We start from the raw sequence: 57,671 nt of genomic DNA on the forward strand, positions 1-57,671 counted from the left end.
AGAAGGTTCATATGTGTTATGTTGCTAATTTAAACCGCTCGTATTTTGTAGCATGTTCAGGACGACTCATTAAGCTAGCGGCATTAATCATATGCTCCCAAAACAAAACGCCTGGGCTGGTGTTGTTTTCCATTACACCATCTAATTCTTCCATAGCCAAACGAAGCTCATTTACGGATAAGTACTGTAAAAAATCTTCTTTGCTATAACCAAAATCAGACTCTTTAATATCTGAGGACAAAAGTTTATACGCTGCTATTAACTCTTCTGATATTAGCTTCCACTTCTCAGTATTACTCATAACTCTCCTAGCAACATAACAGTTTATTCTCTCCCAAATTACCCATAAAAATACAGGCAAAACGGGCTATATTACGTCTCCCAATATTCACACAAGAAAAGTTCATTGTAAACATGAGTTTAGAATGTCCAATTTTGCTCAGTTGTGAAAATTGGACAAAACGCGCTGTAATAATGTTATGCGTCAAAAATAAAACTCTGTATATAAAAACAGTGTTTTATTTTGCTCTTTTTGTGAGGTAGTTAAATTGATATGAGTGCATCATGATTGAAGGCTGAGAGTCTAAACAAACTTGCAAAGTAAACTTGATTAGATATCTAAACTCTCTTGCACACGTATTTTAGCTGCCACAAAATCTACATGTGCAACATACATCAAACTCGATATTTTACGAATGATGTGATCTTCATAATCATCTAAATGACCATCTGCAAAAGCAACGTGCCATAACAACTCGATAACTTCCATACGTTCTTCATAGCTTGTTTTCGCATTCACTTCTTTTACAAATTGGTGCAAATCTAGCGCAGCTTCAACCATAGGTCTTACTTTATCTATCAGAACTTTAACCTGGCTTTCATCTAGCTCACACTGTGTTTTTAAAATTTCGGCAATCTTATCTAGTTCCGATTGCTCAATTTTGCTGTCAGCGCGCATGACTTCAACTAACAGAGCTGCGAGCCCAGTATTAAAATCAATTGAATTCTCAGGCTTGTTGGTTTGCTGTAATTCATTACTGAAATCAGCTAATAATGCTTTAAGCTTTTTAAACACAAGTATGTCTCTGATTGTTATATATAGTTTGATTATATCTCTGTTCTTCAGATTATACCGACTCATAAACATTTTCTTACAGTATTTAGGCACTTGATAACATACACTCCTCGTTCTGATACTTAAAATTACATGGATGCATATGAAAACGCTTATCTCTGCACTACTTTTGACTCTTTTAGCGGGGTGCGTTTACGTACCAGAAAACGCACATAGCTATGATGAAAAATGTAATGTCATGCGTAAAAAGAAGGTGTTAGCCCTAGAAGAAGCGATCCCCATGGCAAATTGCTCAAATGAAGCATGTGCACTCTTAATGGCTAGTTATGGTTTAGTGACTGCAGCTAGCTTTGTGGTATCAGGTAGTATTGTGGTTATTTCTAATACCGTGTATTGGCTCGAAAAACCCTCAAATTGCGAGCTAAAAAGCGAAGGGGTTAAGTCATGAAACTGAACAAACTTACTTTAATTCTCATGATCCCTCTTTTACTTCCAGCCTGCATTAAGAGTAAAAAGTACTATGAAGTTTATACAGAAGAATGCAATGTGCCTTATAAAGTCGTAAAAAGCACACCTGTTCCATTAAAAATGCATAACTGATTTCGGTCCAAAAGATAATTTTATCATCTATGGTGCATCAATAATTTTATCACAAATGTTCGAAGTTACTTCCGGCTCAATAAAGCAGCAAACTTATTATGAAGAATTTAAAAAAGCGTGCGCCGAACAGGGAGTAACGATAACTCAAAAGCCGACTGAAAGGCGTATCTACTTAAACAAAAGACCCTCCTCTAGCAAAAAAATAAACTCAGACTCTGACCTCAGCGAAATAGAAAGATAGAGAGTGTGTATAATTTAAGGTACAAACACCTGAACAACTAAGCCCGTTTTTCCATCACCTCTGTTATGTAAACTCAGTTGACCATGATGGGCTTCTGCAATTTCTCTACAAAGTGCGAGCCCCAAACCGCTACCACTGACTTTTGTTGAATAAAAAGGCACAAGGGCATTCGCCATTACGGCTTCACTCATACCTTTACCCGCATCGCTGACACTTAATAGTGTGCCATTCGATTTAGCTTCAATCTTCACTTTAATCTGTTCGGATTCAGAGCCCGATTCGTGTGCATTTTTAAGTAAATTAATTAGAAGTTGCTCTAGTTGAACTCTGTCTGCAAGGCATTCAACGTTTGGGATATCCCCTTCAATACTAAAAGCCCACTCTTGCTTAACACTGTCTAATAAACTCGACCAATCAATTGCTTCGAGTTTTGGTTGAGGCAATTTGGCAAACTTACCATAGCCTTGTACAAACTCATTCAAGTGATTTATACGCTCTTGCATGGTCGAAAATACTCGCCCCAGCCTCGGTTCATCAAGGTTTTGCGTCAGTATTTTTCCGCTATGCAGCATAGATGACATAGGGCCCAATGAATTATTCAGCTCATGGCTGATGATGCGTATCACTTTCTTCCATACTGCCACTTCTTGACGACTCAGTTCACGTGTAAGCTGTTTAAAAATATATAAACGGTGACTATGGTTATTTAACAAAAACTGTCCGGTTGAGAGGTGCCAAGTTTGGGCTTCGTCATCTTGATTTAATTGACTATCGTTTGAATGTGTGTGCTTTAGATGAAATAGTCCATCTCTGCCTGCTTCCATCGCATTTTGAATTTGCTCACTGCCAAAAGCATAGAGTTCATTGCGAGTTAGACCTTCAAGTTTCTGCTCACTATTAAATAACAGTTTGGCACTGTGATTACTAAAGACCACATGGTTATTACTATCTATTAAAACCAGCGCCTGCGGTGAAGACTGCAACACTTTATCTAGCATCAATTCACGCTGATAAATCCATTGTTTTTCTTGTCTAAGCTGCTCGGCGGTTTGGTTGTAAGTAAGACACAAACGCCCAAGTTCATCGTCTTCACTGTATGCAAGCAAGCTCGAAAACTCACCGTCTTTAAAGTTTAACAAACCCGTTTCTAACGCTTTAATGCCTGAGTTAACTGGTTGAGTAATCAGACCACTCACAAACCAAGCTAAAACAACGGCCAAACCCAAACTAATCAGGCTGAGTGTACTTGATGCGCCAAGCACAAGTAGTACAGGTACTAACGCCAAGACCACACTTAAAATTGTAGCTAACTGTAATTTATGTCGAGTACTGAGAGTGGCTGTGAGTGATTTCATAAAGTTTTAGTTTTATTAATAGTCGATTTCGAATTTTTGTAGGCGTCTATATAGCGCTTGTCGTGATAGCCCAAAATGTCTTGCTACTTTGGCAACAACCCCATGATACTCACGCATTGCCGCCTCTATTTCATCTTTATTGGGTTCTTTGTTTGAATTTGGTATCGTTACATTTTGTGCTTGGTTCAAACCAAAGTCGGTAAACTCCAGTGCGCCACTTGGCTTTAGAACAGCAGCACGCTTACAAGCGTTTTCAAGCTCTCTGACATTTCCCGGCCAAGCATAGCTCGTCAAAGCCTGCTCAGTGGCTAATCCAAATTCTCGCTCTGGCAAGAAGTGTTTTATAAGTGGAACGATGTCGTCTTTTCGCTCACTCAGCGGTGGTAGCCTGAGTTCTATGACATTCAGTCGGTAATATAAATCTTCTCGAAACCTGCCAGCTTTTATATCTTGTAATAAGTCAGCATTAGTCGCCGAAATAACCCGTACACTGACCTTTTGTGTTTGCACTGAGCCTAAACGCTCAAACTCACCCGTTTGCAAAACTCTAAGTAGCTTCATTTGTCCTGACGGGGGTAAATTGCCAATTTCATCTAAAAATAACGTGCCGCCATCAGCAGCTTCAAAACGACCAATACGCTGTTTATTAGCGCCTGTGTAGGCACCCGCTTCTGCGCCAAAGAGCTCGGCCTCGATTAACTCACTGGGCAATGCGCCTGCATTTACCTTAATAAATGGTTTATCTGCCAGAGCAGAGTTTAACTGCACAATTTCGGCAATACGTTCTTTACCACTGCCATTTGGCCCGGTGATCAATACCGACACGTCTGACTTAGCGAGTTGCAATGCCATATCTACCACTCGTTCCATGCCTGTGCTTGCATACACAAGGCCAGCTAGATTTGCCTGTTCATGGACAGAGTGTCGCTCATCTTGTTGTCGGTTAAATGTATCGTTGTCTTGTTTGGCTTTACCCAGTTCAATCAAATTTGCAATGCTAGTCAGTAATTTATTGTCATCCCAAGGCTTGGCAATGTAATCTGCGGCGCCCGCTTTCACTAACTCTATAGCGGTTTCAAGCTCTGTCCAGGCGGTGATCAGAATAATAGGTAAGTGCGCATTGAGTGCACGAAGTTGATAAAAGAGATTTTTGCCTTCTTCACCCGATGTTGTGTCAGCGGTAAAGTTCATGTCTTGAATAGCTAGGGATATACGTTGATAGCGAACAACTTGCTCGGCTTCGAAAGGAGTGTGTGCTGTCACAACATCATAACCATGTATTTCAAGCAATAACGATAATGCATCGAGTACAGCTTGGTTATCATCAATGATGAGTATTTTGTCCATGTATTTTCTTTTTATTATTCGTGCTACACCAAAGGCTTGAGTGTAGCACGAACTAAGAGGTTGAGTATTTAGAAGTTAAATTGTTCGTGTTGCGATACTTGGGTCGATATTAGCAGCACGTCTTGCTGGGCCAATCACTGCTAATAAACTCATCACAAAAACGGCAACAGCTGTTATTGCAACATACCAGTTTGATAACGCAGGGACTGAGTAATGTGCCATAAGTTGTTGACCGAGTAACACTGCACCACATACCCCTAGTACTAAACCAGCTATACAAATTAGGCTGTTTTCGACCACAAAATAGCTGATAATCGCTGATTTACGAGCCCCTAACGCGCGTCTTGTACCAATTTGCTTCGTGCGCTTATTAATATTAAACAAGGTAAGGCCAAAAATACCCAAAGCTGTCACTAATACTAGTACGCTAATTAATATCACTAGCATACGCATCATTAGTCTGTCTTCGGCAACATAATCTGCTTTTTTAACATCCAGACCAGTTAAATCTTGAATAACGCGCTTTGCATAATTTGAATGCATCGCACTTTCAATTTGCTTCATCACTTCGGCGCGGCGTTCTGGCTCTGTGCGAACTAAAAACTGATGAAGCTTACCTGGGCTTACTGTCGGTAGTAATACTGATTTATCTTTACGGTTTTCAAGTTTCAACCAAGGACCTTTCATCATGCCGATAATACCGACAATTGTTAAAGGCTGGTCGCCCATATAAATCACTTTGCCTAATCCATCCTCACCTGGATACAGTTCGTCCATCAATGCTTTAGTTGCCAACGCCACTTTAGGGAATTTACTATAGTCTCTATTCAACACCACTTCATCTTCAGTAAAGTTGCGACCAGCAATTAAATTGACACCTAAGGTGTTTAAACCGTGCTCGTCTGTTTCAAAGTAACTGGCGTTCACCGATTTTGACTTTTCTGGTACGGGTTTTAATCTAAAACCCGTTGACGAACCTCCCCCCGACAGTGGCACAGCACTAATCTGTACTGCATCGACTACCCCGGGCATGGCTCTTAGCATCTGCTCATCTAAATCTACCTGTTGGATTAAATCAACGTCAGTGCCAAAGGTCATTACGTTAAACTTAAAAATATTTTCTTCTTCATACCCCGTTGGCTGGTTTAAATAATCGAGTCTGTCTTTGATGATAAAAGCTGCATTGCTAACAATGGCTGTAGTAATCGCTATTTGTATTAACAACAACACTGCCCCCACTTTGGAGCGTAACAAGGCATTGAAAATAGGTTTAATTTCTAACATGTCTGGCTCCTATTGGGTTTTAAGATAAGTAGCTGGTGTGGTGTTACATACTAACCAAGCGGGGTAAAGACCGGCGATAATACACGCTGAAATGGCGATTAACGGCGCGGTCATCAGCATTGAAATGTCCATATTCGCGAGTGCATCGTAATAACTCAGGCTTTGACGTATACCAAATAGACCAACTTGCGCCACAATAATGCCAATAACACCACCAAAAAGTCCCAACATGCCAACTTCAACAATGTGCTGAAAAAACACTTGTTTTTTACTTGCGCCAAGCGCTCGTCGTACGCCCACTTCTGGCGCTCTGCGTAAAAATTTCGCCAGTAAAAGACCAAGAATATTAGCTAAACACACCGCCAAAAACATAAAGCTCAGTGCGACCATAATCTTGTTATCTTCGTTCACTACCTCCCAGTAACTGATCCATTGATTTACATCTCTAAGCTTATATTCGGCTTTTTCGCGCGTAAAACGTCCAGCTTTCTTTTCTTCAGCAATATAATTTTCTAAATACGCTTCAAAAACACGTTTTTCAGAGGCATTGTTTAACTCTACCCAAAACTGTAACCAAAACTTTTCTGATTGCAGCTTGTCATTAAACACTTTTACAGGTTCATGTTTCCAACCATTGGTGTTTCCCCAAGTATCGATTTCATTCGCTTTGATCAATGAAAACGGAATAAAAATATGTTCTGGTTTGTTGAAAGAGCCATTGTTTAGGTCGAAATATTTTATGTGTAATTTCCAGTCTTCGATCACCCCGACAACTCGCACACTTAAATCATCAAGATAAAAGGTTTCTCCTACACTATTACTCGTACCGAATAATTTTTTGCTAATGCTCTGCGAGATTACAGCAACAGGAGCTGCACTACTTTCCTGCTCTTTGCTCCACACACCGCCATTGATGAATGACAGATTAAACATATCAAATGCATCTCTTGACGCCACTCGTGTTTGCTCTAAAAATGGTTTCACTTTATCTGAGTTTAAGTGCACCGAAAAACCGGTTTTCATCAAAGCTGCACGTTTAAATGGTAAATCCGCGTTTAATAAATTTTCAGTATCACGATAAGTTAACTGGTATGGCATGCTGTCAGGTGACCACCAGCTTTCTCCTTCATCCATGCTTTGCAGTTGTACCGCAAACAGTTTGTCACTCTTTTCAGGAATAGGGTCCATCGACATCATGTGGTAAACCGACAAGCTGGTCATCGTAATACCAATACCAACCCCTATGGCAATCACCATTAACAGGCTTACTAGCGGCGTACGCTTAAAGCTCCGCCAACTTAAATCTATATAATGACTGAACATATTAAGCTCCTACTGCCATATTTGGATTACCCTGATATAGCGTAAAATCAGCAAGTTGGCCGTCTACTACCTGAATATTGCGCGGTGCTCGACGAGCTAACTCCGCGTCGTGCGTTACCATGATTATGGTGGCGCCATCTCGGTTAATTTGTTCAAGCAGCTCCATGACTTGACGTGCCATTAAGCTATCTAGATTACCTGTTGGTTCATCGGCCAATAAAAAGCGTGGTTCACCAGCCAGCGCTCGAGCAATAGCAACTCGCTGCTGCTGACCACCCGATAGTTGCTGAGGTAAATGCTTAGCACGGCTAGCTAGCCCCACTTGCTCCAAACACTGCTCTATTCTGCGCTTGCGCTCAGCCGCTTTGATCCCGCGATAACGTAAAGGTACTTCAACGTTTTCGTACAAGTTTAAATCTGGAATGAGGTTAAAGCCCTGGAAGATAAAACCAATCTTTTGGTTACGTAAGTCCGCACGTTGATTGTCATTCAGTTTGCCAACATCAATGCCATCCAATAAGTATTCGCCACCAGTGAAGGGTTCTAACATACCTGCAATATTCAAAAAGGTGGTTTTACCTGAGCCTGATGGGCCTGTTACAGCAATAAACTCCCCTTCTTCAACATTTAAATTAAAGTCACGTAAAGCATGTGTTTGAACCATCTCTGTTTGATACATCTTGCTGATATTATTCATTTTTAACATTGTTCTTTCCTTTTTAATTCGGTCTATATTCTGTTGATGATGCCTAAATGTGCTTGTTGTTATTTCAACGATACTTATCTAAGAAGTACTTATCTCAACAATACGGCATCGGCATTTTTAAATGTGTCGTAATTTGAAATGATGATTTCATCGCCTGGTGTAAGCCCACTTAACACTTCCACATGGTTAATACTGGTGACACCTGTGTTGATTTCGATGCGCTCTGCGCGTTCGCCATTAAGCTTGTAAGCCACATAGCCACCCGCATTCATAAATGCTCCACGCTTTACCATTAATACATCGCTGCGGTTTTCTAATAAGATACGCCCTGATAAACGCTGGTTTTGACGTATATTGCTAATATCACTTTGGTTAAAGCGCACACGTGTGGTTACTTCTCGGTTATTCACCTCTGGCGAAATGGCTGACAAAGTACCTTTAACTAACTCAGTACCCATTTTCAGCTCTACTTGCATGCCGATCCCTAAATCATTGGCATAGCTTTCTGGCACTTGTAGCTCGGCTTCAAAAGCGGACAAGTCGACTAAAGTGAGTAAGGCTTGGTTTTTAGTCACCATAGCTTTAGGTTGCACCAGCAAGTTACCAACGATGCCCGATACACTGGCTTTCACATTTAAATTACGAACTTTTCTTTGAAGTTCATCAACCACCAGTTGCTGTCTAGCAACTTGGCTTTGTGATGATTGTAACTCAAACGCCAAGGTATCTTTGGCGAGCTCAACCTCTTGCTGTGCATGTTTAAAGGTCAGCTTAGCTTTGGCTAAATCATCGACGGCTTTTTCTAAATCAATTTGACTGATCAGGCTTTTCTCTATTGAGAGTTTTGCTCGGCGGTTTTCACGCTCAGCGGCGCTGAGTTCTACTTGCGCCATGTCTAAAGTTTTATTTAGAGCCAATGTTTGGCGCCTTGCTTCTAGCTCACTTCTGGCAAGTTCGCCTTGCAGTCTGGCAAGCTCTGATTCTTGCTGCTTTAAACTGTTGTTAAGCTCTGGGCTTTCAACCTCTGCAATCACCTGTCCCTTCTGTACACTGTCACCTGCTTTCACTTGCAACGTAACAAAGCCTTGCTCTGGGCTGTAAGCTTTTGGTGCATTAGCAGCAACTATTTTACCTGTTGTCGCTATATCTCTGACCAAGTCTCCTTTAATGACCGTCGCAATTTGTAGCTGTGCTTTATCAACAGACTGACTGACATTATCGGTATTCATCATGGCGTAGCCTGCCCAAGTAACAAGCGACAGCACACCAGCAATCAACAGTACAGGTTTTAGTTTTTTAGGCTTATGTTGGACCATTTGATCTTGGCCACTGGTATCTCTGATCATACTCATTCCTTATTGATTCAAAAATTGCTCGGTGCAGCTGATAAGTAATGACATCAACAACATCAAAAGGGGTGATACAAAAAAAGCGGTCGTTAAAATCATTGTCTTGCTCCTGAGCCTATTATGTCTAAATAGATACCAAGACTGTGCCAAAATTTAAAACCCAATATTATCATGCAGTTACCTGTTTATAGGTTCTTGTACGCTTGTCCGCGGACGATAAAAGTGTCCGCACCGGACACTTTTTAACTAATACCAACCCTCTTAATTAAGTGATCTATTTTGAGGATTGGTATAAGTCACTCACGCAATGAAAAAAATGCTTAAGTCATTGAAATGAAGTAATAGACTGTTAATGTAAGAATTAACAACGGTATCTAAACTGAGATTAAGGAGTATAAAAATGAAGTTCAGTTTATTAGCGGTTATCGCTTTGCTCTTTTCGAGTCAACTTATGGCACAACCAGAGCAAATCTTTTTATTACGCCACAGTGAAAAAGCCAGTGGTAGTGATCCGTCATTAACGGATAAAGGAAAGTTCAGAGCTAAAAACATTGCCAAACAACTTCAGTCAGCCAAACCAACACAGCTGTTCAGTACTGATTACAACCGAACTCAACAAACCATCGCGCCACTGGCAAAAGCTACATTGCTAAAAGTCCAAAGCTATAACCCAAGAGAATTAGTACAATTTGCAGGTGAGTTAAAGTTATTAAATGGTGTAGCCGTTGTTTTAGGTCACAGTAATACAACACCTCAACTTGTGAAGCTGCTTTCAGGGCATCGAGTCAACATTGAGGAAGATGAATACGATAAACTATATGAACTGCGCTTGCATGGCGATAAGTACCAACTGATCCGTCACAAAACATCAGCTAAAGCAAAGTGATATTCTCGATTCAAAGATAACGCTTTTGTAACGTGAAAAATCGACATTCTATATCTATACTTTATAAAAAATTATACCAGTCCTCTTAATTAAGTGATCTATTTTGAGGCAAAGAAAACTCGTTGCTAACAAGGCGAAAATTTTGCTATTTAGTTGTTCTAAATAAGAAATTTTCAACACAGGTAGCATCAGTTTTAATCCCTTAAAATGATTAGGTATTATTGAGGATTGGTATTATCAAGCATAGAATTTTATGAACGTTCAACAGTCCATTATTATTCCAGCAAAAAAAGAGCAAGTATGGCGCGTCATAAGCGATATACGTCATGCCCACCAGCACATTTCTGCCATAAAAAGCCTAGTGATTATTGAGCAACCTAAAGAGGGGCTAAAAGGCCTAAAATGGCAAGAAACCAGATCCATGTTTGGTAAAGATGCCACAGAGACAATGTGGATCACAGAGTCACAAACCAATGTATTTTATAAGACCAAAGCACAAAATCATGGTTGCGATTATTACTCTGAGATGAAAATTGTCGAAGGCAAAGATCAATGTGAACTTATTATGGGTTTTACAGGTGTTCCGCAAAGCTTATTTGCAAAAATAATGGCAAAGCTCATGTCACGATTCATGACAGAACAACTTAAAAAAACCATGCAAGAAGACTTAAAAGACATTAAAAGTGCGGTGTTAGCGATCCATAATTTAAACACTGAGTAAGTTATAATTGTTCTGAAAAGATTTTGTATATACCGGCTTCTGCTTGCTCAACTGTTTGTGAAGCAAACCCTAAGCGAATATGACTAATCTTGCCATCATTTGGCTTTAAAGAACGGACTGAATTAGAGTGATAAAACTCTTCTTCCGATTGAAAATAAATACCCTTTTCTCTGCCTCTCAATTTTAACGTAACCACATCTTGATGGCAGTTTAGCCAAAATGCCATACCGCCATCAGGCTTGGTAAATGAGAGGTTTAAGCCCCGCGCTTTTAAAGCATTAAGGGTACTATTCATTGCTTGCCATCGCGCTTTATATGATTTGGTCATACGCTTTAAGTGACGTTCAAACTCTCCTGTCTCCATCCAGTGCGCGACCGCCAGTTGAGTAAAGACGTCATTTTTATGATTAATAAGCTTTTTTAGCCCTTTTAAATGCGCTAAAACGGGTTTGGCAGCATGTAAATAGCCAAGTCTCGCTCCCGCACACATTATTTTAGAAAAGGTCGATATATAAATCACAATACCCGCGGGATCATCTGCCGCGATTGGTTGCAGAGGCCGACACTGATAGTGAAATTCATGATCATAATCGTCTTCAATGATCAGCACACCATATTGATAGCACAACCGGTAAATCTCCAGACGTCTAGCTATTGGCAGTGTCACTGTAGTCGGGTATTGATGTAATGGAGTTAGATATAGTAGCTTGATTTTTCTCAGTTTTAGCTGGGTTTCTAAGTCATCAACACATATCCCCTGCTCATCTTGTGCAATATCGACTAGTGCAGCACCACAACTCTCGAATACCTGTCTTGCAGGCGGGTAGCCTAAGGTCTCAATCGCAACAAAGTCACCTTGATTGATAAACCCTTTAGCAACCAAATATAAAGCTTCTTGTGAGCCATTACAGATAAGTAAATCATCAACATTTAGCGCTCTTGCCTGACCAAGGTATCTCAAAATTTGGTGTTTAAGTGAAGGTAATCCTGCACTATCTGAATAATGCATGTCATGGGCGTTGAATTGCCTTGCGGCCATACTCAAAGATTGTTTAAACTTCTGTTTAGGAAAAGCAGATAAATCAGGCAAACCTCCGGCAAAAATATAGTCAAAAGCAGAAAGTTCAATTTCACTTGTCTGTTGAAAGGGCATCGAAAAATTATACTCAAATGGTTTTACACTTCTTTGTTTAGTATATTTTTCACTGGCCTCAATTGGTAAATGCTCACTTACAACATACCCGCTTCTTTGTATAGAAGTCAGCCACCCTTCAGCCACTAAGCCTTGTAAAGCGTTCATCACAGTGTGACGATTTACTTGGTAATAAAAAGCAAGAGCTCTGGCTGACGGAAGCGCTGTGCCAGGTAACAATGAACCTGACTGAATTGCATTGCGATATATATCAATAATTTGCAAGTATTTTGCTTTACCATCACTAAAAACAATCTCTAACGGCTGCATGATACTGTAGTTTCACAAAATTGCGTTTTCATGGTTACCAACATAGTTAATCCGACCTCACCTGAATTCTATCGAATTAGCTATAATTTTGCAGGAGCATTAATAATCTGCCAACTGCTGACCTTGTCATTCACGTATCCAGACTGGCGATACGCTTTTTCAATTTCACCGGTTTCTTTTAAAATTGATAGCCCTTTTTGGAGCGCTTTGATCAAAGGCTGGCTTTGAGCTGTGAAACGCGCTACGGGAAAATGACGGCTGTCAGGCATAATGATTTTTAAGTTTTTGATCGGTAGATAGGTTTGCCCATTATGTTTAAAGCTCAAATCATCAGAGTTATGAAACGGGCCTAGCATCACATCAGCTCGTCTTTTATAGAGCATATCCAACATGGTCGTGTACTTACCTGTGTGATACATACCATTAAAGTTTAATTGTTTAAGTATTTTCCAATCATGTTGCCAATTTTGATTTGAAACTGCGATTAACTTAACTAATTCAGCGGGTTGCTTAACTGACAGCACATCAACATTGTCGCTATGCGTATATAACCCAGCTTCTGCACGACCCGCTTCTAACACGGCGCTACTAATATGCAATTTATGCTCAAACTGTTTAATCTCATTTAACCAAAGAGGCGTCGCACTTAAATGGATTACTCCTTGCTTCATCAATTTAATTCTACGAGGCGGATGATCAACTTGAATATAGTTAATTGGTAATTTAAATCCGCCAAGGCGAATTGCTTTAACAAGTAAAGCATGTTCAACAACATCGCGAGAAGCTTTTAAGCTGCTGTAGTCGTTTACGTCTAATATGTGTCTATTGTCTAAAAACTCAAAGTACTGCTGTTTTATATCATCTTGTATGGCTATGGTTATCGTTGAGTTGTCTATTTCGGCTATGCTAGCACTGTGCCAAAGCATACAAAAACACAATAATAGTAGGCGGGTCATATCAATCCTTAATCTTCTCAACGCACTGTCATTAAATCGTAATTTACTTATTAACTCAATAATAAAAAACTATTAACACTGGTCTAGTTGTTTGTTCCGCTCTGGTTGTATTTGTTAGACCTAATAACAGCTAACTTGCCCTTAGAGATCATTGCGACGATAAGGAATTACGAAGATGTTAAAACCCATTTCATTAGAGACCGAAAAAGTTAAGCTCACGCCATTAACTGAAAATCATCTAGGTGCCCTCTTTAAAGCAGGCAGCCACCCTGATATTTGGCGATGGGTGTTTAACAATTATTGTGAGAGCGAAGAAAAGTTAGCTTTGTGGTTTAAAAACACCGCACAATTTAACCAGAATGAACAAATTGTCATGGCAATCATAGATAAAGCCTGCGGAGCTGTCGTTGGCACTACACGGTTATTTCGACTTGATACACACAATCATAGTGCCGAAATTGGTCATACATTCATTGCTAAGTCAGCACAAAAAACCTATGTAAATACCCATGCAAAGTATCTACTACTCAGCCATGCCTTTGAGGATTTAAACTTAGTGAGAGTCACCTTATGTACACATGAAAATAATAAGGTTTCAAGAAATGCCATTTCGCGTATTGGTGCCAGATTTGAAGGATTAGCATACAAACAACGTAAATTACCTAACGGTAATTTTAGAAATTCAGCCATTTTCAGTATCACTGACGATCAATGGCCAGATATAAAAGCTAAGTTAACGAAACGAATGCAAGCAACTGAAACTGCACAAAACTAAAACAATTTAATTGATTTAATACAATAATAAGGGAGTCAGTTCTAATTTATGGGCTCCTTCTGATCTTCATCAAATCAGCTCTAAATTAAGTCAGTCACCTAGGTTATTTTGTTTATAAATCAACCTTATTTGACTATATTGCCCGTCTTGCATTAACAGGATGGAATGCCAGTATGAGTTCACGGCACACTCAAGAAATAACACTAACAAAAGAAACCGTTCTACTTTCAACCACAGATCCCAGTAGCAGGATCACCTATGCTAATGAGGCTTTTTGTGATGTCTCTGGTTTTAGCACCTCAGAAATGTATGGTCAGCCACACAACTTAGTGCGCCACAATGATATGCCTAAAGCAGCTTTTGCCAATATGTGGGACACAATTCAAGGAGGTAACTCTTGGATGGGCCCAGTTAAAAACAAAAGCAAAGATGGTCGATTTTATTGGGTGAATGCCTTTGTGACGCCCATAAAAAATGAGCAGGGTAAGATCATTGAGTATCAATCTGTCAGAACCCATCTAAACGACAAAGTTAAAAAGCGTGCTGAACGCGCATACAAAAAAATACAAGCCGGGCAAGTTGCCAACCGTTATTACGATAGCACCAAATGGATAAGCTATGGTTTGGTTGCATCAAGCGCTATTGCTTTTATGACATTGGCCTTCACCTTTTCAACTGCCATTTTGGCGCTCGCTATTTTGCTTATGTTAACTTCATACATGCAATTGAGATGGCGTAAGCGTTATCTTTATACCCTCAAAGAGGCCAAAGAAGCGTATGATAACCCACTTATGTCATTCTTGTATTCAGGGCATAACGATGCCGTTGGTTCATTATCTTTAGCAATAAAAATGCAACAAGCCAAAGTCAGAGCGGTTGTTGGACGGGTCAATGATGAGTCTCTTAGGGTAAATATAAATGCACAAAAAAATACTCAAAGTGGGCAACAAGTCTCAGAGCTATTAAAAAAACAAAATAATGAAGTTCAGCAAATGGTGCTATGCATGCAAGACTTCACCGTCACCATCGAAGAGTTGAATACGAATGTAGAACGAGCCTCACGCGCTGCAATGGCTTCAGAGCAACACACTCAAGATGGTAAATCATCGGTAGATAAAGTTATTGATGCCATACATCATTTAGATGAGCATTTAGCTGAGGTTAACCAAGCCGTATCTAGATTGGTTGCTGGAAATGAGAAAATCCATGGCATTTTGAATGTCATCAATTCAATTGCTGAGCAAACTAACTTGCTGGCATTAAATGCCGCGATTGAAGCAGCAAGAGCCGGCGATCATGGCAGAGGTTTTTCTGTTGTCGCAGATGAAGTAAGGGCCTTGGCTCAAAAGACTCAAGCATCAACAGAAGAGATAACCCAGCTAGTCCAAGAGCTGAATGATGTATCACAAAGTGCTGTTAGCTCGATGGACCAAGGAAACCTTTTGTCTAACACCAGTGTGGAGCTTGCAAGTAAGAATGGTGAAAGCCTATCGACGATTCAGTCCCATGTTACCGAACTGGCTGATCTTAACCGTTCGGTTGCAGCCGCAATAGAACAGCAGTCCGTGGTCATTAAACAAATCAACCTCAATGTTGAGAGCGTAAGTGAACTGGCCGACTTAGGTGGGCAACATGGTCAACATTCTCATAACTTAAGCCAAGAGCTGTTAAGCCAAATCGAGCAGCAAACCAAACTCATCCAGCAATTTTGCTAACATCAAGTTGCGTGGCTTAAGTCACGCAGCGCCCACTAATCGACCACTTTTTGTACTGCATTATTTACAAATCATAAAACTATAGTTCTTAATGTTGACCAAATACTTCAAATAAAGCCCTTCAGAGCGATCGCTTCACTGTTCTCAGCGTAATGACTTGTACCATCTCACGCGAGGCCAATACCATGCTGTATTATTTAATTACCAGTCAAAACTACAAAACCTTCAGAAACATTGAAGATAAAGTAAAAGGAATTGCCTACGTTGAGGACATTACTCACCTGTGTAACCACGAACCACATCCTTGGCACATCTGGCTGACAAACAAGGTCGCTCACCTCATTAAAGCTGAATCATTATTTGCTCTGCTAGTCGTCATTTCAGCATTTATTGCAGCTTCTATGACTAATCTTTCTTCCGGTCTATTTGTGATTGGCGGAGTAGTTGTTGTGCTCTTTAGTATCTGGGTTTGCGGATTAATTGGCATCGAGCAAGTTTCTCATTATGTATCATGCCAAGATATGCTCAAGGATAAAGAAGACGCACTTGCAATGTACATTGAAGCACAAGAGGAAAATAAGGAAAGAGTTGAAAATATACTGAAGTCTGAGAGAGAGCTTAATTTATATAAAGTAAACGTTTAATTTATATAAGCGGGACAAGTCCCGCTTATAATGCTTTATTGCTGGTTAGTCAGCTTTTCTTTTGCAGCTTGAACTTTTGCAAAATCTAGACCTAACTCTTCCACAGCCTCTTTAATCAAACCTGGATTTTGCATGACTAAGCCCATTAACTGCTGAAGCTTTTCTTGAGGGATACCTAGTTGTTGCACAATCCCCATCGCCATAAGTGGGTTTTCAGTTAGTGCTTCAAATAGTTGGTTAATCTGTTCATCAGCAATATTATTTTCTTTAAGAATGGCAATAATTGGATTCATAATTTATCACTCGCAATTAGTTTATAACGCTTTATGTATGGGCAAAATCATTGTTTTCAACTCTCGCCATTAAGTTTGTTATATTTATCAAGCGCTAATTGAACGCGCTTCACTAAGGCTTTATCAGTTTTAAGGCTAAATGCCATGCAAGCTCGGCGATTATCTATTTCTTTTACCTCGATGACTTTTCTGAGCATAGAGTAATCATACCCGAGCTCTTTCATCCTCTCTGAGGCAGTGTATTCAGTGTGTAAAATCAGATCTACTCTTCCACCAAGTAACTTTCTAGGTGTTGAACTAGGATCTGAAGTGAGATCTAAATTTAACCCAGGCTTAAAACCTGCGTCTGTCAGATACCCTTCACTTACGCTACCACGCACAATAGAAATCACATATTGTTTCGCATCATCAAGAGAGTTGATCTGAATATCATTTCTTGTTTTTAACGCAAATAAATACTCTTTCACTGGAGCCATTAGCGGGCAAACCCATTGAAATAGTTTTTCTCGTTCGGACGTTCGATAAATTGAGTAGATCATGGTATTGGCTTGTGTCTTAGCCAAATGCATAGAGCGTAACCATGGATAGCTTGTTATTTTATATTCAACACCAGCATCAGATAAAACAGCTCTCACTTTGTCTGTAGAGCGGCCAACAAGCTGCCCTTCAGCATTTGTATAGTTATAGGGTAACCACTCTTCAGTCACGACATGGAGAGTTTCTGACGATGATACCTTAATACTGAAAAGTAAGGCTAAATAAAGAAAAATTTTCATTTATTCCTCAAGGCAAGTAATAGAGACTCACCTATCAAAAAATGCATCAACCGCGAATGCGATTAACTCATCAACTTGCGATTCAAACTCTTCTAGCGGCTTTTCTATTTTTTGAAAATAGCTATCGACTTGTCCTTGAGTAAGTTTGCGATTCAATAAAGAGTACTCTTTTTCATCGAGTAGCTTGTCATATCTTGGAACAAAAGAAAAAATAGCATAATTGGGAGGCGGTATTTTCTTCACTGCGAATTGACAAAACTCTTCAATGTAATCGATACCATCAGGACCCAAACAACCGGGTTCAACACGGTAAAGAAGTTGGATCCTCATGTCTTTGCTCATTTTACTTACCTAAAAAAGACCACCTTTTTGATTTTTCCTTTTTCAATCTGGTAGCTAGTTACAAACTCAGAGTGCTTATCAACTACACCTGCTTGCTGGGTGCAAATTTCTGAGCTTTCATGATCAATAACAATACTGCCATGCACAATTCGCTTAAGCGATTTTGCATTTAAGCATTTCATTTTCTTAAACATCAAACCATAACGTTTGATTAAATCTTCTTTACCCGTAAACATGAGTTTTTGTGGGTACATGTAGAACTCTACATCATCAGCATATAAAGCCAAGAATGATTTAATGTTTTGTTGATTATAGGCAACAATTAACTCATCTATTACTTTTTCAGCTGCTTTTTCTTCTGCTGTTTTAATATTACTTAGTGCAGCCGCCTTTTCTTCAAAGGCTGGATTTGCATTAATTGCAAATGAAAAAAATAACAAAGTGATAAAACTAAAAAATCTCATAAGTACCTAATAAAAATACAACATAAACCTGAGCACCTTATCAAATCTCAGTCTTTTTTCATAGCTTACCAGTATTGTTCGACTGATATATGACCAGGCTCAGAACGTCGGTGCCTTGAATAACCGAGCGTTTGAAGAAGTTGCGCCGAGTCTTTTACCATGTCTGGATTTCCACAAATCATAAAATGAGAATCTTCAGGTAAACGTTCTTGATTGAAATACTTCGCTATTTCATTGCTTTGAATTAGATCTGTGATTCTACCTCGTAACCCCTTCTCTGGCATTTCTCGCGTAACTAGGGGTAAGTAAGTAAATTGCTTAAACAGCTTTTGGTGTGCATTTATAAAGTCTTGATAGGTTAAATCTGTATTAAACCTAACGCTATGTATAAGTACGACTTGTTGATATTTATCCCACACCTTGCCGTCAGCCAAAATAGACAAAAAAGGGCCAATACCTGTGCCTGACGCTATCATCCAAAGAACCTCTCGCTTAGGTGATTCTTCAATGGTTAAAAAGCCGTTTGCTTTCGCTTCAACCTCAATGCTGTCACCGACTGAAAGTTCAACAAGACCTGACGTTAACTTACCGCCTTCAACCTCTGTCAGGTAGAACTCAAGAACAGGATCTTTAGGAGCATTGACATACGAGTAAGCACGGGCAACTCTTTTTTCACCAACTGTCATCGCCAACTTGGTAAACTGACCTGCTTGAAAAGGGGCCACATCTGCAGCAACCTTGATACTAAAAAGTGTTGGCGTCCACCAATTTACTTCCGTGATTTTTCCACTAACCCATTGAGACATATAAAAGCTCTGTTAATTTCACACTTTATAACTGTGGCAGATAGCACAGATATGTCAAAATCTCAGCAGTTCATAAATTTTAGGCAAAAAAAAGCCACACTATTCAGTGCGGCCTTTTGGGGTGTGATTCGCTTTCATTTTGGGCGTGTCTCCAAAAATCAGCGATTACGTTACCAAGGAACTTTTTTGCTCAAAACCCAACGAGCAAATAACAACTTAAAACTCTGTATGAAATCGTTAGATTGACTCTAAAGCAATCTTAACCATTTCGTTAAATGTACTTTGTCTTTCTTCAGCCGGTGTTGCTTCACCTGTGATCACATGGTCACTTACCGTGAATAACGCCATTGCTCTTGCACCATATTCTGCTGCAACGCCATACATGCCTGCAGTTTCCATATCGACTGCTAATACACCTAACTTGTCTAATTCTTCATAGAAAGAACCATCAGCTTGGTAGAAAGTATCAGTCGTGAATACATTACCTACTTTCGCTTCAATACCTAGCTTACGTGCTGCATTAACGCCGCTTTCAAGTAAACCAAAATCAGCAATTGCTGCGAAATCATAACCGCGAACTCGAGCGCGGTTTACATTTGAATCTGTACTTGCACCTTGTGCAAAAATAACATCACGGATTTTAATGTCTTGGCTAATACCACCACATGTACCGATGCGAATAAGGTTCTTAACACCGTAACTAACAACAAGTTCACGCGCATAAATTGACATTGATGGAATGCCCATACCCGAACCCATGATGCTTACAGGTTTACCATTGTATGTGCCTGTAAAACCAAACATGTTACGAACACCTGTAACTTGGCGAGCGTCTTCAAGGAAGTTTTCTGCAATATATTTTGCGCGTAAAGGGTCACCGGGCATTAATACCGTTTCAGCAAAATCACCATTGTTCGCATTGATATGAGGAGTACTCATTCTCTTTTCCTTCTTACGCCTTGATCAGGTCGTCAGCAAAGCTGTCGCCGTAGTCAAGTGTTGATAAATTAAACCACTGGGCAAGGGTTTGACCTATGTCAGCAAAACTTTGTCGTTCGCCGAGAGCGATATTGTCAATCCCCGGTGTATAAGCCAGTACCGGTACATATTCACGTGTGTGATCTGTACCCGGTGCTGTTGGATCGCAGCCATGATCTGCCGTAATAATTAATAAATCATCATTCTGTAATTTACTAAGTATCGTTGGTAGGTAATCATCGAATTGCTTTAGCGCTTCTGCGTAACCTACGGCATTACGTCTGTGACCAAATTTTTCGTCAAAATCCACAAGATTTGTGAAAATCAAACTGTGATCAGGGGCGCTGTCGATGATTTCAGAGGTTTTCTCTAGTAAATTCATCAAGCCTGGCGCTTTATGTTTCTGAGTTATGCCTTGGTGAGCATAAATATCAGAAATTTTACCAATGCTGATCACTTCACCACCATCATGCGCCAACTTGTCTAATAATGTTGGTGCAGGAGGTAGCACAGAGTAATCTCTACGATTACCTGTTCGCATAAAGTCGGCACTCGAAGTGCCTATAAATGGCCGCGCAATCACTCGCCCTATATTCATATCATCAAGCAGTGCCCGTGCGATTTCACATACTTGATAAAGCTTGTCAAGGCCGAATGATTGCTCGTGTGCGGCTATTTGGAACACACTATCAACTGAGGTATAACAAATTGGCATGCCCGTTTTTACATGCTCTTCACCCAGTTGTTCTAAAATAACGGTACCTGAACCGTAACAGTTGCCTAAAATTCCTGGAATTTCGGCGCGTTTGCACAATTCATTAACAAATTCTTCAGGGAAGCAAGGTTGTGTATTAGGAAAATAGCCCCAATCAAACAACACAGGTACGCCCGCCATTTCCCAATGACCAGATGGCGTGTCTTTACCGCTTGAAAGCTCTTTTGCATAACCCCAAGCCGCCTTTGGCACTGAGCGTTCTGCCACTTCACACGCTTCTTTACCCGCTGCTTCACAAGCATCTACTAAACCAAGTTTAGTTAAGTTAGGTAAAGGAAGTGCTTCTCCTTTATCTTCTTTGTATGCAGCTAAAAGGTGCGCAAGGGTATTTGCTCCTAAGTCTCCAAATTGTTCTGCATCTGGAGCGGCACCTACGCCTAAGCTGTCTGCCATCAGGATAATTGCTCTTGCCATAATTTACCTCTTAACTTATGCCAATCTGGAGAATAAATAATTGCCTCCGAATCAGTGTTGAATACTTTAATAGTTGGTTAACAACAGCGTACAGGACATAAGTCCGCTTTTAAAACTAGACGCCAATTGTCACGAAAATGTCATAAAAGCCCTGTTTTTAGCAAGCGGACATAAGTCCTGTCGCAGAAATATCAAAATCGCTAAATTTGCTCCCTAAGCGAAGCAAAAGAGATTATTCGTGTCTTTTTTGCTATTGTGATCTTCCGAGTGAATCAACAGTTGGGTGTGAACTTTAGTGACACGAACAATTATAGCTATTGCTGGTGCATCTGCATCTGGCAAATCTCTTTTTACGCAAACTATTTATAACGAGCTTGTAAATGAGCTAGAAGATGGTTCTATTGCCATCATCGAAGAAGATGCCTATTACAAAGATCAATCGCATTTACCGTTTGAGCATAGAACACAAACAAACTATGACCATCCGGATGCATTTGAACATGAGCTTCTTAAATCGCATTTAGAGCAATTAAGATCTGGTCAGTCTGTAGAAGTACCAAGTTACGATTATGCGCAACATACTCGTAGTAAGGAAACTCGTCAGGTTAACCCTGCAAAAATATTAATTGTTGAAGGCATTTTATTACTCAGCGACCCTGAGTTATGTAAAGAGTTTGATATAAAAGTATTTATTGATACGCCTCTTGATATTTGTTTACTGCGTCGTACGCAGCGTGACATCGAGCAGCGAGGCCGAACACTACAGTCTGTTGTGGAGCAGTATCAAGCAACGGTAAGACCCATGTTCTATCAATTTATAGAACCATCTAAACATTCAGCTGATTTAGTGGTTACACGCGGTGGCATGAATCGCGTGGCGATTGATATAATCAAAAGCAAGATAAAATATTTGCTACAAGAATAAAAACGGGAATTTACCATGACAACAATAATGAGCCTAGTGGGCATGATGGCCCTGCTGGGTATTGCATTTGCAGCGTCAACGGATCGCAAAGCTATTAATTTGCGTACTGTTGGGGTGGCGTTTGCACTACAGCTTTTTATCGGTGGTTTCGTACTATTTTCAGAAGCTGGTAGAAACATACTTGACCAATTATCAAGCAAAGTGTCAGCGGTAATTGGCTATGCAGGCGACGGTATCGAGTTTTTATTCGGTTCTCTTGCCAAAAGTGACAGTAATATTGGTTTTATTTTTGCGATCCAAGTATTACCGGTCATCGTATTTTTCTCTGCGCTAGTCGCAGTACTTTATCACCTAGGCATAATGACATGGGTTATTAAGATTTTAGGTGGTGGTTTACAAAAATTGCTTAAAACGTCTCGTCCGGAGTCGCTTTCTGCAACAGCTAATATCTTTGTGGGACAAACGGAAGCACCGTTAATTGTAAAACCGTTTATTCCAAGCATGACCAAGTCAGAGTTATTTGCTGTGATGGTAGGTGGCCTTGCAACCGTAGCAGGTTCTGTTATGGCAGGTTACGTTGCAATTGGTGTTGAGCTTAAATATTTAATTGCTGCCAGCTTTATGGCTGCACCAGGTGGTTTCTTAATGGCAAAAATGATCGTGCCAGAGACAGAAACACCAAAGCAAGACTTATCAGATGTTATGTCTGATGAAGAAAAACCAGTAAATGTGATCGATGCAGCTGCATCTGGTGCGTCAAGTGGTATGCACTTAGCACTGAACGTAGGTGCTATGCTACTTGCTTTCGTAGCATTAATTGCATTATTAAATGGTTTGTTAGGCGGTATTGGTGCTTGGTTTGACCATCCGACCCTAACATTACAAGAGATTTTAGGTTACGTTTTCGCACCGGTTGCATGGTTACTTGGTGTTCCTTGGAGCGAAGCTGTAACTGCCGGTAGTTTTATCGGACAAAAGCTAGTAGTTAACGAATTCGTTGCTTATCTAGACTTTATGAATTATCGAGAAGGGTTAAGTGCACATACACAAGCAATTGTCACATTTGCGTTATGTGGATTTGCTAACCTTTCATCGATTGCAATCTTACTAGGCGGACTTGGCGGTATGGCGCCGAGTCGAAGAAAGGATATCGCACGCTTAGGGCTCAGGGCGGTTTTAGCAGGGTCAATGGCTAACCTAATGAGCGCCGCAATTGCAGGGTTTTTCCTCTCGCTAGCTTAGAAACTTAACGAGATTTCCCTAAAATTTGCAAAACAATTGGTTGGTTGCTTTAAGGGGTTAAAGTAACCACACTAACTTGAACGATACTTCACCAAAGGGCCTTTATGGCCCTTTTATCGTTTCTGGTGCAAGCTATTCTTTCAATGAAAAGTTTTCCATGAAAGAGTTTCAATGGAAAATATGCCCCTACTCCTCTGTTACCTTCCTTAACTTATGTTTTCTCAATTAACGTCTGTAACATCCCTTGCTTTAAAAAGTTCTCTAATGACAAGAATAATGGCTTTGGTAATTCATCTAACCCAAACCATTGCCAACCTAGGCACTTATTTGGCTCCATGATTTCAGGCTCGCCTTCTACACTATTTGCCACCACGTACAAAGTCACATAATGTTTATTTAATGGGTTAAATACATCGTTAGAAAAGCCCAACTGACTTACTTCAGAAACCTTCAAACCAGTCTCTTCTAGCGTCTCTCTGATTGCACAAGCCGCTATTTCTTCGCCCATTTCTAAATGACCACCTGGTGTGGCCCACGTATTTGCGCCATGCGACCCAATACGTTCACCGAGTAGAATTTTACCATCACGAATAATGACAACTGCAACACCCACTCGAACATGTTCTGACATAATATTTGCCTTAATTGTTATTTTATTAAACAAAAAAAGCCGCTTTGCAGCGGCTCTGTATAGATAACCTGAGCTCAGGTTAGATAGGTTTTTAAATTTCTTTCTTAGTTAATACGGCGGCATAAAAACCATCGTATTCAGAGTTAATTCCCGGTTGTAGGTTTAACTCTTCTAGTAATTCAAAGTTTGGATTATTCTCCAGAAATGCCTTTACTTGTTCTTGGTTTTCACTCGGAAAAATAGAACACGTCGCATAAACAAGCTTTCCGCCGACTTTACACATCTGGCTGTAACGCTGCAGAATTTCGGCCTGCAAGCTGATCAGAGTATCAATGTTTTCAGGTTGTAAATGCCATTTTGCATCTGGGTTACGGCGTAAAACCCCCGTGCCTGAGCACGGCACATCTAACAGCACGCGATCAAACTTTTCTTTTAGGCGCTTAATTGTTTTACTGTTTTTGATTAAACGCGTTTCAAGCATATGTACACCCGCACGCTTTGCACGTTTTTTGAGTGCATCTAGCTTATGCTGGTGAATGTCCATCGATAAGATGTAGCCTTTATTTTGCATCAGATTAGCAAGGTGTAAGCTCTTACCACCCGCGCCTGCACACGCATCAACAACGCGCAGGCCTGGTTTTACATCGAGTAATGGTGCTATCTGCTGGGAGCCCGCATCTTGCATTTCAAACCAGCCTTTGCTGAATGCTTCAGATTTAAATAAATAACCGTACTCTTCAACTTCTAAACAGTTTTCTTGCTCAAGTACTTTGGTAATTGATTGACTCTTTTTCAAAGACGTTTGTAACGTCTCAGCGTCGGCCTTCAAAGTATTTACACGTAAGTAAGGTTTCGCAGGTACGTTCAGTGCCTGGGCGATATTAGTCCAATCATCACCAAGTTCTTGCTCAGCGCGTTGCCAAAGCCAATCAGGGTAACTTTGTTGCTCTGCAGGCGAGGCTTCATCAAGGTTTGCTTTTAATGCCTCAACATCTAAACCTGCAAACTCAGACCAATTTGGTAACTCAACGCCATTTAACAGTTGATAGGCCTCAAAATGTAGCCAAGGCCAATTCTCATCTGAGGTATCGATATCAAGTGCCGTATTAAGCTGGCGGTGATAACGGATCAGCTCATAGCAATGCTGCACATAATAAGCTTTGGTTGCTTGATTCCAAAAAGCTTGGTTGGCAAGGCCAGCTTCTATTGCTTTATCAGCGTATTGCTCTGTTTCAAAAACTTGTTTAATACAGCTAATAATTGCTTCAACACATTGGCTATCGTTTAACACTCGCCTAACTCCTAAATTCAATAACGACGCGGATTGTAGCTGATTTTCAGATAAGCGACGAGCACTATCCATATAAAACATGTTGGATGTCATTACATTTGCAACAGTTCATTACAAATTCGAACTTGTTTGCTCTGCAATTAAACCTAAGATAGAACCACACCAAGTTCGAGGAAAGGAATTTAAAATGAAACACACGCTTTTATTGATGGCAGCGCTAGGCGCATCCTATTCAGCGATGGCAGCAAAAGACATTCCCATAAAAACCAATCGCAGCCTAATTGAAACAAAGAGCCCGATTATGTTTGCCTATCATGATGAAGACGCAAATTTAGCTGAACTGAATCTAGAAAGCATGGAATTTACTAAGCTCGAACTGCCAAAAGATACTTTTGGTTTTGATTACGGCAAGCTTGCGGGCTCATCTAAAATCACCGCTTTTGTCATGAATAAAGAAGGCATTTTTTCTGTCGATAAACACGGCGCTAAAAAGGTGCTTTCAACCAATGCACTGCTTTCTAAACTAGAATTCGACGAGTTCGAGAAAATCAATTTTATTAGCGACATTAATAACGATGGTCTGAGCGACATTGTTCTGCCTGACTTAACTCACTCAGAGATTTACATTCAAAACCCTGACAGCAGCTTTACTAAGCACACATTCAGCACTGAGCCTAAATTTTCGGGTAATTTTAGCAGTGGTAAATTGCGTCTAGACATTGACCTAACCATGGTGCCTAAAGTATTCGACATAAACCAAGACGGGTTTAATGATTTAGTGTTTCATGATAGAGAGAAAATCGATGTACTTTATGCCAATAAAACAGGCTATGAAAACGCGCTTAAGCCATTAAAACTCCCTGTTGAGACCGGAAAACTTGATGACGTTGAAGCGAATCGCCGCATTGCGAAATTACTCGATATCAACAATGACGGTAAACTCGACCTTGTCACACGATATGCACCAATTGTTGAAGGCATGGACTCACTCGATGTTGAGCTCACCTTTCAGGTATTCTACGGACAAAAAGATGGTCAATTTTCAGCAACCCCGTTAACTTTGCCTAAGGCTTCTGGCACCAGCCGCTTTGAGTTCGATAATGATTTTAACGGCGATGGTAAAAGTGAATTACAAAAATTTCATGTCGACTTTGGTCTAGGCACCATCGCTTCTATGGCATTAGGTGGTGGCAGTACTGATGTTGATGTAGAAATCAGCTTTTATGCGCAAAAACCTGACGGCACCTTTTCTGAAGAACCTGACTCTGAAAAAGAAGTTGAAATGGAAATTGGCATGAGCAGTGATGAAATGGCATTAACTTACTATGCTGGCGATATCAACGGTGATGGTAAACAAGATGCCGTATTCAAAACCGGCAGTAAAACGCTCAGTGTTTACTATGGCAATGCAAAGACAGTGCTAAACAAAAAGCGCGGAAAAATTAAACACAAGCTACCAGAAGATGGCAACGACATTAAGCTAGTCGACATCAATAATGATGGCAAACACGATTTTGTACTAAGATTTCAAGATAATGATGGGAATAGCAAAATAATCACACTTCTCAACTAAAGCAGAATTTAAAAGTGGCATTGTAATAATAGCTTTGCCACTTTCCCCTCGAGATGTAAACATAACTTTGTTTTTTTGATAAAAACTATAAAAATATTCAAAACACCATTGATAATAAATAAATTATTAGGCAAAGTATCTCCGATGTTTATTGTTCCGATCCACTTAATTTAGTGTTCTATTTTTGGCAAAGGGAAATTGTCAGTTACAGGCGTAATACTAACTATTTAGTTTTATCTAAAAACCTACCCACGCTAGTCTCAGTTTAACTTCCCCATCAATTGAATATTCCGGATTGGTATTAACCACATTCTAAAATTTTAGTACTAAAGAATTTTCAAAAAGGTGAATACTTATGGCTTTTGATTATGGCTCAATAGATCTTGGGCTCAAAAACCCCTTCAAATTAGAAGGCAAAGTGACAGCATTAAGAGGGGTAATTCAAACTCTCACAGGTATGACACTGCTATTTTTTGCAGCAGGCCTTGTAAAGGAAGATCAAATTTCGGGCTGGATTTTAATGCTATTTGGCATTGTTAATTTAGCTATTGGACTCAAAACTGCAGCATCAGGTATTTACTCTACTTTAAGATATTTTGTTGGAAGAAATCACCCGACTTCTCTTGCCTATAATTTTAGCAAATCAGAATCATCTACTGCGCACAGCGAAAAAAATGATGTCGCTTACCGAGCAAAAACGTTGGAAGAAATGTTGGTAGGAAGAAAAAACAGCACTTTTGTCGAACCAAAAGGTTTCATCGCGAGACTGCTCCATAGCCTCTTACCTAAACTACTATTCTTACCTTATCCCATTAGAAATATGACGCAACGAATCTTCAATGCATGGATAAGTACGATTGTCGCTTTAGTGTCATATGCCCTGATCGCCTTCGTTTCTTTAACTGGTTTTGCTGGTGAAGTTGGTGAATTGGCCTTTCCTATTTACAGCTGTTTTTTAATGCTTTTTATTTTTCTTACTTGGCGCTCAGCTGGAAGACCCATTTCTAGAAAAGCAGAAAGTACGATTGAAACCTTAGGCACCGCGAGTTTCACCAAAATTATTGCCCTATCTATTGTTTTACCTTTAGTCATTGGGCTTGTTATGTCATTTTTAATGAATAAAACTGGGTTCTCGAAGCAAGATATTGAGCAATTTTTAAATCAACTGCCTTCTTTTAATTCAGGTCTGTACTTAATTGGTATTGTTGTATTTGCACTGATTGGCACAGCAATTATTGGTTCTATGATTAGCGCCCGTTTAAATAAGGTTGACCCTGTCACTGAAGTATCTGAATTAAGAGAAAACTGGCAAGAATCTGTTCACCCGAATGAAATCTTTATCAATCTTGATAATTTAGTCATGGCTAACAGGCGCTACAGAGAGGTTCCTAATAGAGTCTATAAAGAGCTAGACCCTAAACTGCAAGAGCAAGTTGATGGTAAAGGTGGCTTTAATGGTGAAATGATACAAGAAGTGCAACCCAAGTTTTCACCTATGAACTTAGGTAAAACATTCGAGCTATCTCGCTTGTTATCTTTATTATTCGGTAATATCTTTTTTATTATCACTCTAATTTTTAGTGTTTTATTAGCCTACCAAGCAATTGATTTAGCTAAGTTTATCAGTAGTCAAAACATAAATAGCTTTGAAACAGCTTTCAATTCAGCAAACTTATCCACCTCGGCCCAGATGTTGATGAACATCGTTCAATTATTTTTAATTGGTGCGATATTTAAAGCCTTCGCTCGCCTTATGACTAATTCGGCCCATGTATTTTTTGCAGAAATGCAATTCGAGTCATTGCTTGTATATTTCAAATGTGAAGGCACGTTTACCGAATCAAAGATTTCTACAGGTACAGGTATTCATGATTCAACTCGCTCAGAAAATACGCTAGTAAGAAGCAGCATCACACCTTGGATTATTGTTTCACGTATTGTGAGTTCAACATTCGCAGCGACAGGTTTAAAAAATTTAGAGCACCCAAGGCATATACTCGAGATGCACAAAGATGAAGCGCAATTAGATGCTATAAAGCATGATATTGTGAGCTTTTTGAAAGATAGGGAGTCTATTGCTTCTATCACCAGTGAAAGAGATTTAGGAAATGCTTCACAGCTTTATCAGTTAAATCAACAAACGAGAGCAATGAGCGGACAAAGTATTGCACATAAGCAAGATGAGGAAGCAGCCGGCTTTTTAAGAGCCGATCAGCCTGAAAGTGCAAAGTAACGTCTCTTTAAGATAGGTTTGTCTGTCACTTTTACGTACAAACGCACAATTCGGGGTGTCAAAGGCTATTAAAACGAAAGTTGATTTTGATAGCCTGTTTCTTGTAATAGTGCCAGGTTGTCATTAAGTTTAAAACCTAACTTTCAGTAGGTGCGCGGTAAATATGCACACCAAGAAAAATTGCAATAGTTAAAAGCAGGTGTAAATTTGTGTCTGCTTTTTTCATGCAATTGACTCTAATATATACTTGTAGACCGAACATTATTTCTTTATCTTAAACAGTAGAAGAATAATAAATCGGTGTTCCTAGTGCAGTATCTTCCTCTCACACACACGCATTTTCAAGATGTGATCTCACTGGCTAATATCGTTCATGGTGACAACTATATGAACGAGCAGAGCCTAACTAAAATGCATCAACAAGGTATCAAGCATGATATTAATGCCAGCTTTGTTGCAATAAATGAACAAAACGAACTCGTCGGGTTTAGGCTAAGTTATGCCGCAGATCAATGGGACATTGATAAGTGGTGTAGCCCAAAACTCTGGCCTGTATTCCCTTCACAGATGGCATATTTCAAATGCATCGCAGTTTCTGAAAAAGCCCAAGGCCAAGGCATTGGCCCCAAATTACTTCATGCTTCTATTGTTGCTTTAAGACAGCAAGGTGCTTTGGCAGGTGTTGCGCATTTATGGAAACAAAGCCCAGGTAATGGCGCGGTGAAATATTTCACAAAAGCAGGCGGAGAGCTTATCAAGCTTCATGATAATCGCTGGACCGAGTTATGTGGTACGCAAGGTTATGTTTGTACAGTTTGTGAAAACAGTTGTCAGTGCCAAGCGGCAGAAATGGCTTTACTTTTTTAAACTTTAGTTACGAAACATTGCGCGGCTTCTGACCGCGCAACTACAGGCTTTTCCTACCAAGGTATTTGATCACCTTTATAGCTGAAAAAGCCACCACTTTGCTCGTCAGTTAAAGACTCAATAACTTGCTTTAGCCCTAGCGCCGACTCTTCAGCGCTTATCAATGCATTTGGTCCGCCCATTTCTGTTTGAACCCAACCAGGGTGAAGCGCAACCGTTTTAACCCCTTTTGGTAACAAATCGTTTGATAGGCTTTTCACTACTGAGTTTAAAGCCGCTTTCGAACTGCGGTAAATGTATCCGCCGCCTTTGGTATTTTCAGTATGGCTACCAACTCGCGATGATAAAGCTGCGATTATTTTGAGTTCACTATTTAAGACTTGAGTTATAAACGCTTCTGCCAGTTTAGTTGGCGCTATCACATTGGCTTCAAATACATCACGCCAAGCGTCTACATCACAATTGCCAAAGCCATAACCTTTTGGCCCATAGAGCCCGGCATTATTCAAAAGCACATCAATGTTTGAGTCTGCTAATTTCGCGCTCAAAGTTGCCATTTGCTGATAATCGGTAATATCTAGTTCATAGACGTGGAGCTTTTTGAATTCATTCTTTAATTGATTAAGCGAAGTAGCAGCAACACTGTTGCGACACGTTGCGATTACTTGCCAATCATCAGCTAAAAAGACCTTGGTCAATGCTAGCCCTATGCCACGGTTTGCACCGGTAATAAATACTGTTTTCAAGCTGGTTCACCTAATATGCCCAAACTTCCTCAAGATGCATGATTCAGAGCGCTGCTTTCTGTTCTAGTTCAAGGAAAAGGACGCAGCGTAATGACGAGTCCTTTCCAAGTTCTTTGACGATGAAATAGGACTGAAAGCACGCTCCCTTGGGCGAGTTTGATTGGCTTTCATACTGCGTTATCAATTTTCGATTTAGAACCACTAGACCTTCAAATCGATGCCTTGTCTGACAGACAATCAATTCTCGCTGAACCTCGTATCTTGATGTGGTTTGGGTATATATTCGATACTTTGTGTCATTTTGCCATTTTTACATTTGCCATAACACCCCGGCTTTCTTGGGCAGCTATTACCTCGAATACAAATGACTCTAAGTTCAGACGCTAGCCCCCGCTCTATCCAGTTAATATTTAGAATACGCGCCACACTAAGCAATTGCTGACGGATATTATGCGGCACAACCGTTGAGCCGCCATGTTTAATACAAAGTGCTTGTAGGTTCTCAACGACAGCTTGCGCATCAGTGCCTTGCGCATCAATGGCTGGGTTCAAATCAATACCCATACACAGAACATGTTTTGCACCAGCTAAATCCTCAACTAATACAGATTCGCAACAATACAAACGCGTCTTACCATCAACGCTTAAAATTGAAAGCTGGGCACTGCTTTCTCGCGACATTTCTCCAAACTTTCTAAATACCGCCCAGTGCTGACAGGGATCTTCAACCTGACGCATATTGCCCCAAGGCAGAGGAATACCATTGCCCCGATATACCGCTTTCAATTTACCTGGTTTATACGCATCAAAGTAATGCCAATGTGGGTAGGGTGACACGACTGTCATACGACGCATCGCCACAGACACCGAAATGTCGAGTTGTTTATGAACCGCAATATCGTACCCATAGCTGTCGAGTAATTGCCTAAACGGCGCTTTAGGACACAACAATGCGCCAGCAAAAAAACTGGCTTCAAAGTCTTGCCATGCTTGAAGAATATCTTGCGCATTGGGTGTGGTGTGTAATTCAGTTTCTTTTTGCTCAGCCCCACCAATCGATAATAGACACTTAACCCCATCTTGATTGTGTAACACTGCATGCCCAATATGCACCGCTAAATCATATTTTAATCGGCTTTCTTTCACTTTTAATTTCTCATTTAAGAACACAATATTGGGTGCTCTCAAAAAGGAACTGACTAATCGTGACTTATTAACTTGCTTTACTTCATTATGTTTATCTTTGTCATTAAACCATCTAATTTGTAAGCCTTTTTCTTGAGCGATACGCATTAAATCGTTGGAGGTTAGATATAAGTTTTTATTTCCTACTTCTTCTGCTGCACGCTCTAAATCAGGAAAATGATTTTGATGATGTTCTTGATGGGCACGAATTAATAAATGTGCGAATTGACGGCCACTTATTCCCGTTTGAGACAGCATTTCGGGAATAGCGATTTGCAAAATATCATTACTGAACAGAAAGTTGGGTTCAAGTGCCATACCTGTGATCCCGCCACTTCTGCCTTTATCTGGGGTAATGGTATCTTTTTCAGGCTCACTGTCTAAGAACCACTCAACGGGCTTTTGAAATACTTGGGCGAGATTTTCAAGCATTTCTTGACTCGGCGTACGCTTACCACGTTCTATCATAGAAAGGTAAGAAACAGAGGGCGCAGAATAGGCATCTACTCTCACACATCGACTAGATAAATCTTCTAATGTCAGATGGTTACGCTTCCTTAAATTACGTATTTTGGTCCCTAAAAAGTGAGATTTCCGCATTAATGTTGATGTTTTTTTCACTGCCGTCCCCTGCTTATATTTTATTCACACAGTAAAAATAGCAGATTTTGTAAAATTTACACTGTGAAATTCTTTTTGTGAAATTATAAAAAATATTCACATACACTGAATTCAACAACCAACAAAAACGATTTAACGAATGAGGTTACGATTATGACAGCATTAACTCGCAGTGAAATGACAGATCAAACATGCCAGAAAATGACACTTGCAAAACAATATCTTGATGAGCATTGCCCACTTGATCAGGGTTCACACACCCAAGTGACACATTATTTGGTTTACTACAATCACCTAATGGCGTTTTTCGCAGATGGCAGTCACTGTGGTTTAGAGCAGCCAAAACAATTTGTTGCCCTATGTGGACACCGTGATGACCCAACAGCTATTTTACTTAAGAAAAAAGATGGCTTACATATTGAGCTGACTTTCAACCGCCGAGGTGATACTGGTCAAATTGATATGGCACACATTGATGATATTCAAATGGAAACACAACTAAGTACCGTAGATAGCAATAATGACGCAACCCAACTGAAGCGTCTTTGGATCAGTTTTTTAACTGGCATTGAGTACTCAATAGTTCGTGAAGGTCAATCTAAAGCCTATACCGCAAAAGATGGCAGCGAGTATGTGTTGTAAAATCAAGTCGCAAACAGCATGAAAATCAGTGAGCACTGTGAAAAAACAGCGGTCGGTGCTCAAATTGTCAAAAACCAATGTTCGTATGTTTGAGACTACACCAAATTTTAAAAAACTGTCGTAGATAAAGCCTTTTTATTTGTGGACAACCTCACTTCTGAAACCATACTTTATCTTTAACCCTTCAAGCGCAGCTAAAAATGCCTCTTGATCAAATAACCCTTCAATTATGTTAAATTGACTCTCTAAAGAAGTTGGACTTAGTAAAGCTCTGTAATATTGTTCATGAGGTGCTTTTGAAAAATAAACTAAATCTCGCCAATGTGGGTGCAAAATAAAATAATAATTTAATGTTGCTCGACTGATTACAGCCAAATCAAGGCGTTGCTTTATCAACATTTCTAGCAACTGTAATTCTGAGCTCGTTGGGGTCAGTTTGGCCTTCCCCGCTTTTAAAACAGGTGCAACTCTAAAATAATGATACCCTCTCACCCCTCCAATATTTTTTTCATAAAGAGATTTTTTACCTGCATAATCAAAAGGCTTTTTAATATGAGAAATAAATTCATCTTGATCATGTAATAAAGGCCTGGTCCAGAAAAACTTGGTTTTTTGCTTGTCTTTGAACCACACAGGGTGAACACCTAAGATCATGCCATCTAAGGTATTGTTGGCGATTTGTCTATTAAGTCTTTTACGAGGCACAAACTGGGCGACAAACTGGTATTTGCTTTGAAAACGATTAAAAAGCTCAACCAGCTCAAAATAAAGTCCTGTTTCTAATTCTAACTGTTCAATATATGGCGGTTTTAAATGGTAGATATACACGTAAACTTTTTCAGCAGTGTGTATTCTTTTTCCCTCTTCTTTTGCATTCAGTGACAAAGGCATTAATACCAAAAGAAGTAGAATAACTAAAAAGTTCGGCACGATAATTCTATATTTTATTTATCATTTAATAAGTTATAGACGATTTTTGAGTTTCTACAACTGCTAATTAATTATCAACGCTGCAATAAAACCCACTAAAAATTAGGATTGTAGCGGTTGCGCCACCACAAAAGTTCCTACGAAAAGTTGAATACACACTAATAAAACTGATTAAAGTAAGGGTTCTTTTATTGTGTCTTTGTACCAGTTTTTTGCTTGCTGTAATTGAGCTTTTATAAACTCATCTTTTAACGTCATATAAACTTGTATATCGTTATTACAAGCCCGAGCTGCGTCCGTTTTAATCTCAGCATACTGTAAAGCAGCTAGCTTATGCGCTTTTAAATAATCTCTAAAAATACGATGTTCAAACGCATGAGCATGGCCTTGTTCAAAAATATGCACATGGTGGGTTCTTTGCAGGCAACCCTTTTGAAAGTAACGTCTTCCAACAATGCCATTCTCCCCCTTGCCAACAAACCCAAGCGCCGTGAATTGCGCAGTGAGATTATCTAAAAAGTCTAAATTTTTCACTTCAACAAGTATGTCGATTATGGGTTTAGCACATAAGCCTGGTACTGATGTACTCCCTATGTGTTCAATCAAAATCACTTGACCTTCAAGCAAAGATTTTAGCTGTTGTTTAACCTCTAAAAACATTTCAGGCCAAAGTGGGTTATATTCTACGACCTCAATAATTCTTGCCATTCACTTTAACCTTATTGTTTAAACGTATTAATTAAGAGATATGACACAGTTTCTACCACACTCTTTCGCTTGATAAAGTGCTCTATCGACTCGAGAAAACACATCATCGAAGCTAGAATCCTCTCGATTGAACCCAGTAAGTCCAATACTGACCGTAAGCTGGATTTTTTTAGCGCCGCATAGTGAGGATGATGCTATTGTATTTCTCAAACGCTCAGCAACATAGTCGCCTGCATTGATGTCCGTATAGGGTAACAATATTGCGAACTCTTCTCCGCCGATACGGGCGAACGTATCTTCTTTTCGCAACAGTCTTTGGGCAATCGAAGTAAGGTTTTGTAGTACTTCATCGCCTATAGGGTGGCCAAACTGGTCATTAATATTTTTAAAAAAGTCGACGTCAAAAGTTAACAAGCTAAAGCTCGTATTTTGCCGTTTAAAAATGCTAAATGCTTTCTCTGCCTCTTTTAAAAAATAGCGACGGTTGTAAATACCGGTTAAATCATCCGTGTTTGCTAGACGTTTAAACTCTTCTTTTAGCTTGAAAATCTCAGTTACATCAGTTGAGAAACCAATAAGAGAGCGCTTTCCTGCCATGGTCACTGGTACTTTCACGCTTAAATAATGCTGAATTTCTCCATTATCAACCATAACTTCCTCAACACGTTGTACTTGCTGCTCTGTAATGGCTTTAGAATCACTCGCATAAAAGTGTTCCGCGGTGTCTATAGGCAAAATATCTTGCTCTTTTTGACCAATTATTTGGTCTGAATCTAGACCGAATAAGTTCGCGACTTTGGAGTTCACATATAAAAAACGTCGATCCTCGTCTTTCATATAAACATAAGCTTCTACATTATCTAGAATAACGCTCAATAGTTGTTTCTGTTCTTCAACTTGCTCTCTAAGACGCTTTTCTTCAGTGATATCATGTGCGATACCTACCAAGCCAATGATATTTTTATCTCTGTCGAATAGTGGAGTTTTAATAATTCGGTAAACTCTTTGTTCTGAAGTATGGCGAACAAAGTTAGTTTCTTCAGAGACAATTTGCTGCTTACCAGAAAAAACTTTCCTATCATTTTCAACTATTTGTTGAGATATTGAGAGATCAAAAAACGTACTATCGTCTTTACCAACTATGTCATCTTTTGAACATCCAAATAATGCCTCAACTTTATCATTTGCATATATGTATTTCCCTTGCATGTCTTTTGCGAAAATATAAGCGCCTAAGTTGTCACATATATTAGACATTAAAGACATAGGCTCACTTGTGACGGTATTTTGTATATTTTCCAAAAAATTATCCCTTATAGATTTCATATTTTTTGAACATTCTTTCGGTAGAGCTTCTAAAGAACAATGCAAACTTAGCACAACTAAAGCAAATAGAAACTGATTTGCGAGTAATCACTTCACTTTTAGGCTTGATTAATCAATTCAATTCAAGATATAAATTGTATACAGTATTTTATTTTGGTTTATTAATATGCACTTTAGGCTTTTAATTATCTTCACTCTATTATCTCCTTTTTTCACTCAAGCACTGGATATAAAAGTACACACGCTGCCAGTTCAAAGTGAGCTCAGAGCAAGTGCAATTAGCGGAAAGCTTATTTGGGTCGCCGGTAACAAAAATACTATTTATAAGAGTTTGGACAAAGGTAGGACCTGGATTAATAGCGGATTCAAATCTAATAAAAAATTTGATTTCAGAGACATAGAAATCATTAATGACCAAGCCGCCATTGTGATGGCGGCAGGATATGGTGAAGATTCAGCGTTATTCATCACCAACGATCAAGGAAAAAACTGGAGATTGCTTTATCAAAACCCTGACAAAAAAGGCTTCTTTAATAGCATCGCCTTTGTTAACAGCAAGCTTGGTTTTCTGATGGGCGACCCTGTTAACGGACACTTTATGCTAAAACACACAAAAGATGGTGGTGAAACATGGCATACCATTGATATGACACATTTTCCAGAGATTGAAAAAGATGAAATCGCATTTGCTGCAAGCGGTAACACGCTCATCACTAATCGCCTAAACGAACTCTATTTCGTGACAGGTGGCAACCAAGCTGCGATATATCAATACAATTACAAAACCAAAACGAGTAATAAAATTAAACTCCCCCTGCATAGCAAGGAAAGTACATCAGGTGCTTATAGTGTCGCGTTCAATAGTAAAGGTGATCTATTTGCACTAGGAGGCGACTATAAACAAAGGCAAGGTCCATATGAAAACATCGTATTGGTAGATAAGAATAGCAGAATGGTCAACCAAACTATTAATTCTGGTGGTCTCATTACTGCGATGCAATGCGCTTACAACTTTTGTATTGCTGTTGGTAAATCAAATAGCTACATGTCGAAAAACCATGGTTATCAATGGCAACCGTTAACAAGCACTAGCGTTGAGGGATATTATACTTTAGCCCAAAGTGAAGGTACTTTTATTGCCGCAGGTACACAAGGTAAAATAGCAGTCATAACTCAAGATAACTCAAGGTTTTAAACACTGAAACCTTGGGTTTTTGAGCACTAAAGCTTATCTTTAAATTAGGTCTGTATGTTTATTTAGAGGAACTAAAATGCGTACTATCGAAAAAGAACTGTATCAACTTAGCGCTGATGACATTTGTGTTTACGCTGTTGTTAAAGGGTCTTGGAGTTATGACGAAGCGCTCCAGTTCAGCAAAGACTTTTTAGACATTATTAAAACATTTGAAGGAAAGCCTTTTACACATCTGGCCTATTTTGATGGATTCACTTTTTCAGTACCAGAAATTGAAGAAGTCATTCAAAATTTGGTGGATAAATTAGTATCTCAAGGTTTAAGATTCACCGCTCAAGTTATCCCATTCGAATACTACAACATCACTCAGTTTCAACTTGCAAAAATGACGCAAACTAAAAGCTTATTTGTCAAAAAATCTTTCAGCTGTTTAATCGATGCACAAGATTGGTTAGAGTCTCAATCTTTCAATATGCCTCATCAAGGTAACCACTTTGAATGCGAAATATTTAAAAGTTTAAAAACAGGATGATAACGAAAAGTTAAAAAATGTAAACGATATAAGGACTTGTTTATTAAGAATTTAAGCCAAAACAAGTCACTAAAATCACACCAAGATAAAACAAAAAATTTACAATTGTATTGATAAAGGTGCAAAAACAAGTATAAATTGTTCCTCTTTTGAACAGGAGGCGGCACTATGAAACGTATCTTATTTATCTCACTCTGCGCTGTGATCATAATCGCAACATTTTTCTTTACTAAGCATAGTGAAGATAAACAAAATATTGTCATCGCACAAATCAGCAAACCTGATGCAGTCAACGTAAGCCCCTCTTCTGTACCTGTTAAGAAAGAAACGCACATTGACGCTACTAAACCATTAACAAAAACTGATGTCAGATCAGAGTTTTATGCTATCAACAAACTATCAGAAAAAGCTAAATCTGTGCTTTCTGAAGCGGGGGTGTTGCCATCTGATCTGAATAACGAGGCTTATGTTGAGTTTGACCTTCCCTCTCTTCGAGCATTAGAAGCGGGCGACAATTTTGAACTTATGATCCCCCAGTCGGCAGAAACTTTTATCGCAGAAGTCACATTTATTGATGTCGCAGGAAATGGCGATAAAAGTATTTTTGGTAACGTGACTGGTGCAGATGGTCGCTTTCACACCACTGTTTTAACCGTAGGCAAAGATGCGGTTTACGGTCAACTTACTGCACCAAGTGGAAATTATGTATTTGAAACTAAAGACCAATATGGATGGATAGCTGCCAAACGGGACTTGTATAGAAAACACGTTGAGTTCGAGCATTCTGAGTCTGAATATCACTCAGATGCACAACACACGGAGCATGAAAAAACTGACATTTTTGCTCCTAAATTAAACAAAACTGACAAGTAAGGAAAACAGATGAAAACATCACTTAAAACACTGGTCGCTGCATCTGCAATTGCGTTTTCTGGTTTCGCTTCGGCGGTTACCATAGATATCGGTATTTTATATACAGATCAAGCAGCTGCTAAAACAGCAAACATCAATACTAAAATCAACCAACTGATTGCCTTTTCAAATCAAGTATATCAACAAAACGGAGTTGATATTCAACTTCGCTTAGCTGGTAGCCAAAACCTTGGTAACTATGCCATCACACCTGAATCTGGCTGGTTAAATGCCGTAACAAATAGCACTTATGTTGCAGATCTTCGCAACACTTGGCGTGCTGATATGGTCGCTGTGCTAGGTACAGGTGAGAGTGCTGGTAATGGCTTAATTTCATGTGGTTTAGCTTGGGTTGGCCAAGGCTCTAACGGTAACTTATATAGCTCAATGAGCGATCGCATGTTCAGTATTACTGCTATTGATTGTGGTGCAACGACATTTGTCCATGAACTAGGCCACAATCAAGGCCTTGCTCACTCACGCAAGCAAGGTGATACATCTGGCGGCGTTTACGTTGATGGTATGGGCCACGGCGTGCAAAATAACTTCGCAAGTATTATGGCTTACCCACACGTGTTTGGATCAGCAACTCAGTACGATTATTTTGCAAATCCAAATTGGTCTGTAAATGGCGTACCTTATGGTGTTGTAGGTCAGGCATATGGCTGGAAAACAGTTAATGACACCAAATACAGTATTGCAAATTTTAAGTAATATTGTACAAAAATAAAGTGAGGTGCATTTAGCACCTCATTACTCGTAGCAGCTTTTCATACTACAGACATATTTACACTATTTTATTCCTTTCCTAAGAATAAATAACTTTTCTCTAAAGTACTTAAAAAATAAGTCGATAACTTGGCAATGTCATATTTGCTTGATATGCTGAAAACATACATAAGCGCTTGTTCCAAAAGCACTGTTCAGTTTTTTGCAAAAAATAATTTACACGCTAGAAATAAACTAAGTATTCCATGCCTCTATCGCAATTTTCAGATCAACTCATTCACGATCAATTTAACTCTACTCAATATGAACTATTGCATAAAATTGGGGAAGGTGGATTTGGTAAAGTTTTTAAAGCTATACAAGCTAATACAGGGCAACCCGTTGCGATTAAGTTTTTGGCAATCGAGCCTCATTGTGACGAGCAACAAAAAAAGCGTTACATAGAACGCTTTAAAAGAGAAACTGCATTAAGTAGTCAACTTCAGCACCCAAATATTGTTCGATTGCTCGACAAAGGGCAGATTAACGATAATTTGTTATACGGTGTGTTTGAGTATGTCGAAGGACGATCACTTAGAGAGCATCTGATTCAAGAAGGTGCATTAAATGCCGTCGATGCAAAAGAAGTTATGCTACAGGTACTTGATGCCCTAGTTCATGCCCATCAAAATGGTATTGTCCATCGAGATATCAAGCCCGCTAATATCATGCTTAGCAAAACGGGTGCTAAGACTCACGCTAAAATTCTCGACTTTGGCATCGGCACGCTTACGCAAGATAGCCGTCAAGCCGATTTTAATACCCTAACGCTCACACAGGAAACATTAGGCACGCCATCTTATAGTGCCCCAGAGCAGTTGCGTGGCGAACCTGCAACAGAAAAAACGGACCTTTATGTTTGGGGTTTAGTTTTCTTAGAGTGTTTAACCGGTCTACCAACAATTACAGGCTCGAGTATCGCCGCTGTGTATCATAAACAATTAAGCGATATGCAGGTTTCTATACCGAGTACTTTACTGGGACACCCAATAGCAGATTTATTAAGACGCGTATTAATTAAAAACGCCACCGATCGTGTAATTACTGGCGAGACGCTTTATCAAGAAGTGTCACAAGTTAATATGACTAATCTGGTTGGTGTATTAGCAGATTACCGAGCACAACAGCATGCGGATGATGACACAATGATCATGCGTAATGACGGTCCTGCCAGTGCGTCAATGCAAAACTTTACAGCTCATATCGAGCGTAAACAAATCACAGTTTTAGCTATGCGACTTAGCACCAAGGTGCTAACAGACAAAGAGCTTGATTTAGATATTGTCGATACTCTATTCAGATCCCAACGTAATCACTGTATAGACATTGCAACGCGCTATGGTGCGACCCATGTTGGTAACTTGGCAGATTCTGTGCTGTTTTATTTTGGCTACCCGATTGCCTCAGATAACGATACACGTCTTTGTGCGCGAACAATATTAGACGCCATTAGTGACATATCTAGACGTAACGCTCTTACCCAAGAAGCCCATGGTGTACAAATTAATGTGCATGCAGGTATTCATTCGGGGGTGTTCACAACCTATGCGACCGCTATGCCTGAAGGTCATATTGCGAATACGGCAATGGCTCTGGCAAGAGAAGCTGGCGAGCGACAGATTTTGTGTAGTGAGGAATCGAGGACTATTCTTGATCCTTATTCAGAGTTTGAATATTTTGGTGAAAAATTACTAAACCATCACGTTAGTAAAGAGCGTATTTTTAGTTTAACCGGTGAACGCCGAGTAGAAGCTTTTGGTTTTATGCGTGGCACAAGAAATAGCCATGAGCTTGTGGGTAGAAGCAATGAACTCGAACAGTCACTGTTAATTTTTAATCACGAAAAAACAGAAAATCGATTTACCCATATCCATGGTGAAGCTGGTATTGGGAAATCTCGTTTACTACAAGAAATCAGAAGTAATGCAGCCAGATACCAACACCTTGTTGCACAGTGTTTGCCTGAACATCAAAATAATGCGCTTTACCCAATTCTGACTTTGGTTCGATATTTATATAACACCAATAATTTAACCACCGCAGAAGCAATAGAAACCTTTACTTCTATTATCACAAAACATGACAACACATTAGATTGCAAACAAACTCTACCTATCTTATTGATCTGGTTAAATATTGCATTAAATGATGAATTAACTGCTTCAACTCTTGCTCCTGATGCGCAAAAAGCTCTATTGTTTAAAGCTCTCAGTGCATTACTAATGAGTCAAAGTGTCAGCTTCAGTGTCTCAAAGCTTTATATAGTAGAAGATATTCATTGGGCAGACGTCACGACCATTGAGTTTATGCAGCATTTTGCAAAACAACTCCATAATGGCGATGTGCTTATTAGTACCTCACGTCAAAAAGTACCAACTGAATTAAAAGATCTCACTTTAATAGAAGTCGGTTTAAAGAAGTTAACTGAGCGAGCAACCGAAGACTTTATTGTAAAGTTATTTGACAATCAAGCAGTGTCACAAAGCGTACTTGACGTATTAGTTAATCGTACTGACGGTATACCGCTGTTTATCGAAGAGCTCATCGATATGCTTAAGCAAAAAAGCTTAGTCAGTGTCATAAACGGGGAGATTAACTTCACCAGCCCAGACAAACTAGACCAAGTCCCAACCAGTCTACGTGAGTCACTTCAGCAAAAACTAGACAATTTAATTCATGCTAAAGAAACTGCACAACTGGCCGCCACAATTGGCCGTGAATTCGAATATGCGCTACTTGTCGCCGCCTCTTCTCTGAGTGAAAATCAAATTCAAAATGACTTAAATGAATTGATTGCTAAAGATTTAATTATTCATCAACGCCATGTGAATAATGACAGTTATATTTTTAAGCATGCATTAGTGAGAGATGCAGCTTATGAAAGTACAAACACGCCAAACAAAGAAAAGAATCATAACAAGATAGCTGACATTCTCGTTTTAAAGCCATATTTAGAAGCTTTACTTGTTGCCCATCACTACAAACATGCAAAAAAATTCTTATTAAGCAGCACATACGCATTTAAGGCTGCTGATCATACGTATGAAGGCTCTTTGTATAAAGAGGCTTTCAACATAACTAATGAGTACTTTCAAATCGCCCAAAAGATTAGTGATGAGTATGAATCAATAAAGTGGCAACTTAGATTAAATAGCTACAATATTAGCTCGCTTATGCTTGGGTTTGGCTACGGTGATGTTAGAATTTTTGAGAAAGCAAAACAAAATGAAGAATTGCTTGGGCAAAGAAATGGATCTTTAAGTATATCAATCGAAGAATATCAGAGATTACGCCACCAGCTTATTTGGTCTCAAATCAGTTACCACAATAACAATAATGAAAGAACTAAAGCGATAGCGCTGGCTGAAGAAGCTTTGATAGACAAAACACACAAAGCGAGTTATTTACACCGTCTACTAACTCAATCAATGCTTGCAAATAACTATGTATTTGATGCCCAGTTAGACAAAGCTGAACAATCATTATCTGAATGTTTTGCACTTTTAGGTCAACTCAACCCTGAAGAAATTAGAAATGGCTTAAAAACTTACGGTTTGCTTCCAAACTGCTTACCGTATTATTTTAATTCAATTTTTCAAGCCATTGTAGGTCAGTCTGAGAAGGCAATAGAAAGCATAGAACTAGCTATTAAAGTTTCGCAAAAGTTTAATCATTTACCAAGCTATTTGATGGCATTAAACTATGCTTCGATCGTCTCTTATATTTGCAATGAAACTACTTTTGCAAAAGTCACGATAGAGCGAGCACGACAAGAGTTTAAGAGTGATTCACACCTTTATTTGGTTTTTCTACCAACTGATGCACTGAATGCTTGGCTAAACCAAGATACCGATTTGCTAAAAAATATCTGTGAACAAATTGAACAAACCGGGCAAGTACACTCCCTATCTTTCTATAAAACCATGTACATAGATACTTTAATTGAGTCTAAACAAATAGACCGTGCATCAACTCAACTTAGTGAGTTAACTTCCTGGTGTGAAACTCAAAACGAGAAAATAATGTTGAATAAATTAAAGGAATTAAAAAATGGAATCTGTTAGTGACGAGTTGCAACATGAATTCAATGAAAATGGCTATGTAATTGTCGATAACTTATTTGACGAAAACACATATCAAAAGCTCGCATCAGCTGCGTACTTATTAGCCATAGATAAAATGAACCTCATTGAAAAAGATATAAAAAATGATTTGGATGATATCTTTGAGTTCATTTGCAATAAACCAAATTACCCAATTGCAAATACTAACAATCGCTATTTATCGAGAAGCCACCTTGACTGCAGAGCAGATAAACTCATCGATACCATCGCGAGCAACTTGATTGCAGCTGACATTCCAGACAGGCTTTTAGGTCATAAAGCCAAAAGGGCAGATTTTAAAGGATACATTTCTCTGATCCCTGAAGATAAAGTGAGAGGGATTAACAATCTTCATCAAGATTATCCATTAGATCATGATGTTAATGATATAATTATGTGTTGGTGCCCAATTTCCCCCGTAGATGAAGCTAACTTCAGAATCATACCTGGCACGCATAAGCTTGGCGCTTTACCACAAGAGGTGTTTGGTCAATTTAAGCAATTGCCACCAAACATTACAGAGCAACTCAAAGACAGAATTAAAACCGTTGAAGTAAAGCTAGGACAAGCAATCATCTTCAATACCAAAACCGTTCATTCGTTAGATAAAAACTTTACCAATAAGACAAACTGGTCTTTTTTCGTGAGTTTCGAAAAAGATTTTAATTAAACAAGGAAATTATAATGTCAAAAGAAGCATTACTATCACCTACTCTGCATTTTTTAAATGAAATTATGAATAATCCTGAAAGCTGTAAGGCATTTTCTGATGATCCTGAAAGCTTTTTCGCAACATTCGAGGAAAACCATAAGCTTAAACAAGAAGTTAAAGACTGCCTATATCACCCAATGCAGGGTCTTGAAGAAATACTAAAGATTGTCAAAAATGAACTGACAACAACAACGACAAATTACCAACCTATTATTATTCTTCCGCCTCCTAGTGAAAAAGAATAAACTGGGTCAAAACCTTAAATTATAAATTTAAGAGTTAACTCGAATAAAAAATGAGTAACACTTCGGTGCTTACTCATTTTCTTTTTTGACTGCTAACAACCGCTCCATTGTTAACTTTACGTTAATTCATTTTTTATCCATAATTGCTCCGTAGAATAATTTATTGGAAAACTTCAGACTAGGGAACCAATTATGCGTCGTTTTACGACATCTTTAATTGCTGGCGCCATGCTTACTGTGCTTTCAGGTTGTGAGCTGGGTAGCAATGACACACCAAGCAATATTGCTGTTACAAATATCTCAACTGGCCCACTCGATACATTAGAGCCAAACCAAACTGTAAAAACTTACTATGATGTTGAAATTGCAGGTTTCAATAACGTAGACGTTGATGTGCATTTTTACTTAATTCATGCTGCAGAGCTTGATGAAGAAACCGGTGATGAAGTAGAAATCGACGAAGTTCATAAAGTTGGCGCATTAGAGCTTTCTCAAGTGTCTGAAGGTAGCCACAGCTTTGAGACTGAAATTACGATTCCTAATGACCTAATTGGCGGTCATTACCACATCATCGCGCAAATTGACCCGCATGATGATCATGCTGAAGACATTGAAGATGATAACCACCCTTCTGTCGATCACGAACCATTTGCTGATGGTGAATTTCCTTTCGCTGACGTTCATGTTCGTGTATTAGAAAGCCATGACTATAAATTACTGAGTGCCGAGTTTGGTCAAGAAGCGTTAATTTTAGATGCACCAACGACTGATAATGGCACAAGCCATCATCACTCTGACCTAGTAGGTTTTATTGTCGCTGATTATGAAGGTGCTGAACTTGGTTCTACTAGTATCAAAGCCGAAGTAATGGTCAATGGTAACTGGGAAGCAACCCATTTCTGGAATGCTCAAAACCAAGGTTATGAAGATGTGATCTTGCATAACTTCACTGCAGGTTTACATGACGAGCATATAGGCTTTGACATCGCGCTTGAAGATGACTTGCTACAACGTATTCATGACGAGCACGATGCAACACAAGAACAAAACTTACAGGTTCGTTTCATCTTAACTGATCTTGCTGAAAATGCAGAAACGATCACTGATAACAATGTGATTGAGACACAAATCCCGCTTTATTTCTACACAGGTGAAGAAGCAGATTCATCTGAAGGGTTTACTAAGCGTGGTCCACAATATGCCGTTGGTTTAGCGAACATTAAGCTAGAAAAATCGTTCGATAAGTCTTACGGCGATAAGTCAAAATTCAGTGTCGGTGTAGATTTAAATGGCCAATTATTCATTGTACCTACCGGAGATATTGGTGGTCGTGTAACTGGTGAAGGCACTGTAGAAGCTTACTTCTTCAATGCTCAGAACACACTATTTAGTATTTCTTATGATGGCAGTGCTTATGTAAGCGGCAACAATACTGGCTATGCGTCAGAAATGATCATTTTCAATAATGTTGTTTTTGAAGATGAAAAATACGTCGCTAAATATGAAAAAGCATGGGAAAAGAAATGGGAAGAAGAGAAAGTACTTGCGCAAGCACGCTTTACTATCGGTCCCGTTCCTATGAGTGTTGAAGCTGGCGTAAACGGCAGTTTAGGTTTTGAACTGACTGTTGGCTACAACGCTGAATTATACGCAGAAGGTGACTTATTCCACGTTGACTTCGGTGCATTTGGCCGTGGCGGTGTTAACTTAGGCTTAGTATCTGCTGGTGTACAAGCTGTTCTAACGCTAATCGACAATACCTTCTCATTAGAGTCTAATGCAGGTTTTGCTCTGGTCAGCACAGGTAATAACAAGCCACATATTTATTATGGTATTGAGCTGAAAAATGACCTTGATGTAATCTCAGGTAAGTTTGGCCTATATGCTGAAACGGTTGGTGTTAAGTGGTGTAAGAAATGGGGTATCCCTTACCCGTGTGGTAAAAAGACCACTAAATATGACCTATGGTTATATCAAACAAACAGTGTTTACAATAAGTCTTGGACACTATACTCGAAAGAGGACGAAATCGAACTATGATCCTATCATGTCGATTAAATTTGCTTGCTGCGCCCTTAGTGGCGCTAGCAAGCTTTCAAAGCCAGGCAAGCGCTTTTTGCCAACCTCAGTTTGACTTCAACATTAAGTCTTTCACCAGTTTTAATTACACCAAACTGAACAGCCCAGCCCAGCAAACTGACATTGAGATCCAAGGTAAGTTGTCTGTTATTTCAGTCAAAAAAGAAGACGAAAAAAATTGGTGGGCGGTTAAAGCAGATCAAGTCAAAACAGTGCAAGGGCAGCTATCAATGCCTTTACCAAATTACGAACGGCCTTTTGCATTTAAACTCAATGAACAGGGCCTGATCACTGAATTTTATTTCGCTGATACTTTAGATACCCAGTCTCAAGATCAACTTAAAGGTCTTGCTTATTACTTACAGTATCAAAAGAACTTATCTAAAATTACCAATGAAACCGACACGCTCGGTGAGTATCGTGTTAATTATAAGCAAAAAGAAAATGCCTTAAGCTTTGCCAAAGTGAATTATGAGCACAAAAATAAGCAGGCATTAAATGCTTTTTCTCATATTGAGGTAGAAAAGTCAGAGCAACAAATCACGCCCTCAGAATGCTTTTTAGATTCCCGTGACGGCATAGAAAAGTTGAACTTAGTGGGTGCAGATCTCACTTTTACATCTGAGCAAAGCTTCAGCGTTAAAAAGCTCAAGCACCCTTTTGAGACCGCCCTTTTCTCAATGTCTGATGATTTATCACTTTGGCAAAGTACTCATGTTGAGTTAACTCAAGCCGAAAAAGACAAGTTAAAGAAAGAATTACTCGCTTTTGTTACTGAGCAAGATATTACTCAGATTGATGCACATACACTGGCCTTGTTACTAAAAAAATACGATGCCGTTATTGGTGAGTTAAGAGGCGTAATCTTAACTGATCAGGTTTCAGATAATGCCCAAATGCGCTTATTTAATGCCCTTGGGCAACTCGATACCCCGTCAAGCCAATTGTTATTAAGTGGTTTATTGGTAGGCACTGAGAAGCAGCCGCAAACTCAATTTAGAGCCCTGCGCGCGCTTACACAAGGGCACCAACCACTTTCTCAACAAGCAACCGACACGCTTTTAAGTCTCTTGAACGATGGCTTTTTAAGTGTTGATCAAGAAGTGAGTTCAAGCTTCTATATGACGCTGGGTATTTTACTCAATAACCGAATTGGCTCTGCTACAGCACAACAACTTAGCCAAGCGATTGTTGAGCATATTACGCTCAGTGAAAGTGAAAGCAAAACGGCCGACTTAATCACGGCGCTTGGCAATAGTCGCGACGATCAACACGTTGAACTGATTGAAGACTACTTGACTGATAGCAGTCCACGAGTCGAAAAAGCATCAATCAGAGCGCTTGGTATGATGCAAAGTGATTCTGCTTATCAAAACCTTGAAAAGCATTTTAATACTCACTCTGGCAGAAACACCAAAGCCTTACTTTCAGCACTTGGCAATTATGATATGAAGCCAAAGACCAGTGACTCGGTGCTTAACCTTGCGGTAAACGACAATGACGACTCAGTTCGTTATGCGGCGATTAATGCATTAGCCAAACAGCCTAATAACGAAGGTATTAAAGAAACACTAAGACAGGCGCTTCGCTCAGAAAAGTCTAAGCGTAACTTTAAGGCCATTGTTAAGTTACTGCATAAAAAGCCTGCGCCTAAGCAAGATAACCAAGGTTAATTATTTAACATCTAAATCCAGCGCCTTACTTTTGTTAGATAAACGTCGTAAGGCGCGCCAAACTTCTCCTTCAAAATGCGTTCCTCTGGTTTGATTTGAAATTGAGTAATGAATAAAACAAACGCCCCCACGCCAGCAAGCGATAAAGCATCTGCCAAATACACAGCAAATGCAAAAAGACTCAAAGCAACAGCAACATACATTGGGTTACGACTGTGTTTAAACAATCCTGTGGTGACTAAGGCTGCACTGTTTTGAGGCTTGGTCGGGCTAATCGTGGTCTGGGCTTGTTTAAAAGACCAAACAGCGCAAAAAGCGATTAAAACTGCAACTAGCAAAATAGTCAGCGCAATTTCTAACTTCATATGCGCCAAAATATTTATTGGTATCGCAAATTTAGAATGCGCTAACCAGTACATTGCTGAAGCACAAAAAACAGCAACAACGGGAGGTGGGACTTTATTGTCTAAAACATGCATGGCGATTTATCACATTTAGAATTGTAATTTAATTATACCAATCCTTTTAATTAAGTGATCTACTCTGGGGATTGTTATTAACCTAAACCAATTTCATGTTTCTTCATATATTCAGCGAGTAATTGCGCTTCGAGATCGCCTTGTTGCAGTGCTTGAAACACACCGAGTTGATCTGCTTGAGTGCGCTGTTGGCCTAACTTTTGTTTGCCTTCAATATTTGTAATGTCAATTTTAAGCCCTACAATGGCTTTAGCTAATTTAGCGTTTAACTGTTCACTAAAAATGCCTAGTTCTGAAAACAGCGACGGCTCATATTTTTCTACTGTTTGGTTAACCACATTCAATGTTTCAGTTTCACTTAAAAGAGAAACAGTGCCGATAACATGCACCGCTGCATAGTTCCATGTTGGTACGGCAGGGCCCTTGTCATACCAAGTTGGAGAAATATAAGCATGAGGACCTGAGAAAATAATCAGCACCTCTTTCCCCGCCAATCCTTGCCAATGCGTATTTGCTTTGGCTAGATGCGTATAAAGTACATTGTATTTCTCATCAAACAAAAAAGGTAAATGTGAGCAAGTTAAGTTAGCTGAAACCAGACAACCAAAACCATACTCATGAATAAACTGATTGACTGAGCTTGCTGTCATTTGAAGATTTTTAGGGATATACATAGTGTTACTCCTTAATGCAATTGCAGTAACACTAAATAAATTTGGTCTAACTTAAATCAACCAGAAATAAAAACATTGTTAGACCAGTAAATAGGATTGATATTATTCCTTAAAACTCACTTCTCTTGTCTCTAGTAAAAATTGCTCTCCTGAATGAAAGTTAATTTCTATAAAAAACACATGATTTTGTTTATATTTGGGTTCAGTATTGAGCGCCAACTGGGTTATTTCTGCAGGCATATTATCTGGCTGAGCAGTGAACTCTGTCACAGAAAAATAGTCTACATCACCATTTTGTTCACTGTAATAAGGAGTAGGTACGTAATCTAGGTACACCACATCAAAAACATCATTCAAACTGCTTCCTGCGGGTAAATCATCATTGAAAGCGGCACTAGAAGTAATCTTAATACTCGAAATGCGCTGCTCTGTGAAAGGTAACACAGGTGAGCAAGCATAGGCTTTACTCATCAGTGAAAAATCAAAAATTGTGTCAAAACGCTTGGCTACTGTGCCCGTTTTTATGTCTAGCTTTATAATGAATGAGTTAAAGTCAATGGCGTCAACACTTTCATAAGCATCTCCACCAACATATTCTCCCCGCAGATCCGAATTAAATACTCTCAGTGTATAATCATTAATAACATACTCAGGATTACTAAAACTTCCACAAGGGTTATCAGGTTCTTCATCATTACTACAACCTACAATTAATAGGGCAAGAAAAGCTGAAGTAAATATGGTACTGCGTTTCATAGATGCATCCTTTCTAGTTTAAATAAGCGTTTCTATTCTGACTCCAAATCATATTTCTGCAAAGCCTGTCGCATCACTTTTTAGTTTTATTCTGATCTAGTTTGTAAATTAATGTAATCGCTCAATAAAAAGGCCAAAACCTAAGATGGTTTTGGCCTTTCACTCTGGGGGTTGTTTATAAAGACAAGAAAGAACTTCCTATCTTTAAAACCTTTTTAACGACAACCTGGAGTGTTGTAATCAACCACAATAGAAGCCCCTTTTGCATTACCCGATACTTTCACGTAACCCCAATATTGGCTTTGGTTGTTAATATAAATACACTCACCATTCCCACTATTGGTAGAAGAAGCGTCTACATTTGTGCTGGTAGGCCAGCCTTGGTTGCTATATTCGAGGCTTAAATCGCCCGAGCCATTGGCGGTTGTGATTGCGATACTGTTTTGACCACTTACATCTTCTAAGCTTAACCAGATTGTGTCTTGCTCAGCTAAACATCTCACTTGGCCGTCATATAAACGACCACCTGTTACAGGACCACTTGTCGCACACGCATCAGGTACATTGAAGCCTGAACCCGCGTTGAAGCTCGCCATAATCGACGTATCAAAGCTGTTGTAACCATAAACCATCACATGGTAAGTCCCAGCTTGTACATTACTGATCTCACATGTTTCGTTGTTCCCCCCGATATAAGGACGGCAATCATAGTCAGACATGGTCGGCTCTGAGCCAAACTTCACGTACAGATCGGCATCACCAGTGCCACCGTTTAATGCAAAGTTTAGATTACTTGCTCCTGCAGGTACCACAAACGTGAATTTTAATACGCTGTCTTGCGCGCCAGAAATGGTCTTCGATTCACCATTTTTCAATTGGTTTGTTGGCGTCGTATCACCTAAAATAGTCGCTGTTGTTGACTCTGTTCTGCTCGCGCCTTCTGTGTCAGTTGCTGTCAGTGACACTGTATATTCACCCGCCTGCGCATAGCTATGTGCAGGGTTCGCTTCAGAACTTGACGTGCCATCACCAAAATTCCAAGTATAACTAGCAATGCTACTTTCTTTATCAAATGAGCCTTGGCTAGAGAAGTTAATAAGCTCAGCTTTGTTTGCCGTATAAGGGCCGTTAATCGCAACGACTGGCGCTTCATTTACTGTACCGCCACCATTAGATAGTTGTTGTGTCCACTGTGTAAATTCGGCATCGTAATCAACTGCCCAATTGTTTAAACGCGCTTTATACGCCGCCCAATCACCTGTACGAGTCGAGTTAAGCATGAGCTTTACTTCATCAATATGGCGCTCAAACATAAATCGAACAGCCAAATAGCCCCAACGATAAATACGGTCTTGATCAAAGCCATCATAGGTGGTGTTAAAGATTGTACCTAACGTGTAGGTTGAGCCATCTATAATAGTATCAATTGCTGCTTGGTTGTTATCTTCATTAGCAACATATTCAGCAACACCTTCACTCCACCACACAATTGCTTCAGTTGGCGCATTAAAATCACCATATAAGTCAAAGCGACCATCGAGGTAGTGAACATATTCATGCTCTAAGTTCCAAACATAGTGGTCAGGGTTCGCATAACTTGCTTCATATGCAACGAAGTTCGGGATATTACCTGGCTTTGAAGGGTCGCCTTCTAAATACATACCGCCATTATTGGTATTAATACCAAAAATTGGGCCGCCATATTTACCGTAATCTGTGCTTGAATCAAAAATATTAACTTGTAATTGAACGTTGTTATCGTCAGCAACAGGTACATTATTTGTATCTAACTTGGTATGAAAATACCCTTCTTCATAGCCCATTTTGCTACATGCAGCTTGATGCTGAGCCGTTGTCATATTCTGCGAGCGAATTTTAATTGTACTACTACATGTATAAGTTTGTGACAGTACTTGATTCTCAAGCTGCTCACCATAGTTACAAATACCATAATCGTTACAGTCACCATGGTAGCTTGCTGTTTCTGCTGCACCTAACCAAGCGACATCACCGTAACCAACCATTTCATAACGACTAAAGATGTCTTTTAACCCTGCATCAACCGAAGCCTGAATTGCGGTACCTGTGTATTGCTTAAGTCTACCTAGCTCTCGCGCTGCGTTTGCAAACATAAACTCAGCATCAGAGTTAATCATATATGTGCTGGTTGTGAACTTTCTCAGTGCAGCAACTAGATCTGTTTGCGTACCAATTTTAGCTTTAAATTCGTTATTCCACTGACCGCGGAAAAGCAAAGTGAAAACGCCATTTACCGCACCACGCATGTTCCATTTTGATGCATAGCTTTCGTTCCAGCGGTTTAGCCACTGAGTTACAACAGGTAGGTAAACATCTTGCTGCTCTGAGCTATCCATCGTAATGATGACTTCAGATAAGGTCTTACCGTGCGCATCATTGTCGTCATAGAAATGGCTATTATTTACGAATGCATCTATCGCGCCTTTAACTGCAGGCGTGACCCAAGTCGCAAATGTAACTTGATCGTTATAAAACTCTGCAAAATAACCCGCTCGCAAGAACAAGAACATGGCTTCAATGTTAGCATCCCCGCCACCTTGGTAGTTTTGGCTCAGTGTTTTTACGTGATTTGCCACTGCATACATATTGTTAGAGTCAAATGCGGTTGCTTGAATATTGCTCGAGGCTGAGAATAAATCGTTTACACATTGCACACCTTGAGACTTAATTTCATTGATCAAAGTCGAGCTATTTGTGGTAGCAAGCGCATTTACATTACACACTGCCACAGCCTGTACATTAGACATTGAGAATGCATTCATTTGCATCATGACTGGTTGATCAACATATTGAGATTCAGCAGTTGGGGCATTTTCAACATGACTCTCATTTTCTACACCATGATGATGGTGGTGGTGATGCTCAGTATTGATGGTATTTGTTTGCTGCATTTGCGGTTCTGTCATCGCAAATGCTGTTATGCCATAAAACGAGCCTGCGACCAGTACTGCCAGTTTTTTAAGTTTCATTGCTTTTCCTTACTTGTTGTTTTTTATTTGAACAAATCGCTCAAACGCCAAACATTAAAGCAGCACATTAACAAGAATGCAATATATTGTATGCAATAACTGATTTTGCAAACAATATATTTACAACCAGAACGAAGGGGGGGGGAGTAACTGAATTGAATATAAGCGCTTTGATTGGCTAGGAATTATAAATAGAAAAAGAGGCAAAGCCTCTTTTTTATGTTGTAACTAAAAAATTATCGACACTTAGCAGAACTGTGTATCAGCACAAAGGCCTGTAGTGACACACCAAAGACGAGAGGTGGTGACACCACCCGCAACTGCTGGCGTTTGTTTTTCATCTAATTGCTTGTATTCTTTAGATAGATTTTTTAGCTTCTTTTTATTTAATTTCAAAACATTAAACTCCTTTGATTAGCAAGTGAAGCCAACAAACGATGTACAAATGAACGGATGGGTAAATGTTTCATCATCAATCGGCTTTGCTCCGCCACCAATCTGAGGTGTCGCAGCTGCGCCTAACTGTTTATTAGCTAAAGGTTGTTTAAGTGTTTTAAGGTTTTTCTTTTTAAGTGAAAGTTTCATCGTTCTTCTCCTTAGATAATTAATGAAACATTAAATTAACATCCTATTCTAATAAATGTTAGAAAATAGTTAGATTGAATAAATATTAAACACCTTAAAAACCCCTCAGAATTGAATATGCAATACCAATCCTCTAAATTAAGCGATCTATTATTAGGATTGGTATATTTGTCCTATAACACTTTAGGTAATGTAATCGCTATTTTTAAACCACCTAATTCACTGTGAGAAGCGCTAATTTCACCACCGTGAGCTTCTACTACCTTTTCACAAATAGATAATCCGAGTCCCGACCCACCAAGATCGCGACTTCGAGACTTATCACAGCGGAATAAGCGCTCGAATAAATGCGGCAAGTCTTGATCAGATACACCGGGGCTTGAATCTGAGAATGATAGGATCACAGCCTCTTCTGTTTCTGAAAGTGCAAAACAAACCTCGCCAGGTTTATCTGTGTAGTGGATAGAGTTTCGACTCAAGTTGGCAACTACTTGATGTAACCTTGCTGCATCTACTTCAAGTAATACCATATCGAGTGATGACTTTTTCACTTCAAGGTGTAAATCATGGTCGCACAGTACATCTTCGATTTGCCCAGCTAAGTCATCGAACAGCTCACTCGCATCATGCGATTCTAAATTTAAGTTAAACGTACCTGTATCAGCCTGAGCTAGCTCATAAATATCTGATATTAGTAGATTCAGATTATCTAGTCTCTGGTTTAACACCTTGTAAGTAGACTGAGGATCTGACACAAGGTTATGCTCAAGCGCTTCTAAATGAAGTTTTAAAACAGCAAGAGGTGTACGTAACTCATGAGACACATCAGCAAGCAACTGCTTTTTAAGCTCCAAGGCTTGGTTCAAATGTTTGGCTTCTTGCTCCAGCCTCGCTCTTCGTTGCCGAGTAAAAACCAAAACAAACAAAATAATAAATAATAAAACAGCGACAATCGAGAAACCAATATACCGCGTAAGAGCTTGCTCAGCTTTCAATAAGGCCTGTTCCGCTTTTGCTTGTTTTAACTCGAACTGACCTGCCACGTACTCTGACTCAGAAGCTAAAACAAGGGTTTTCAGACTTCCCTGCTCTTTCATCTTATTTTTGTAGGCCAAATGCATTTGGTTTTGCGCTTCAAACGCGCCTTTTAAATCACCTTTACCTTGTAATGCTTGCGCTAGAAAACCGTAATATTTCGCCATATCTTTATCTTTAAGCGACTCAATTAACAACAGCTGTCTATGCGCTCTTTCAAATAATTCACCCTGCAAATACGTATCAATCAATAAGTAGCTTGCTCGTGCATATGCATTCACATTCTTAGTTATATCTAGTTGTTCAACAATTGTTTCAAGCGTGTCTTGGGCTAATTGAAGTTTACCTTGTCGCAAATACATTTCACTGATATTAGTTTTCGTATCTAAAATCGCTAAAGGAACATTTAGCTCGTTAAGTATCCCTAAAGAGAATTCAAAATATTCGGCAGCTTCATCAAATTGCTTTAGCGCAACTTTTTGTTCGCCCATTCTTCTAAGTGTAACTGCTTGATCTTGTTTGCCATTAAGGCGCTTGTCCATGTCATAGACTTTTTTGAAGTAGTCGAAACTTTTTGCATACTCATCAAGCGCAGCATAACTTTCAGCTAACCCCCATAGCGTATCATTCATCCAAAATTCTTGAGATTTTTTTGGTAGATATGGGATTTTTTGCAGTTGTTGCAGTTGAATCTCTAGTGACTTTTCAATTAAGTCTAAACTGGTGTAAATCGCACTTTTCTGCCTTGCAACCGCCATTTCAAGTTGCACATTTTCCGCTTTAATAGCCGCCTCAAGTGAGGCATCTAACGCTATCACAGCATCGGAGTATTTGTTTAACTGCTGATAAGCATGGGCCAAAAATCGATTCGCATGAGATGATAAAGTATGTAATTCAGCTTGTTCAAAGAAATTCGCAGCAGCAATTAAATAAGGTATTGCCTCGAAGTGATTACCCCGGGTGATCGCCATATTACCGCGAGACAGATTTAACTTACCTGAATATTCTAAACTGTCAAATGATTCAAGTAAGGTTTCTAGCTTCCCCAGATAAGTGATTGTTTGCTCAAAGCACCCTTCTCGGATGCACACAAGGCCTGCTCTATGAAGCACATAAGCAGTTTGAGATTGTGTCATTACATTACTATTTAATAAATCATCCGCTTTTTTGAGCAAAACCTGTCGCTCTTGAGATGTTTTAGTGCTTTCAGATTGCACCTTAAACTCTTCAAACTCTGCGTTCGTTGAGCCGATAGCTGCCACACTAAAAAGTGCAAAAAACACAAAAAAAGCAATTTTCATACTCTATTACAAACACTTGATTAACAACCAAAAGGAAAGTCTAGCGCGTAATCCAAAACGATTCCAACTAAAGTCTAATACAACCACACACGAATGAGTCAAATAGACTCACGCCCATAAAAGTCAAAATGACTCCAGCCTTGTAACAAAAAAATTAAAAACCAACAATATCAATAAGATAAAAATTGGCACCAATGTTGATTTATATAACTCGTCGCGTTTAATTAAGAGTAAGCTTTATGCAATCAAAAGTCCTATCAGAGCAACCCCTTTATCAATACTGCTTAAAATTCGGCAGTCGCGCCATGGTGATTTTGTTATTGCTGACGGTCAGCTCGCTCATTGTCAGCTTTTCACTAGCAGAACACTTCTCTTTGCCTGCTCAGATTGCTAGCCATATCGCAACAATCATTTTTAGCGCGTTATTCAAAATAGCTTATGTGATCCGCTGTATCGGCGCTTATCACTTAGGTCACACTAGTTTTTAATCTTGAGGAAAGTCATGTTAACCAAACAGCACATAGATATTGTTAAAAGTACATCTGTCGTTATTGAACAAGGTGGTAGTGCCATCACAGAGCATTTCTATAATCGTATGTTTAGAGTGAACCCTGAACTTAAACACATTTTCAACATGAGTAACCAGCATACAGGTCGTCAAAAGGTCGCGTTATTTGAAGCAATTCTGGCCTATGCAAAAAACATAGATAACTTGAGTGCATTAAAAAGTGCGGTAGAGCGCATTGCAAACAAACACACTAGCTTTCACATTCAAGCGCATCACTATGACATTGTTGGTCTGCATTTAATTGAGACGTTTAGGGAATTATTAGGCGCAGACTTTACACCAGAAATAGAAGAGGCTTGGACCACTGCTTATGGCGTACTCGCTGATATCTTTATCAATAAAGAAAGCTCAATTTACACCGAAAACGCCAATAAACTTGGAGGTTGGCAAGGTAAACGCGCATTTAGACTCGCAAGTAAAACATCTGAATCAAAATTGGTAACCAGTTTTGTGTTTATTCCTGTCGATGAACAAGCGGTTGCAGACTTTAAACCCGGCCAATACTTAGGTATTGAGATCAGTAGCGAGCATTTTGAACACACAGAAATACGTCAATACTCGTTATCAGATAAACCTAATGGACGCAGCTACCGCATTTCGGTAAAGCGAGAATTAGGTGAACATAATGGTATTGTCTCAAACTTCCTGCACAATCATCTAAATGTTGGTGATGTTGTTGATTTACATGCACCTGTTGGAGATTTCTATTTCACAGATAAACAATCTCCGGTTGTGCTTATTTCTGCAGGAGTAGGTATCACGCCAATGCAATCTATGCTTGAATTTAAGTCCGATATTAAATACCCGCATCCTGTGACATTCTTACATGCCTGTGAAAA

The 57,671-nt window shown here is 39.4% G+C and carries 54 protein-coding genes (1 of these 54 running past the window's edge); 23 read left to right on the top strand and 31 right to left on the bottom strand.

Features of this window, described 5'->3' with window-relative positions:
• Positions 1-16 precede the first annotated feature (16 nt).
• Both C1E24_RS10680 and C1E24_RS10685 read right to left on the bottom strand, forming a co-directional pair.
• Complete coding sequence (locus C1E24_RS10680) at positions 17-301, bottom strand: hypothetical protein (protein WP_138481295.1); 285 nt, start codon at positions 299-301, stop codon at positions 17-19.
• Between the two features lie 309 nt (positions 302-610).
• Complete coding sequence (locus tag C1E24_RS10685) at positions 611-1,075, bottom strand: TerB family tellurite resistance protein (RefSeq protein WP_240721992.1); 465 nt, start codon at positions 1,073-1,075, stop codon at positions 611-613.
• Between the two features lie 142 nt (positions 1,076-1,217).
• On the opposite strand from C1E24_RS10685, the gene C1E24_RS10690 reads away from it, so the two are divergent.
• Positions 1,218-1,523 (top strand): hypothetical protein, encoded by a 306-nt coding sequence (locus tag C1E24_RS10690; protein WP_138481298.1) that lies wholly within the window; start codon positions 1,218-1,220, stop codon positions 1,521-1,523.
• A gap of 407 nt (positions 1,524-1,930) precedes the next feature.
• Here the strand turns inward: C1E24_RS10690 and C1E24_RS10695 are convergent, their stop codons facing one another.
• The 6 genes from C1E24_RS10695 to C1E24_RS10720 all read right to left on the bottom strand — a co-directional run bounded on the left by C1E24_RS10695 (position 1,931) and on the right by C1E24_RS10720 (position 9,277).
• Positions 1,931-3,271: a sensor histidine kinase gene (locus C1E24_RS10695; RefSeq protein ID WP_138481300.1), complete on the bottom strand. Its 1,341-nt coding sequence runs from the start codon at positions 3,269-3,271 to the stop codon at positions 1,931-1,933.
• A gap of 15 nt (positions 3,272-3,286) precedes the next feature.
• A complete protein-coding gene (locus C1E24_RS10700) occupies positions 3,287-4,618 on the bottom strand; it encodes a sigma-54-dependent transcriptional regulator (protein ID WP_138481302.1) in 1,332 nt (443 codons plus the stop codon).
• A gap of 75 nt (positions 4,619-4,693) precedes the next feature.
• The gene (locus tag C1E24_RS10705; RefSeq protein ID WP_138481303.1) at positions 4,694-5,902 is read right to left on the bottom strand and encodes an ABC transporter permease; all 1,209 of its coding nucleotides are present in this window, start codon (positions 5,900-5,902) and stop codon (positions 4,694-4,696) included.
• Positions 5,903-5,911: 9 nt separating this feature from the next.
• Entirely contained in the window at positions 5,912-7,225 is a 1,314-nt protein-coding gene (locus tag C1E24_RS10710) for an ABC transporter permease (protein WP_138481305.1), read from the bottom strand.
• Between the two features lies 1 nt (position 7,226).
• Positions 7,227-7,931, bottom strand: coding sequence for an ABC transporter ATP-binding protein (locus C1E24_RS10715; protein WP_058032267.1), 705 nt, complete (start codon positions 7,929-7,931; stop codon positions 7,227-7,229).
• Positions 7,932-8,020: 89 nt separating this feature from the next.
• On the bottom strand, positions 8,021-9,277 hold the full coding sequence (locus tag C1E24_RS10720; protein WP_138481307.1) for an efflux RND transporter periplasmic adaptor subunit: 1,257 nt from the start codon (positions 9,275-9,277) through the stop codon (positions 8,021-8,023).
• 403 nt (positions 9,278-9,680) lie between these two features.
• On the opposite strand from C1E24_RS10720, the gene C1E24_RS10725 reads away from it, so the two are divergent.
• Positions 9,681-10,166, top strand: a complete 486-nt coding sequence (locus C1E24_RS10725) for a SixA phosphatase family protein (protein ID WP_171040863.1) — start codon at positions 9,681-9,683, stop codon at positions 10,164-10,166.
• A 253-nt stretch (positions 10,167-10,419) separates the two neighbouring features.
• Positions 10,420-10,887 (top strand): SRPBCC family protein, encoded by a 468-nt coding sequence (locus C1E24_RS10730; protein ID WP_138481309.1) that lies wholly within the window; start codon positions 10,420-10,422, stop codon positions 10,885-10,887.
• Between the two features lies 1 nt (position 10,888).
• Here C1E24_RS10730 and C1E24_RS10735 read toward each other — a convergent pair whose 3' ends face one another.
• Positions 10,889-12,349, bottom strand: a complete 1,461-nt coding sequence (locus C1E24_RS10735) for a PLP-dependent aminotransferase family protein (protein ID WP_138481311.1) — start codon at positions 12,347-12,349, stop codon at positions 10,889-10,891.
• A gap of 80 nt (positions 12,350-12,429) precedes the next feature.
• Positions 12,430-13,305: an amino acid ABC transporter substrate-binding protein gene (locus C1E24_RS10740; protein WP_138481312.1), complete on the bottom strand. Its 876-nt coding sequence runs from the start codon at positions 13,303-13,305 to the stop codon at positions 12,430-12,432.
• 175 nt (positions 13,306-13,480) lie between these two features.
• Here C1E24_RS10740 and C1E24_RS10745 point away from each other — a divergent pair, with 175 nt between their 5' ends.
• From C1E24_RS10745 to C1E24_RS10755, 3 genes are all read left to right on the top strand, one after another.
• Positions 13,481-14,080 (top strand): GNAT family N-acetyltransferase, encoded by a 600-nt coding sequence (locus C1E24_RS10745; protein ID WP_138481314.1) that lies wholly within the window; start codon positions 13,481-13,483, stop codon positions 14,078-14,080.
• A 173-nt stretch (positions 14,081-14,253) separates the two neighbouring features.
• Complete coding sequence (locus C1E24_RS10750; RefSeq protein WP_138481316.1) at positions 14,254-15,795, top strand: methyl-accepting chemotaxis protein; 1,542 nt, start codon at positions 14,254-14,256, stop codon at positions 15,793-15,795.
• Positions 15,796-15,980: 185 nt separating this feature from the next.
• Positions 15,981-16,439 carry a hypothetical protein gene (locus C1E24_RS10755; RefSeq protein ID WP_138481318.1) on the top strand — a complete coding sequence of 153 codons (459 nt, stop codon included), beginning with the start codon at positions 15,981-15,983 and terminating at the stop codon, positions 16,437-16,439.
• Between the two features lie 35 nt (positions 16,440-16,474).
• Here C1E24_RS10755 and C1E24_RS10760 read toward each other — a convergent pair whose 3' ends face one another.
• The 7 genes from C1E24_RS10760 to C1E24_RS10790 all read right to left on the bottom strand — a co-directional run bounded on the left by C1E24_RS10760 (position 16,475) and on the right by C1E24_RS10790 (position 21,287).
• Positions 16,475-16,732 carry a DUF2999 family protein gene (locus C1E24_RS10760; RefSeq protein WP_138481320.1) on the bottom strand — a complete coding sequence of 86 codons (258 nt, stop codon included), beginning with the start codon at positions 16,730-16,732 and terminating at the stop codon, positions 16,475-16,477.
• Positions 16,733-16,788: 56 nt separating this feature from the next.
• Positions 16,789-17,508, bottom strand: a complete 720-nt coding sequence (locus C1E24_RS10765; RefSeq protein WP_138481322.1) for a substrate-binding periplasmic protein — start codon at positions 17,506-17,508, stop codon at positions 16,789-16,791.
• 27 nt (positions 17,509-17,535) lie between these two features.
• The gene (locus tag C1E24_RS10770) at positions 17,536-17,850 is read right to left on the bottom strand and encodes a hypothetical protein (protein WP_138481324.1); all 315 of its coding nucleotides are present in this window, start codon (positions 17,848-17,850) and stop codon (positions 17,536-17,538) included.
• 5 nt (positions 17,851-17,855) lie between these two features.
• Positions 17,856-18,314 carry a nuclear transport factor 2 family protein gene (locus C1E24_RS10775; protein WP_138481326.1) on the bottom strand — a complete coding sequence of 153 codons (459 nt, stop codon included), beginning with the start codon at positions 18,312-18,314 and terminating at the stop codon, positions 17,856-17,858.
• A gap of 65 nt (positions 18,315-18,379) precedes the next feature.
• Positions 18,380-19,120 carry a ferredoxin--NADP reductase gene (locus C1E24_RS10780; RefSeq protein WP_138481328.1) on the bottom strand — a complete coding sequence of 247 codons (741 nt, stop codon included), beginning with the start codon at positions 19,118-19,120 and terminating at the stop codon, positions 18,380-18,382.
• Positions 19,121-19,357: 237 nt separating this feature from the next.
• On the bottom strand, positions 19,358-20,059 hold the full coding sequence (deoD, locus tag C1E24_RS10785; RefSeq protein WP_138481330.1) for a purine-nucleoside phosphorylase: 702 nt from the start codon (positions 20,057-20,059) through the stop codon (positions 19,358-19,360).
• A gap of 13 nt (positions 20,060-20,072) precedes the next feature.
• Positions 20,073-21,287 (bottom strand): phosphopentomutase, encoded by a 1,215-nt coding sequence (locus C1E24_RS10790; RefSeq protein ID WP_138481332.1) that lies wholly within the window; start codon positions 21,285-21,287, stop codon positions 20,073-20,075.
• Positions 21,288-21,582: 295 nt separating this feature from the next.
• Here C1E24_RS10790 and udk point away from each other — a divergent pair, with 295 nt between their 5' ends.
• A complete protein-coding gene (gene udk, locus C1E24_RS10795) occupies positions 21,583-22,212 on the top strand; it encodes a uridine kinase (protein ID WP_058032252.1) in 630 nt (209 codons plus the stop codon).
• 15 nt (positions 22,213-22,227) lie between these two features.
• Positions 22,228-23,454 (top strand): NupC/NupG family nucleoside CNT transporter, encoded by a 1,227-nt coding sequence (locus C1E24_RS10800; RefSeq protein WP_138481334.1) that lies wholly within the window; start codon positions 22,228-22,230, stop codon positions 23,452-23,454.
• A 211-nt stretch (positions 23,455-23,665) separates the two neighbouring features.
• Here C1E24_RS10800 and C1E24_RS10805 read toward each other — a convergent pair whose 3' ends face one another.
• Positions 23,666-24,085, bottom strand: coding sequence for a nucleotide triphosphate diphosphatase NUDT15 (locus tag C1E24_RS10805; RefSeq protein ID WP_138481336.1), 420 nt, complete (start codon positions 24,083-24,085; stop codon positions 23,666-23,668).
• 91 nt (positions 24,086-24,176) lie between these two features.
• Positions 24,177-25,376 carry an RsmB/NOP family class I SAM-dependent RNA methyltransferase gene (locus C1E24_RS10810; protein WP_240721993.1) on the bottom strand — a complete coding sequence of 400 codons (1,200 nt, stop codon included), beginning with the start codon at positions 25,374-25,376 and terminating at the stop codon, positions 24,177-24,179.
• A gap of 187 nt (positions 25,377-25,563) precedes the next feature.
• Here C1E24_RS10810 and C1E24_RS10815 point away from each other — a divergent pair, with 187 nt between their 5' ends.
• The 3 genes from C1E24_RS10815 (at position 25,564) to C1E24_RS10825 (ending at position 30,049) form a co-directional block, all read left to right on the top strand.
• A complete protein-coding gene (locus C1E24_RS10815) occupies positions 25,564-26,949 on the top strand; it encodes an FG-GAP repeat domain-containing protein (RefSeq protein WP_171040865.1) in 1,386 nt (461 codons plus the stop codon).
• Between the two features lie 355 nt (positions 26,950-27,304).
• On the top strand, positions 27,305-29,182 hold the full coding sequence (locus C1E24_RS10820; protein WP_138481340.1) for a hypothetical protein: 1,878 nt from the start codon (positions 27,305-27,307) through the stop codon (positions 29,180-29,182).
• A 309-nt stretch (positions 29,183-29,491) separates the two neighbouring features.
• The gene (locus C1E24_RS10825; RefSeq protein WP_138481342.1) at positions 29,492-30,049 is read left to right on the top strand and encodes a GNAT family N-acetyltransferase; all 558 of its coding nucleotides are present in this window, start codon (positions 29,492-29,494) and stop codon (positions 30,047-30,049) included.
• 53 nt (positions 30,050-30,102) lie between these two features.
• Here the strand turns inward: C1E24_RS10825 and C1E24_RS10830 are convergent, their stop codons facing one another.
• Together C1E24_RS10830 and C1E24_RS10835 are read right to left on the bottom strand one after the other, a co-directional pair.
• Entirely contained in the window at positions 30,103-30,795 is a 693-nt protein-coding gene (locus C1E24_RS10830; RefSeq protein WP_138481344.1) for an SDR family oxidoreductase, read from the bottom strand.
• 237 nt (positions 30,796-31,032) lie between these two features.
• Positions 31,033-32,601, bottom strand: coding sequence for a DUF3612 domain-containing protein (locus C1E24_RS10835; RefSeq protein ID WP_206078129.1), 1,569 nt, complete (start codon positions 32,599-32,601; stop codon positions 31,033-31,035).
• 105 nt (positions 32,602-32,706) lie between these two features.
• Between C1E24_RS10835 and C1E24_RS10840 the strand changes: the two genes are divergently transcribed.
• On the top strand, positions 32,707-33,243 hold the full coding sequence (locus tag C1E24_RS10840; RefSeq protein WP_276609848.1) for a malate synthase: 537 nt from the start codon (positions 32,707-32,709) through the stop codon (positions 33,241-33,243).
• Positions 33,244-33,378: 135 nt separating this feature from the next.
• Here the strand turns inward: C1E24_RS10840 and C1E24_RS10845 are convergent, their stop codons facing one another.
• The 3 genes from C1E24_RS10845 to C1E24_RS10855 form a co-directional block, all read right to left on the bottom strand.
• Positions 33,379-34,173 carry a hypothetical protein gene (locus tag C1E24_RS10845; protein WP_138481347.1) on the bottom strand — a complete coding sequence of 265 codons (795 nt, stop codon included), beginning with the start codon at positions 34,171-34,173 and terminating at the stop codon, positions 33,379-33,381.
• A gap of 171 nt (positions 34,174-34,344) precedes the next feature.
• Positions 34,345-34,881: a GrpB family protein gene (locus tag C1E24_RS10850; RefSeq protein ID WP_138481349.1), complete on the bottom strand. Its 537-nt coding sequence runs from the start codon at positions 34,879-34,881 to the stop codon at positions 34,345-34,347.
• Positions 34,882-34,908: 27 nt separating this feature from the next.
• On the bottom strand, positions 34,909-36,183 hold the full coding sequence (locus C1E24_RS10855; RefSeq protein WP_171040866.1) for a sensor domain-containing diguanylate cyclase: 1,275 nt from the start codon (positions 36,181-36,183) through the stop codon (positions 34,909-34,911).
• Between the two features lie 190 nt (positions 36,184-36,373).
• Between C1E24_RS10855 and C1E24_RS10860 the strand changes: the two genes are divergently transcribed.
• From C1E24_RS10860 to C1E24_RS10900, 9 genes are all read left to right on the top strand, one after another.
• The gene (locus tag C1E24_RS10860) at positions 36,374-37,402 is read left to right on the top strand and encodes a WD40/YVTN/BNR-like repeat-containing protein (RefSeq protein WP_138481353.1); all 1,029 of its coding nucleotides are present in this window, start codon (positions 36,374-36,376) and stop codon (positions 37,400-37,402) included.
• 76 nt (positions 37,403-37,478) lie between these two features.
• On the top strand, positions 37,479-37,934 hold the full coding sequence (locus C1E24_RS10865) for a hypothetical protein (RefSeq protein WP_138481355.1): 456 nt from the start codon (positions 37,479-37,481) through the stop codon (positions 37,932-37,934).
• A gap of 168 nt (positions 37,935-38,102) precedes the next feature.
• Entirely contained in the window at positions 38,103-38,807 is a 705-nt protein-coding gene (locus tag C1E24_RS10870; protein ID WP_240721994.1) for a hypothetical protein, read from the top strand.
• A 9-nt stretch (positions 38,808-38,816) separates the two neighbouring features.
• Positions 38,817-39,560 carry a zinc-dependent metalloprotease family protein gene (locus C1E24_RS10875; protein WP_138481357.1) on the top strand — a complete coding sequence of 248 codons (744 nt, stop codon included), beginning with the start codon at positions 38,817-38,819 and terminating at the stop codon, positions 39,558-39,560.
• 260 nt (positions 39,561-39,820) lie between these two features.
• Complete coding sequence (locus C1E24_RS10880; protein WP_138481359.1) at positions 39,821-43,678, top strand: TOMM system kinase/cyclase fusion protein; 3,858 nt, start codon at positions 39,821-39,823, stop codon at positions 43,676-43,678.
• A complete protein-coding gene (locus C1E24_RS10885; RefSeq protein WP_138481360.1) occupies positions 43,665-44,387 on the top strand; it encodes a phytanoyl-CoA dioxygenase family protein in 723 nt (240 codons plus the stop codon). The genes C1E24_RS10880 and C1E24_RS10885 overlap by 14 nt, the downstream gene beginning before the upstream one ends.
• 14 nt (positions 44,388-44,401) lie before the next feature.
• Positions 44,402-44,674, top strand: a complete 273-nt coding sequence (locus tag C1E24_RS10890; protein ID WP_138481362.1) for a hypothetical protein — start codon at positions 44,402-44,404, stop codon at positions 44,672-44,674.
• 192 nt (positions 44,675-44,866) lie between these two features.
• A complete protein-coding gene (locus tag C1E24_RS10895) occupies positions 44,867-46,714 on the top strand; it encodes a hypothetical protein (protein WP_138481364.1) in 1,848 nt (615 codons plus the stop codon).
• Positions 46,711-48,426, top strand: coding sequence for a HEAT repeat domain-containing protein (locus C1E24_RS10900; RefSeq protein WP_138481366.1), 1,716 nt, complete (start codon positions 46,711-46,713; stop codon positions 48,424-48,426). Before C1E24_RS10895 ends, C1E24_RS10900 begins: the two co-directional genes overlap by 4 nt.
• 11 nt (positions 48,427-48,437) lie before the next feature.
• On the opposite strand, the gene C1E24_RS10905 is transcribed toward C1E24_RS10900, so the two are convergent.
• The 7 genes from C1E24_RS10905 to C1E24_RS10930 all read right to left on the bottom strand — a co-directional run bounded on the left by C1E24_RS10905 (position 48,438) and on the right by C1E24_RS10930 (position 56,264).
• Positions 48,438-48,905: a methyltransferase family protein gene (locus C1E24_RS10905; protein WP_138481368.1), complete on the bottom strand. Its 468-nt coding sequence runs from the start codon at positions 48,903-48,905 to the stop codon at positions 48,438-48,440.
• 77 nt (positions 48,906-48,982) lie between these two features.
• The gene (locus tag C1E24_RS10910) at positions 48,983-49,579 is read right to left on the bottom strand and encodes an FMN-binding negative transcriptional regulator (protein ID WP_138481370.1); all 597 of its coding nucleotides are present in this window, start codon (positions 49,577-49,579) and stop codon (positions 48,983-48,985) included.
• Positions 49,580-49,681: 102 nt separating this feature from the next.
• Positions 49,682-50,335 carry a DUF5034 domain-containing protein gene (locus C1E24_RS10915; RefSeq protein WP_138481372.1) on the bottom strand — a complete coding sequence of 218 codons (654 nt, stop codon included), beginning with the start codon at positions 50,333-50,335 and terminating at the stop codon, positions 49,682-49,684.
• Between the two features lie 215 nt (positions 50,336-50,550).
• The gene (locus C1E24_RS10920; RefSeq protein ID WP_138481374.1) at positions 50,551-53,343 is read right to left on the bottom strand and encodes a collagenase; all 2,793 of its coding nucleotides are present in this window, start codon (positions 53,341-53,343) and stop codon (positions 50,551-50,553) included.
• Positions 53,344-53,589: 246 nt separating this feature from the next.
• Positions 53,590-53,739, bottom strand: coding sequence for a grasp-with-spasm system A modified peptide (locus C1E24_RS10925; protein WP_138481376.1), 150 nt, complete (start codon positions 53,737-53,739; stop codon positions 53,590-53,592).
• An 18-nt stretch (positions 53,740-53,757) separates the two neighbouring features.
• Entirely contained in the window at positions 53,758-53,928 is a 171-nt protein-coding gene (locus tag C1E24_RS20945; RefSeq protein ID WP_171040868.1) for a hypothetical protein, read from the bottom strand.
• A gap of 173 nt (positions 53,929-54,101) precedes the next feature.
• Positions 54,102-56,264, bottom strand: coding sequence for an ATP-binding protein (locus C1E24_RS10930; protein WP_138481378.1), 2,163 nt, complete (start codon positions 56,262-56,264; stop codon positions 54,102-54,104).
• A gap of 239 nt (positions 56,265-56,503) precedes the next feature.
• Between C1E24_RS10930 and C1E24_RS10935 the strand changes: the two genes are divergently transcribed.
• Both C1E24_RS10935 and hmpA read left to right on the top strand, forming a co-directional pair.
• Positions 56,504-56,752, top strand: a complete 249-nt coding sequence (locus C1E24_RS10935; RefSeq protein ID WP_240721995.1) for a hypothetical protein — start codon at positions 56,504-56,506, stop codon at positions 56,750-56,752.
• Between the two features lie 14 nt (positions 56,753-56,766).
• Positions 56,767-57,671, top strand: partial view of an NO-inducible flavohemoprotein gene (gene hmpA / locus C1E24_RS10940; protein ID WP_138481380.1) — the 5' portion only. It continues 283 nt past the right edge of the window; the window shows 905 of its 1,188 coding nt (coding positions 1-905); its start codon is at positions 56,767-56,769; its stop codon lies off the right edge, out of view.

It is taken from the genome of Pseudoalteromonas phenolica (assembly GCF_005876835.1).
GTDB classification, from domain to species: Bacteria; Pseudomonadota; Gammaproteobacteria; order Enterobacterales; family Alteromonadaceae; genus Pseudoalteromonas; species Pseudoalteromonas phenolica_B.

Bases quoted from the DNA above. Each gene is read 5' to 3' on its own strand.
- C1E24_RS10680 (WP_138481295.1), bottom strand. From the start codon at position 301: ATGAGTAATACTGAGAAGTGGAAGCTAATATCAGAAGAGTTAATAGCA.
- C1E24_RS10690 (WP_138481298.1), top strand. From the start codon at position 1,218: ATGAAAACGCTTATCTCTGCACTACTTTTGACTCTTTTAGCGGGGTGC.
- C1E24_RS10695 (WP_138481300.1), bottom strand. From the start codon at position 3,271: ATGAAATCACTCACAGCCACTCTCAGTACTCGACATAAATTACAGTTA.
- C1E24_RS10700 (WP_138481302.1), bottom strand. From the start codon at position 4,618: ATGGACAAAATACTCATCATTGATGATAACCAAGCTGTACTCGATGCA.
- C1E24_RS10705 (WP_138481303.1), bottom strand. From the start codon at position 5,902: ATGTTAGAAATTAAACCTATTTTCAATGCCTTGTTACGCTCCAAAGTG.
- C1E24_RS10710 (WP_138481305.1), bottom strand. From the start codon at position 7,225: ATGTTCAGTCATTATATAGATTTAAGTTGGCGGAGCTTTAAGCGTACG.
- C1E24_RS10715 (WP_058032267.1), bottom strand. From the start codon at position 7,931: ATGTTAAAAATGAATAATATCAGCAAGATGTATCAAACAGAGATGGTT.
- C1E24_RS10720 (WP_138481307.1), bottom strand. From the start codon at position 9,277: ATGATCAGAGATACCAGTGGCCAAGATCAAATGGTCCAACATAAGCCT.
- C1E24_RS10725 (WP_171040863.1), top strand. From the start codon at position 9,681: ATGAAGTTCAGTTTATTAGCGGTTATCGCTTTGCTCTTTTCGAGTCAA.
- C1E24_RS10730 (WP_138481309.1), top strand. From the start codon at position 10,420: ATGAACGTTCAACAGTCCATTATTATTCCAGCAAAAAAAGAGCAAGTA.
- C1E24_RS10735 (WP_138481311.1), bottom strand. From the start codon at position 12,349: ATGCAGCCGTTAGAGATTGTTTTTAGTGATGGTAAAGCAAAATACTTG.
- C1E24_RS10740 (WP_138481312.1), bottom strand. From the start codon at position 13,305: ATGACCCGCCTACTATTATTGTGTTTTTGTATGCTTTGGCACAGTGCT.
- C1E24_RS10745 (WP_138481314.1), top strand. From the start codon at position 13,481: ATGTTAAAACCCATTTCATTAGAGACCGAAAAAGTTAAGCTCACGCCA.
- C1E24_RS10750 (WP_138481316.1), top strand. From the start codon at position 14,254: ATGAGTTCACGGCACACTCAAGAAATAACACTAACAAAAGAAACCGTT.
- C1E24_RS10755 (WP_138481318.1), top strand. From the start codon at position 15,981: ATGCTGTATTATTTAATTACCAGTCAAAACTACAAAACCTTCAGAAAC.
- C1E24_RS10760 (WP_138481320.1), bottom strand. From the start codon at position 16,732: ATGAATCCAATTATTGCCATTCTTAAAGAAAATAATATTGCTGATGAA.
- C1E24_RS10765 (WP_138481322.1), bottom strand. From the start codon at position 17,508: ATGAAAATTTTTCTTTATTTAGCCTTACTTTTCAGTATTAAGGTATCA.
- C1E24_RS10770 (WP_138481324.1), bottom strand. From the start codon at position 17,850: ATGAGCAAAGACATGAGGATCCAACTTCTTTACCGTGTTGAACCCGGT.
- C1E24_RS10775 (WP_138481326.1), bottom strand. From the start codon at position 18,314: ATGAGATTTTTTAGTTTTATCACTTTGTTATTTTTTTCATTTGCAATT.
- C1E24_RS10780 (WP_138481328.1), bottom strand. From the start codon at position 19,120: ATGTCTCAATGGGTTAGTGGAAAAATCACGGAAGTAAATTGGTGGACG.
- deoD (WP_138481330.1), bottom strand. From the start codon at position 20,059: ATGAGTACTCCTCATATCAATGCGAACAATGGTGATTTTGCTGAAACG.
- C1E24_RS10790 (WP_138481332.1), bottom strand. From the start codon at position 21,287: ATGGCAAGAGCAATTATCCTGATGGCAGACAGCTTAGGCGTAGGTGCC.
- C1E24_RS10800 (WP_138481334.1), top strand. From the start codon at position 22,228: ATGACAACAATAATGAGCCTAGTGGGCATGATGGCCCTGCTGGGTATT.
- C1E24_RS10805 (WP_138481336.1), bottom strand. From the start codon at position 24,085: ATGTCAGAACATGTTCGAGTGGGTGTTGCAGTTGTCATTATTCGTGAT.
- C1E24_RS10815 (WP_171040865.1), top strand. From the start codon at position 25,564: ATGAAACACACGCTTTTATTGATGGCAGCGCTAGGCGCATCCTATTCA.
- C1E24_RS10820 (WP_138481340.1), top strand. From the start codon at position 27,305: ATGGCTTTTGATTATGGCTCAATAGATCTTGGGCTCAAAAACCCCTTC.
- C1E24_RS10850 (WP_138481349.1), bottom strand. From the start codon at position 34,881: ATGGCAAGAATTATTGAGGTCGTAGAATATAACCCACTTTGGCCTGAA.
- C1E24_RS10860 (WP_138481353.1), top strand. From the start codon at position 36,374: ATGCACTTTAGGCTTTTAATTATCTTCACTCTATTATCTCCTTTTTTC.
- C1E24_RS10865 (WP_138481355.1), top strand. From the start codon at position 37,479: ATGCGTACTATCGAAAAAGAACTGTATCAACTTAGCGCTGATGACATT.
- C1E24_RS10870 (WP_240721994.1), top strand. From the start codon at position 38,103: ATGAAACGTATCTTATTTATCTCACTCTGCGCTGTGATCATAATCGCA.
- C1E24_RS10875 (WP_138481357.1), top strand. From the start codon at position 38,817: ATGAAAACATCACTTAAAACACTGGTCGCTGCATCTGCAATTGCGTTT.
- C1E24_RS10880 (WP_138481359.1), top strand. From the start codon at position 39,821: ATGCCTCTATCGCAATTTTCAGATCAACTCATTCACGATCAATTTAAC.
- C1E24_RS10885 (WP_138481360.1), top strand. From the start codon at position 43,665: ATGGAATCTGTTAGTGACGAGTTGCAACATGAATTCAATGAAAATGGC.
- C1E24_RS10890 (WP_138481362.1), top strand. From the start codon at position 44,402: ATGTCAAAAGAAGCATTACTATCACCTACTCTGCATTTTTTAAATGAA.
- C1E24_RS10895 (WP_138481364.1), top strand. From the start codon at position 44,867: ATGCGTCGTTTTACGACATCTTTAATTGCTGGCGCCATGCTTACTGTG.
- C1E24_RS10900 (WP_138481366.1), top strand. From the start codon at position 46,711: ATGATCCTATCATGTCGATTAAATTTGCTTGCTGCGCCCTTAGTGGCG.
- C1E24_RS10905 (WP_138481368.1), bottom strand. From the start codon at position 48,905: ATGCATGTTTTAGACAATAAAGTCCCACCTCCCGTTGTTGCTGTTTTT.
- C1E24_RS10910 (WP_138481370.1), bottom strand. From the start codon at position 49,579: ATGTATATCCCTAAAAATCTTCAAATGACAGCAAGCTCAGTCAATCAG.
- C1E24_RS10915 (WP_138481372.1), bottom strand. From the start codon at position 50,335: ATGAAACGCAGTACCATATTTACTTCAGCTTTTCTTGCCCTATTAATT.
- C1E24_RS10920 (WP_138481374.1), bottom strand. From the start codon at position 53,343: ATGAAACTTAAAAAACTGGCAGTACTGGTCGCAGGCTCGTTTTATGGC.
- C1E24_RS20945 (WP_171040868.1), bottom strand. From the start codon at position 53,928: ATGAAACTTTCACTTAAAAAGAAAAACCTTAAAACACTTAAACAACCT.
- C1E24_RS10930 (WP_138481378.1), bottom strand. From the start codon at position 56,264: ATGAAAATTGCTTTTTTTGTGTTTTTTGCACTTTTTAGTGTGGCAGCT.
- C1E24_RS10935 (WP_240721995.1), top strand. From the start codon at position 56,504: ATGCAATCAAAAGTCCTATCAGAGCAACCCCTTTATCAATACTGCTTA.